Here is a 42,838-nt window from a genome sequence, read left to right as displayed (position 1 = left end):
ATGCCGAGCAATGCAACATCCGGGTCCGTCGCTATGGTGGCGTCAACGTGCCCTACGGCGCGGCCGCGCCGGCCCGCGACGCGGCAGAATGAGCCCGATCATGGATGTGCCTACCAGAAACAAGGCCGTGATCGCCCGGCTGAGGGCGGCGATGGTGGATTTCGAAGCCGCCGCCGTCCGCCGCGCCCTGGACGAGGTCTGTGCGCCCGACGCGGTGTTTCACCTCAGCCATCCGCTCGGCGACAGCACCGGGCCAGAGGCCTTTTACGACGGCGCCTACGCGCCCCTGCTCGCGGCCTGGCCGGATCTGGAGCGGCGCGATTACATCGTCATGGCGGGCCCGGACGAACATGGTGCCGACTGGGTCGGCTGTGGCGGCTATTACACCGGGGTCTTTACCGGGCCCTGGCTGGATATTCCGCCCACCGGCCATCAGGTGACCATGCGGTTCCACGAATTCTTTCGGATCGAGGCCGGCAAGGTGGTCGAGGTGCAGGCGCTCTGGGACATCCCGGAGGTGATGATGCAGGCCGGGGCCTGGCCGATGGCCCCGTCGCTGGGACGCGAATTCCTGGTGCCGGGCCCGGCCACGCAGGACGGTTTCGTGCCGGGGCCGCATGACCCCGACCGGTCGCTGGCGACGCGGCAACATATTGTCGAGATGCTGGACCATCTCAAGAAGCACCCGAGCGAAGGCGGCCCGGAGGTGATGGAACTGGAGCGGTTCTGGCATCCGCGGATGAACTGGTACGGGCCCGCCGGGATCGGCACCGGCCGCGGAATTGCCGGCTTCCGCAACTGGCACCAGATCCCCTTTCTCGACGCCATGCCCGACCGCGGCAAGGACCGGCACGAGATCACCTATCATTTCTTCGGCGATGGCGATTATGCCGCCGTCACCGGCTGGCCCAACATGGTTCAGACGGTCACCCATGACGGCTGGATGGGGATTGCGCCGACCGGGCAGCGGATCACCATGCGCAGCCTAGATTTCTGGCGCCTCGAAAATGGCCGCATCCGCGAGAACTGGGTGCTGGTCGATCTGCTTGACGCCTATCGCCAGCTTGGGGTTGATGTCTTTGCCCGGCTGCGCGCCTTCAACAAGGCGCGCAACATGGGCCGGATCGAGATACCCGACGGGATGAATGCATGAGGAAACGGCCAGCCCCCCAGTGGTTCCGGCCTGAGGGCCCGCTGTTCCCGGTGACCGGCGGGGCGCGGCCGGTCGCTGGCGGATGGAAGGTGCGCTGATGGCAGAGAAAGTGACATCCCTCAAGGTGGCCGAGCGCGCCGGGGTCAGCCAGTCGGCGGTGAGCCGGGTGTTCACGCCCGGCGCCTCGGTCAGCAAGAAGACGGCGGACAAGGTGCGCAAGGCTGCGGCGGAACTGGGCTATCGGCCCAATGTGCTGGCCCGCGCCATGGTGTCGGGCAAGAGCCGGATCATCGGTCTCGTGGTCGCCTATCTCGAGAATTACTTTTACCCCGAGGCGTTGGAAAAGCTGTCGAATGCCTTGCAGGAAAAAGGTTACCACGTGCTCGTCTTCATGGCCTCGCAGACCGCCGGCAATGTCGACAAGGTTGTCGAGGAGATCCTCGACTATCAGGTCGATGGCATCGTCATGGCCTCGGTCGCCATGTCGTCGGACATTGCCGAGCGCTGTCAGCAGGCCGGCGTGCCGGTGGTGCTGTTCAACCGCTACGAAGATCGCGAAGGCGTTGCCGCCGTCACTTCCGACAATTTCGCCGGCGGCCGCAAGGCGGCCGAGTTCCTGCTGGCCGGCGGGCATCAGCGCATCGCCCTCATCGCCGGCTGGGAAGGCGCCTCGACCCAGCGTGACCGCGAAGCCGGTTTTCGTTCCGCGCTTTCCCAGGCGGGCCAGCCGGTCTTTGCCCGCGGCAAGGGGGAGTTCAAGGCCGAGGCGGCGCGGGATGCGGCGCGCAGCATGTTCGACGTCCCCCCCGACCAGCGACCCGACGCGGTTTTTGTCGCCAACGACCACATGGCCTTTTCGGTGATGGATGTGATCCGCTTCGAACTGGGCCTGTCGATTCCCGGCGACGTCTCGGTGGTGGGCTATGACGACGTGCCGCCGGCGGCCTGGCTCGCCTATGACCTGACCACCCTGCGCCAGCGCGCCAACCTGATGGTCGCCGAGACCGTCGCCACGCTGATGCGCCTTATCGAAACCCCCGATGCCGCCGCGCCCCGGAAAACCGCACTGGACTGCCCGCTGATCGTGCGCGGTTCGGCCCGGGTGCCCCTAGGCTGGACTTCCGAAGGATGACCCATATGCAAGGCTTTGACCCCAAGTTCGTCGATTTTCCCGATTACATCATCGGCATCACCAAGGAAATCTGGGAAGACCGTGGTATCGCCACGCTGCACGAGTATTACGCCAAGGATATCGTCGTGCGTTCGCCCGCCTCGGTGGTGATCGGCAATGACGGGGTGATCGCGGCCACCATGGCAACGCTGGCCGAATTTCCCGACCGCACGCTGCTGGGCGAGGATGTGATCTGGTCGGGCACGTCCGAGACCGGGATGCTGTCGTCACACCGTTTGCTGTCGACGGCGACGCATCTTGGCGACGGCGTCTACGGCAAGGCCTCGGGGCGCAAGCTTGTCTATCGGATCCTGGCCGATTGCCACGCCAGAAACAATGCCATCGACGATGAATGGCTGATCCGCGACCAGGGCGCGATCGTGCGGCAGATGGGGCTCGATCCCAAGGAATACGCCGCCGCGATGATCGCCCGCGAAGGCGGGCCCGAGGTGGCGGCGCGCCCGCTCTCGCCCGAGACCGACCGGCGCGGACCGTACACCGGCCAAGGCAATGACAATGCCTGGGGCGAACGCTATGCGGATATCATACGCCGGATCATGACCGCCGACATGGCGGTGATCGAGCGGGACTATGATCGCGCGGTGCATTCGGAATACCCCGGCGGCGTGACCGGGCATGGGCGCGGGCCGGTCGACCGGTTCTGGATGGGGCTCAGAGCCTCCTTTCCCAATGCCGAGTTTACCATCCACCACCAGATCGGGCGCGACGATCCGATGATGCCGCCCCGCGCCGCGCTGCGCTGGAGCCTCTGGGGCAAGCACGACGGCTGGGGCGCCTTTGGCGCGCCGACCGGAGCGCAGGTCTATGTCCTGGGCATCTCGCATGCCGAATTCGGCGCGCTGATCGGCGGCCAGCCGCAGCTGCGCCGCGAGTATACGCTTTATGACGAAACGGCGGTCTGGAAGCAGATCCTGATGCACGCCGGCTGACGTTCGACACACGCGTGCCCCGGGCCTGACCCGGGGCCTCATGGTTACCGCAAGAGGTCCCGGATCAGGTCCGGGACGGGAATGGACAAGATGACAAACGACACCCAGATGGCCGACCGCATCGTCCGGTACGGCGCGCTCAAACCCTGCAAGACCGCCTTCATCGACGCCCATACCCCGGGCTCGGACCGCAAGGAGAACTTTACCATCATCGGCGGCGGCGTCTCGGAAAGCCCCGATCAGCACGTTCACATCACCCTGCCTCACGGCTTCAACATCGGCGCTGCCGGACAGCCGCCGAACTGCCGCAACTCGCTGCATTCGCACCGTACCGCCGAGGTCTTTTTTGTACTGTCCGGTCGCTGGCGCTTTTTCTGGGGCCGCTGGGGCGACGCCGGTGAAGTGGTGCTTGAAAAGGGCGACATCTTCAACATTCCCACTGGCATCTTTCGCGGCTTCGAGAACATCGGCGATGACTACGGTATGATCATGGCTGTGCTCGGCGGCGACGATGCCGGCGGCGGGGTGATCTGGGCGCCGCAGGTGATCGAGGATGCCCGCGACCACGGGTTGATCCTGTCGGAAGAGGGCAAGCTCTACGACAGCAAGCAGGGCGAACATCTGCCGGAGGGCATCTCGCCGATGCCTCTGCTCAGCGAGGACGAGCTGCGCGCCTTTCCCGAACCGGGCACCCGCGATGTCGTGCCCGGCTACGTTGCGCGCTACTGGGATCTGCATGCCCTGGCCGACCGCACGCCGGCGCTGGTGATCGGCGAAAACGGCGTGTTGCGCGACAAGCCCGGCTTCGAGGTCGGTCTGCTGACCCGTGGCTCGTCGACCGAGGAGATGCACCGGCATGACCGGCCTTCGGTGCTCATGCCTGTCACCGGCCACTGGAACGTCGTCTGGGCCGGCAATGACAGCTATTCCGCCGGCGAAACCGTGCTTGCCCCCGGCGACACGATGTCGGTGCCCGAGGGGCTCGATCACACCGCCTATCCGTCGATGTCGGGCGATGCAGCGCTGTATCACGTGGTTGCCACCGGCGACGCCCCCGGCGCCACCTGGACCGAATGACCGACGCAAGGAGGCCCCGAAATGCCCGTATCCACCACCCATGTCGGCTCGTTGCCGCGCAGCCAGAAAGTCGTCGACTTCATCTTTGCCCGCGAGAAGGACGAACCCTACGATCCGGCCGCCTTCGACGCCGCCATGACCGAAGCGGTGTCCGACACCGTGCGCAAACAGGCCGAGGCCGGCATCGAGATCGTGTCTGACGGTGAAACCTCCAAGATCAGCTATGCCACCTACGTCAAGGACCGGTACACCGGGTTTTCCGGCGACAGCCCGCGCAACGCGCCGGCCGATCTCAAGATGTTTCCCGGCTTTCTGAAACGCATCGCCGACGAAGGCGGCACGCCGCAATATGCAAGGCCGATGTGCGTCGATGCGGTGACTTCCAAAGGTCAGGACGAGCTGAACAAGGACATCGCCAACCTCAAGGCGGCAATGGCCGCTCATGGTGTCGAGCGCGGCTTCATGAATGCCGCCTCGCCCGGCGTGATCTCGCTCTTTCTGCAAAACGATTATTACAAGACCCGCGAAGCCTATCTCGCCGCCCTCGCCGATGCGATGAAGGCGGAATACGAAACCATCGTCGCCGCCGGGCTCGATCTGCAACTCGACTGCCCCGACCTGGCCCTGTCGCGCCACATGCTGTTTGGCGATCTCACCGACGCCGAATTCCTCAAGGTCGCGGCCGGCCATGTCGAGGCGCTCAACCACGCGCTGACCGAGGTGCCGCAGGATCGCGTTCGCGTGCACATCTGCTGGGGCAATTACGAGGGCCCGCATTGCTGCGACATCGGCATGGACAAGGTGTTTTCCACCTTGATGGCCACCCGGTCGCGGTATGTGCTATTCGAGACTTCGAACCCCCGCCACGGCCATGAGTGGACCGTGTTCCGCGACCGGAAGTCCGAGATCCCCGATGACAAGGTGCTGGTGCCCGGCGTGGTCGACACGACGACCAATTTCGTCGAACACCCCGACCTCGTGACCCAGCGGATCGAACGCTTTACGGATATCGTCGGGGCCGAGCGGGTGATCGCCGGATCGGATTGCGGCTTTGGCACCTTCGCGGGCTTTGGCGCGGTCGATCCCGACATTGCCTATGCCAAGTTGCAGGCCCTCTCGGACGGCGCCGCGCAGGCGCGATGACCCCGCTTGTCCTGATCCCCGGAATGATGTGCGACGCGCGGCTGTTCGCGCCGCAGATCGCCGCGTTTTCGGGCAACCGCGGCCTTCATCTGGCACCGATCGCTGCACAGGACAGCGTGCCGGCGCTTGCCGCCCAAATCCTCGCCAGCGCGCCGCCGCGCTTTGCGTTGGCGGGGCTGTCGATGGGCGGAATCGTGGCGATGGAGGTGCTGCGGCAGGCGCCCGACCGGGTTGACCGGATCGCCCTGCTGGATACCAACCCGCGCGCCGAAAGCGACGCGGTCAAAGCCCGCCGCCGACCACAGCTCGAAGCCGTGGCGCAGGGCCGACTGGCACAGGTGATGCGCGAGGAGATGAAGCCCAACTATCTCGCCCCCGGACCGCGCCGGGCCGACATTCTCGACCTCTGCCTCGAGATGGCGCTGGCGCTCGGGCCCGAGGTCTTTGCCCGCCAGTCCCGTGCCTTGATGGACCGGCCCGACCAATGCGACACCCTGCGCGCGGCGCGGCTGCCGGCGCTGGTGCTCTGCGGCCGGGCGGATGCGCTCTGCCCGGTTCATCGCCACGAGTTGATGGCCAATCTGATCCCCGGCGCGCGGCTCGAAATTGTCGAGCAGGCTGGCCATTTGCCCACCCTCGAACGCCCCGAGTTCGTCAACGCAGCGCTTGGCCGCTGGCTGGAGGCCGCATGAACGACCCGCTCCTGACTTTGCTGTGCAAGGTCGATACCCCCACCGTCTGCAACGCCATCGAAGTGGCCCAGGGCCAACGCGGATTCGATGCCTTCACGCGTGGCACCATCCTGGCCTCGGCGCCGGACAGCCCGGCCATGGTGGGCTATGCCCGCACCGCAAGGATCGCCGCCAACCAGCCCGCCGAGGATCCGGCCGAGGTGATCAGGGCCCGGCGCATGGATTATTACCGCCACATGGCCAGCGGCCCGCGCCCGGCCATCACCGTGGTCGAAGACCTCGATTTCCCGGCCTGCACCGGTGCCTTCTGGGGCGAGATCAACGCCACCGTGCACAAGGGTTTTGGCTTGGGTGGCGCGCTGACCAATGGCGTGATGCGCGACCTCGGCGACCTGCCGACGGGCTTTCCGGTTCTGGCGGGCTCGGTCGGCCCGAGCCACGCCTTTGTTCATGTCCGTGACGTGGGCACGGCGGTCACCCTGTTCGGCCTGACCATCAATGACGGCGATCTCGTCCACGCCGACCGCCACGGCGCGGTGGTGATCCCGCCAGACGTCCTGCCCGGGCTGGAGGCCGCGATCGCCCAGCTGATGGTGACCGAAAGGATCGTGCTCGACGCCGCGCGCCGCCCGGATTTCGATATCGCCCGCTTCGAGACCGCCTGGGCCGCCTTCGAGAAAGCCCGGACCTGAAGCCGGGCATTCGGGCGCCCCGGCCTCAGCTGCGCCAGGCGCCCGCCAACCCGATGCCCCCCACCGCGACCAGCGACACCGCCCAGACCAGATCGAGGTTGAACCAGGTCTTCGAGACCACCCGCACCCCGAGCCAGAGGTAGACCAGCAAGGCCAGGGCTCCCCCGGCCAGCACCATGGCCAGGGTGTGCACCGCCGCGACCGCCAGCGCGGTGCCGAGATTGGCCGCCATGAGCGCGGTCGCCGCCGCGTGCCCGGCGTCGAGGCCATCGGCCGCGCAAAGCCCCAGATACATCGGCACCAGCATCAGCCCCGCGCCATGTGCCAGCGCGGCGAGGAAAGACCAGAGCGCCAGTTTCGATGGCGGCACCCGCGAAAGAATGCGCGGGTGCCGCCGGTTGACCAGCAGATAGGCCCCCATGGCGATGACGATCAGCGCCGCCAGGATGCGGATCTCGCGTTGCCAGTCGACCAGCGCCACCATCAGCGAGAACGGCAGCAGGATCGCCGTCATCGACAGGAAATGCCCGGTCGCCAGCGCCGCCAGCGCCTGTGGCAAGGCCGTGGCCCGGCGCTCCATCAGCGCCGAAGACACCGCCAGCGGCCAGCCCATTCCGGGGTTCAGCCCGTGATAGACGCCGACGGCCACGACCGCCCACCAGAGCCCGGCATCACCGCTCAAGACGTCCGCCCGCCCCGGACTTGATCCGGGGCCTCTTGGTCAGCCGTAGCGAATAGGTCCCGGGGCGAACCCGGGACGGGCGCGGCGCCGCTCACGCCGAGGGGTAGCAGAAGCTGTCGGTCGAGCAATCGCCGCCCTCGAGCCGGATCTGGTGGCTGCGATAGCCCTCGGGGAAAGTGACCCAGAAATCCGGGTCGAGCGCGAAACTGCCGTTTTCGTTCCGGGCCATCACCATCGCGGCGCCGCGATCGCCAGGATAGAACTGGTCATCCCAGGTCGAATAAAGCGAGTTGGTCCAGTAGACCCGTTTACCGTCGCGGCTGATCTCGACCATCTGCGGCCCATAGCCGAAATCCGCGCCATTGGGATGCTTGGTCTTCTTGACGATGCCACCGATCTCGACCTTGCCGGCAAGCACAGGGTTCATCGGATCGCTGACGTCGTACTGATGCATCTCGCCGGTGCCCCAACAGGAGACATAGAGATACTTGTCATCCAGCGACAGATCGATGTCGGTCACCAGTGGCGGCACCGCCTCGAACCCCTTGAGCAGTTCGGGCAACGCGTCGGCTGCAGCCGGTTGCGGATCGATGGTGACGGTCTTCTTGGCGTCAAAGCTGCCATCCTCGTTGCGCCACCAGGTAAAGATCGCGCCTTGCAGATTGGTGGTGTCCACCACCACGCCACAGAACCCGTATTGCTTGGCCGGATCATGCGCCGGGCGGATCTCCAGCGCCATCTGATGATTTTCGCCGAGGTCAATGGTCTGCACGCATTTGCGCGCCCGCAGATCCCAGAAGTGGATCGAGTGACCATATTTGTTCGACAGCAGGTCTTCGGGCACGATACCATTCTCGAACTGCGGCGGCAGGCCCCATTCCGAGCTGACCATGTAGTCGCGCGGCAGATTCCACCAGAAATCGTAGTGTTTGTCCTGCGCGCCCCGGTCCATTTCATAGCGGCCGCGGATCTCGAAAGTCTCGCAATCCATGATGAAGATGCCCGGAGGCCCATCGGTGCCATCCTTGCCGCCGCCGCCAAGGGTCGAGACATAGATGCCCTCGGGGCCGCAATGGATGGTGTGCGGGCGGGAATAGCCGGTCTTTTCGAAGAGTTCTTCCGGCTCGATGATCTTGTGGATCTTGGCCTTCAACGGCTCTTTCACATCGATCACGTAGATCCGCGACGAACGGATGCCGGGAATGATCAGGTAGCGCCGTTCGAGAAAGGCATGGCCGGTCAAAGGCGACAGCGCCGAGGAACAGGCGTTCCAGCCGAAATGGTGAAATTCGTCGCCCTTGTTGGGCATGAAAAGGCTGTGCTTGATTTCGCCGAAACTGTCCGACCCGGGGTCCACGTCGACAACGGCAAGACCATCGGGCTGCGTGCCGTCGGGGCTGAGCAATAGGGTAAAGGCAAGTTTTTCGACAGGCCCCTGCATCGCCGCCTTGGCCGAGGGGTAAAACGTCGGATCCGGTCTCAAAGTCATTACAGTTCCTCCCTTGAATAAACGATGTGGTGGATCGTAATGCTCGGCCCCTGTTGCGGGCAGCTTGTGCCGCCGCCCTGCAATCTCTTGCGATCCGGGCGACCCTCCCTGCCGCCCGAAGGGTCATCGGCTCAGCCCGTCACATCGACGACGACTCGGCCCTTGACCTGTCCTTTGAGGATATCACGCCCCAGTTGCGGCAGATCCGACAATACCGCCGGCTGCACCATGGCCTCGAGCTTGTCCATCGGCAGATCCCGGGCGATGCGCTTCCAGGCGCGGACCCGGTTGTCATAGGGCTGCATCACGCTGTCGATGCCCAGCAGGTTGACGCCCCGCAGGATGAAGGGGGTGATCAGCGCGCCTTCGATCGCCGCCCCGCCGGCCAGGCCGATGGCCGCGACCGAAGAGCCGTATTGCATCTGCTTGAGCACCCGGCCCAGCATCGAACCCGCCACCGCGTCGACGCAGCCGCCCCATTGTTCGGCTTCCAGCGGCTTTTTCGACACGTCGCTCAGATCGTCGCGGGCGACGATCTGGCTGGCGCCGAGACCCTTGAGATAGCCCTCCTGTTCCGGCCGCCCGGTGACCGCCGCCACCTCGTGCCCCAGCTTGGCCAGCAGCGCCGTCGCCACCGAGCCGACGCCGCCTGCGGCCCCGGTGACCAGCACCGGCCCGTCCTTGAGGCCCTGATCCTCCAGCGCCATCACCGCCAGCATCGCGGTCAGACCGGCGGTGCCCACCGCCATCGCCTGACGGGTGTCGAGACCCTCGGGCAGCGGCACCAGCATGTCGGCCTTGACCCGGGCCTTCTCGGCATAGCCGCCCCAGCGGTTCTCGCCGACGCGCCAGCCGGTCAGCACCACCTTGTCGCCGGGCTTGTAACGGGCGTCGTCAGAGCTCTCGACCGTGCCGGCGAAGTCGATGCCGGGCACATGCGGATAGTTGCGCACCAGCCCGCCGCCCGGCCCGATGCAGAGCCCGTCCTTGTAGTTCACCGTCGAATATTCCACCGCCACGGTCACGTCGCCCTCGGGCAGCTGGTCTTCGCTGACCTGCGCCACGCTGGCGGATGTCTTGCCCTCGTCGTTCTTTTCGACAAGCAGTGCCTTGAACATGTGGTCTCTCCTTAAATCCAGAAATTGTCTTTGACGGTCGCCGGGCGCGTACCGTCCGGGGCCTCGACCGTCACTTCGGTGCCGGGGTCCCAATGGGTCATGCGGATCATGCCGATGGCCACGTTGGTGTCGAAATCCGGTGACCAGGCAGCCGAGGACACGCGGCCCACGATCTTGTCTCCCGCCCGGATCGGCCAGAACCTGTCACAGCCGCCGGGCAGCGGATCGCCACCCATGGCGATCGGCCGGATCTGCTTGACGGGCCCTTCCACCGCCACCCGAAGCAGGGCGTCACGGCCGATACAGCCAATTGCCGTCTGGGTGTTGCAGAACTTGCCCAACCCGCATTCATGCGGCGTGTTGTCGTCGGTCATGTCATTGCCGTAAGACAACAGCCCGCCCTCGACACGCTCGATCCCGTTGGGGCAGCCGGCGTGCACATCCAGCGACCTGCCGGCCTCCATCAGCGCATGCCATAGCGGCATGCCGATGTCGGAGCCTTCGACGTAGATCTCGAACCCGCCCTGCTTGGAATAGCCCGAGCGCGCGACCACCAGATCGCGGCCCTGGAAATCAAGCACCTTGTAGCGGAAAAAGCGGATGTCGCGCACGGTGTCGCCGAACACCGCCGCCATCAGATCATCCGACTTCGGCCCCTGCACCGCCAGCGGCGAGACATCGGGCTCATCCACCAGAACATCGAGCCGGTAGCCATAGGCCAGCCCCTTGACCCAGTAGAGCAGATCACTGTCGGCGATCGAAATCCACCAGCGGTCCTCGGCCAGCTTCACCGCCACCGGGTCGTTCAGCATGCCGCCGGTCTCGTCGACGATGGGCACGTAGTAGCATTGCCCCGGCAGCATCGAGCGCAGGTCGCGTGGAGTGAGCAATTGCATCAGCCGGCTGGCGTCGGGGCCGCGCAGCTCGACCTGCCGTTCACAGGCCACGTCCCAGACCTGCACCGCCTCTTTCAGATGCCGGTAATCCTCCTGCATCGAGCGGAAGACGGTCGGCAGCAGCATGTGGTTGTAGACCGTATAAGCCTTGACGCCGGCGGCCTCGACGCCTTCGGAAAACGGCGTGCGGCGAAGACGACGGGAAGGGGAAATCAGCGCCATCAGCCAAGCTCCTTGATGCGGTTGCGCAGTTGAAATTTCTGGACCTTGCCGGTCGATGTCTTGGGGATCGGCTCGAAGATCACCGATTTCGGCGTCTTGAACCCGGCCAGATGCTCGCGACAGAAGGCGATGATACTGGCCTCGTCGGCCTGCGATCCGGCGCGCAGCTCGACAAAGGCGCAGGGCGCCTCGCCCCATTTCGGATGGGGCCGGGCGACCACGGCGGCGGTCTGGATGTCGGGGTGGCGATAGAGCACCGCCTCGACCTCGACGGAAGAGACATTCTCGCCGCCGGAAATGATGACATCCTTGAGCCGGTCGCGGATCTGGATGTAGCCGTCGTCGAACACCACCGCGCCATCGCCCGACCAGAACCAGCCGTCCTGCATCGCTTCGGCGGTGGCCTGCGGGTTCTTGTAATAGCCCTTCATCACCGTATTGGCGCGGATCGCGATTTCTCCTTGCGTCTCGCCATCGGCAGGCACCGGCCGACCGGTCTGGCGGTCGATCACCGCGACACCTTCGACCATGGGCAGCGCCACGCCCTGCCGGGCGCGATGGCTGGCCTGGGTGCCGGCGTCCAGCCCGGCCCATCCCGGTTGCGGCAGGCATTGCGAGATATGGCCGTAGGTTTCGGTCAGCCCATAGACATGCATCACCTCGGCCCCCAGAGCGGCCATCCGTTCGAGGATGGCAGGCGGCGGCGGCGCGCCGGCGGTCATGACGTTGAGCGGCGGGTCGAAGCGCGGCGCGTCGGGGCTCTCGGCCAGCATTTGCAGGATCACCGGCGCGGCCCCGAAATGCGTCACGCCATTGGTCTGGATCGCGGCAAAGAGATCTTCGGGGGCGTAGGATTTCGGAAACACCATGGTGCCGCCCATGATCGCGACCATCCAGGGATGGCCCCAGCCGTTGCAATGAAACATCGGCACCACCGACATGTAGACCGGCTGTTGCGGCATGGCCCAGGCCGCCACCGTGCCCATCGCCATCAGATAGGCACCGCGATGATGATAGATCACACCCTTGGGCCGGCCGGAGGTGCCCGAGGTGTAATTCAGCGCCATCGCCTGCCATTCGTCGGCCGGCAGCCCGTCGCCTTCGAACGGCGCGGCGAGGAAATCGTCAAACGTGGTGGCGCTCTGCGCTGCGCCCCCGGGCAGCGGGATCTCGATGACCTCAGGCCGGTTTTCCGCCAGCGCTAGCGCATCCCGCACCAGCCCGAGCATGTCGGTCGAAGCAAGAATCAGCCGGCTGTCGGAATGGTCGAGGATATAGCCGATGGTCTCGGCTTCGAGCCGGGTGTTCAGCGCCGACAGCACTGCCCCGGCCATCGGCACCGCGAAATGCGCCTCGAACAGTTCCGGCAGGTTGGGCGCGATCACCGTGACTGTGTCGCCGACCCCGATGCCCCGGGCCGTCAGCCCGCCGGCAAAGCGGCGCACGCGGTCGTGAACCTCGCCCCAGGTGCGGCGCACATCGCCCTGCACCGTCGCGACGTGATCCGGGTGGACAACAGCGGCGCGTTTCAGGAAAGACACCGGCGAGAGCGGCACATGATTGGCCGCCCCCGGTGCGAAAGCGTCGAAATGCTCCTGCATCCCCTGCCTCCCGGCGTTAACGTGGTCCGTGCCAGTCGATCTGGCAGATCTCGGCCGAGCGACCGTCGAAATCCCAGACCCGGCCGTGGGCGCGTACCCGGCTCTTGGTGGCGGTGGCGACGGTGATGTCGGGGCCCATCCAGTAATCGGTGTTGGTGATCACGGTTTCCTTGCCCTGGGCGTTGGTCACCGGCACCACTTCGCCCTGGATCTTCTTGCCGACCATCAACCGGCGGGCGTTGCCCTCGGTCTCGAAGCTCACCGGTGCGCGCTCGGCGCCGAGGAATTCGCTGACCAGCATGCCGAAAAGCCCGGTGGTGCCCCGCGCCGCGCCCGAGAAGATGGCGACCAGCGCGTCATAGGCCGCCTCGCTGGCATTTTCGTCGATATAGGCGGCGGCCTTCCAGTTGCCGCGGCCCATGTTGCCGGGGATGTCCATGATCAGCCCGACGTTGAGGCCCGACAGCGTCTCATCGCCATAGGCGCCGTCGTCGATCCGGATGCCGACCCAGGCCTGGCAATAGCCTTCGGTGGGCGGGTGCTTGCCCAGGCTGACAACGCAGGGACAGAACACCGTGCAGTTGCAGTTCAGGATCAGCTCCCCCTTGATGGTCCAATCGGGGATTTGGGTGGCGTCGAGTGGCATGGTTCCTCCCTAGAACAATGGCAGTGCAAAGCCTGCGGCAATCAGCGCCAGGCCCAGCGGTTTCGTCAGATAGCGCCCGATGTCGGGCAGTTTTTCCAAAGTCATCAGCACCATGGCGAGCCCCATGAAGGCCAGGTTCATGGTGCCGCCGATGAAGGCGAGCAGCATCAGCGCCCAGCAGCAGCCCACGCAGTCGAGCCCCAGCCGCAACCCGTTGCGGAACGGGCCTTCCTCCCAATGCTGGATGAAGAAGGTCAGCGGCGCGCGGCAGCGCGACAGGCAGGCGGCCTTCATCTCGGTGAACTGATAGGCCCCGGCGCCGATCAGCAGCAGAGCGGTCAGCGGCACCGACAGGCTCTGCCCGAGCGTGCCGATCAAGCCTGCGCGAAAGAGCGCCACCTGCGCTGCGGCGGCCACCAGCGAAAAGCCGAGCCAGGCGCTCAGATAACCGCCCACCAGCTTGCCGAACCCGGTCGACGTGACATGGCCAAGGTCATCGTAGGTGCGCAGGGCGGGCAAGGCCGTCGGGGCCATCATCGCCGCCGACATCAACGCCCACATGGCAAAGGCGGGGCCAAAGCCCGACGCCCCCAAAAGGCCGCCGCACAGCAGCTCGATCACGCCCGCGCCATAGGTCGCCTCGAGGGCGCGCAGCTCATTGGGGATCGCCATGGCAAACAACGCCAGCCAGGCCAGCAACAGCACCGCGAAGAAGCCCAGCCAGTGCATCCGGCCGACCGAAATGCCACGCAATGCCTGCACGCGCCCTCTCCTTCTTGCCTTGGGCCCCCTGTCTGGGGTAAAAATGCCTGACAATTAAATGTAAGACAAATGAAAAAAACGGAACGAAATCAACGTAGCGATCTGCCAGCACAGATCGCCAAGGCGCTGCGGGATGCGATTCTCTCGGGAGAGCTGACCGCCGATGACCGGCTTCCTTCCGAATCGGACCTGGCCGAAACCTTCGAGGTGTCCCGCCCCACCGTGCGCGAAGCGCTCAAACGGCTGGCGGCGCAATCGCTGATCCGCACCGAGCGCGGCGCCTTTGGCGGGGCCTTCGTGCGGCGGCTGTCTTATGACGAGGCGCAGGCCCAGCACGCCAGCACCTCGACGCTGCTGCTGTCGATCAACGAGGTCGATTTCGCCGTCGCCTGCGAGGCGCGCTATGCGCTGGAGACCTCGGTCACTGCGCTAGCCTGCGCCCGCCGCAGCGCCGACGACCTGGCGGCAATGCGCGAAGAGATTGCGCGGCAGGGGCGCGGCGGCCTGTCGGACGAGGAGTTCTGCGCCTCAGACGTGGCGCTGCACCGCCGGCTGGTCGATGCGGCGGGCAACCCGATCCTCTCGTATCAGCTTGCCGGGGCGGTCGAGGCGATGCAGCCGTTGATGAACATGATCACCTTTTCCGCCCGCTCGCGCGAGGAAATCATCACTCTGCACACCCGCCTGACCGACGCCGTCGAGGCGGGTGTCCCTGAGGCAGCGAATGCCACGCTTGCCGCGCTCGAGCGCTATACGCTGGAGCTGGGCCAAGGCGTGATCGCCCTGCGCGCCAGGCGGTCTCGGCCCGAGACCGGCTGAGGCCGGAGCCCGGCCCGAATTCGCATCGGGCGCGGGTGGTTTTCCATTGCATGCGCCGGAATTCTCCGCTTGCATCCGGTTGCAAGCAGCAGGGGGCATCGGGCATGAAAACGCGAACCAAGGCAGTGGTCATCGGCGGCGGTATCGCCGGGTGTTCGACGCTTTACCACCTTGTACAGGAAGGCTGGAGCGACGCGGTGCTCGTCGAACGTGACGAGCTGACCTCGGGCACCACCTGGCATTCGGCCGCCCAGGTGACCAATTTCGGCATGACCCAGACCATGGTGGGGCTGAAAAGCCATTCCATCGCGCTCTACAAGAGGCTGCGCGACGATCCCGACTATCCGGTCGGCTACCACCACGGCGACGGCGGCATCCGGCTGGCCAATACCGAGGCGCAGATGCAGGGCTATCGCCACTTCGCCTCGATGGCACGCGGCATGGGAGTGGAATTCGATGTGATCGACGCCGCGGAATGCGCCCGGCGGCATCCGCTGATCTCGACCGATAACCTGCTTGGCGGGCTCTGGGACGGCGCGGATGGCGATATCGATCCGGCGCAGCTTTGTCAGGCGCTGGCCTTTCACGCCCGCAGGGGCGGCGCCGAGGTCTATCGCAGCACCGAGGTGACCGCGTTGACGCAAAGGTCCGATGACACCTGGACGGTGCACACCGACAAGGGCGATATCGAATGCGATGTGGTGGTCAACGCCTGCGGCTACCGGGTCAACGAGGTGGGCGCCATGATGGGGGTGCAGCATCCGGTGGCCTCGATGGAGCACCAGTATTTTGTCACCGAGGATATCCCGGCGATTGCCGAGGCCGGCCACCGCATGCCGCTGCTGCGCTGTCCGATCAGCGATTACTACTGCCGGCAGGAAAAGAACGGGCTGCTGCTCGGATTCTATGAACAGGACTGCAAGACCTGGGGGATGGACGGCATCAGCCCCGGGTTTTCAAACGATCTCTGCCCGGATGATCTCGACCGGGTGATGGATGTGCTGGAAGGTGCGTTTGCGCGCATGCCCGCGCTGACCGAGGCAGGTATCAAGCGGGTGGTGAACGGCCCGATAACCTATACCATCGACGGCGCGCCGCTGGTCGGGCCGATCCCGGGCAAGCGCAATGCCTTTTGCATCATCGGCCTGCGCGCAGGCGTTGGCGAAGGCGGTGGCCACGGCTGGCTTCTGGCGCAGCAGATTGTGCATGGCGAGGCCTGTTATGACACTTGGGTGGTGGATCCGCGCCGCTTTGGCCCGCAGTGCAATGTCGAGCTGACCGCGCTCAAGGCGATCGAGGACTACCAGAACGAGTTCCGCTTTCACTTTCCGCATGAGCACCGCCCCGCAGGCCGTAATGCCCGCGTCACGCCGCTGACCCCGGTACTGGCGGCCGAGGGCGCCGAATTCACTGTCGTCAATGGCTGGGAGCGGGTGGATTACATCATGCCGACACCGGATTTTCACCCCTCGCTGACCTTCGATTTCGACGAGACCTTCGAAACCGTCGGCGCCGAGGTGAAGAACGTCCAGGAAAATGTCGGCCTCTGCGAGGTCAACGGATTCAACCGCTTCGAGATCACCGGCGCCGACCGGCATGAATTCCTCGACCGGATGTTTTGTGGCACGGTCACGCGCAAGCCCGGCCGGGTCGGGCTGGGCTATCTTCTCAACCATCACGGCATGCTCAAGGGCGAGGCCACCATCGCCAACCTGCCGGCCAGCGACCGGGGGCCCGCGCGCATCTGGTACGGGTCTGCGGCGGCGGCGGAATTGCACGACATGGATTGGCTACAGGCGTATCTGCACGCCGATGAGGATGTGCAGATCCGCAGCCTGACCAACGCGCAGACGATCCTCGTGCTGGCCGGCCCCAGGGCGCGGGCGGTGCTCTCGGCCTGCGCGCGGGGCGATTGGTCGGCCGTGGCCTTTCCCTGGCTTTCGGTGCGGGAATGTTTCATCGGCATCGCGCCGGCCACGGTGCTGGCGGTCAGCTTCTCCGGCGAACCGGCCTATGAGATCCATGTGCCGAACAGCGCGCTTCTTGCCGCCTATCAGGCGCTGCGCGACGCCGGCGCGGCGCATGGCCTGCGGCTGTTCGGGGCGCGGGCCGTGGACTCGATGCGCATGGAAAAGGGCTTTCTGCACTGGAAAGCGGATATCCTGACGGAGTTTGACCCTTTCGAAACCGGGCTCGACCGCTTTGTGCAAATGAAAAAGCCCGGATTCATCGGCAAACCGGCATTGCAACGGCGCCTCGCCGAGGGCCCACGGAAACGGCTGGTGACCCTGAGCCTCGATACCCGGCAGGCCCCCGCCCATGCCGGCGCCTCGCTCATGCAGGATGACAGGGTGGTGGGTTCGATCACCTCTGGCGCATGGGGCCACCGAACCCGGCTCAACCTGGCTTATGCCTTCGTAGAGCCCGATCTGGCGAAAGCTGGCCGCGCCTTGCAGCTCGACCTCTGCGGCCGGATGGTGGCCGCCGAGGTCATCGCGCCGAGCCCCTATGACCCGGACTTCGCCTTGCTGCGCGGCTGAAGGCGCCGCGCGGTCAGCTTTCCGAAATCTGTTCCAGTGCCACGCCGGCGGCCGACGGATCGCCATCACTCGAGAGATCGCCCAGCGAGACAATGCCCACCAGCCGCTTGTCGCGGTCCACCACCGGCAGGCGGCGCACCTGGTTCTCGCCCATGTTGCGGGCAACGGCGGCGACCTCTTCATCGTCGCGGCAATAGAGAACCTCGTGTGTCATCACTTCGGAGATCTTGCAATCGGCATCCTTGCCGGCGGCCAGCCCCTTCACCACGATATCGCGGTCGGTGACCATGCCGACCAGGCGGTCGTTGTCTCCCACCGGGACAAAGCCGGTGTCGATCCGTTTCATGATCTCGGCGGCGTCGCGCACGTTCTGTGTCGGTGTTACGGTCACGGGGTGTGCTGTCATCACCTGACTGACTTGCATGATATCCTCCTTGACGGTTGCGGCGGCGCGCCTTGGCGGCCGCCTCATGAACCCGGGAAACAGTCGCCGCGCCCCGATGTTCCAAGCGGGCTGTCCGCGCCGACATGACCCGGCCGGTGGAACATCTTCGCCGGCGTCCCGGTTGGTCCCGAAATCGGACCGACAAGGACGCAGCCATGCCGAAACTCATCCTCATCTCCGGCCCCTCGGGCATCGGCAAGAGCCCGCTGGCCGCAAACCTCTGCCGGATCGACCGCGAATTGGCCGACGAGATCGAGGAACTGGTGCTGTTCAACGACCGTCGCATGCGGCCAGGCGAAACGGACGGCGTGGATTACCATTTCCGCACGCGGGACGAGATCGAGAGACTGGGCGAAAACCCCGGGGTTCTTCTGATCGACAATCGCGGTGATCTTCAGGCGCTGGATCTGGCCGAGATCGACCGCATTCTCGAAAGCGGATGCCACGCGCTCTACGAGGGCAACCCCGGCCTGCCCGCCAGGCTGCGCGAGGCGGGCATCCTGACCCCGCATGACAGCCTGTCAATCTTTCTGGCGCCTTTGAGCCACGAAGAGATCCGCCAGGCCAAGGCCGATGACATCGACCTTCCCGGTCTCTTTGCCGGGATCCAGCGGCGCAAGCTGCTGCACCGCACGTCGCAAGAGGAAGGCACGCTCTCGCTCGGCGATCTGGAGAATATCGAGACCCGGGCCACCAGCGCTTATGACGAATGCCGGCAGGCCTGCCATTTCGATCATGTTGTGCCGCTCCATGACGGTGAAGGCAACGACAATTGGGACCGCTTCGGCCTTCCGATCGGCAGCGCCCGACACGCCACCCGGACGGTGGCCGCGCTGATCCGGGGCGAGGCCGCCGAAGGGGCCGAAACCTGGGAGGCCGACCTGCTGCCATGAGCCTGCAATGACCGTCTCTGTCGTGGTCGCCGCCGTGGCTCTATCGCTGGTTCTCGGCGCCGTCTGGAGCCTCTACCTCCCGCTGCCCGACCGGCTGAAGGGCAATGCACTGGCCTTTGGCGGCGGTGCACTCTTGTCGTCGCTCATCCTCGAATTGTTCCAACCCGCGATCGACGCCACCGGCGCCGCGCCGGCCGCGCTGGCCCTGCTTTCGGGTGCCGTGGTCTTTGCGCTGGTCGATCACTGGGTCGACGAGGTCTGGGGCAGCCGCAGCGGGCTGGGCCTGATGGTCGCGGTCTCGCTTGACGGTCTGCCGGAAAATCTTGTGCTGGGGGTGGAACTGATCGGCGCCTCGGCGCGCGACGTGGCGGCCTTTGCCACAGCCATTGTGCTCACCAATTTGCCGGAAGCGGCGGGCGGTGCACAGAACATGCGTGCCAGGGGCTGGTCGGATCGGAGGATCCTGACGCTTTGGGTGGGTGCGGCGCTGATCCTTTCGGCCGTCACCATCGCCGGCCGGTCGCTGCTTGCCGGCGCCGATGACGCGACCCTGGGCCTGATCCGCGCCTTCGCCGCCGGGGCCATCATCGCCGCGCTGGTGACCGAGCTCTTTCCCCAGGCCTATCGCGATGATGACGATCTGACCGGCGTGTCCAGCGCGCTCGGCGTGATCTGCGCCGCCTTGCTGAGCCAATGAGGCTCAGTCTTGGTCGACGAACTTGTTGAACCGGCTGGGTTGGCCGTCCTCGGTCAGATCCTGATGCAGGAAGGCCAGCTTCTGCGCTTCGAAGACCTCGAAGAACCGGTCCCAGCCGATCTCTTCCAGGCTGACCTCGGGCGGATCGAAGTCGATGCGCAGCAGATCGCTGCCGCCCTCGGCCTGCCGGACCCGCGCCGGCCGGCCGCCGCGCGCCTCGGCCCAGTTGCGGATCACCTCGTGGTTGGTGGTCGTCGTGGCTTCGCTCATCGCTGTCTCCTTTCTCTGTTGCCGGTGCGGCTAGGACACCGCGCGATGCCGCCGGCCGGCGGTCATCTCGATCTTTCCGTCAAATCCGCCCGCCGCGCGCCGTTCGACCTGAACGGTGGCCGCGTGATCGCCCAGCGGCAGGCCCTCGATCACCAGCCGGTCGAGATCTTTTGGCAGATAGGGATCGTTGAGGCTGATCTTGTCACCCTCGCGGGTCATGTCGATCTCGAGCCCGATCAGCGCCTTGAGGCAGAGAAACGGGCTGCCCGCCGCCCAGGCCTGGGGCGAACAGGCCGAAGGATAGGACACCAGATGCGGCATGCCCGAGGCACCAAATCCGCAATAGAGCTCCGGCAGCCCGCGTCGTTCGACGTCATGCGCGGCGGCAAAAAGCCCTTCGAGCAACCGCGCCGCGCGGGGTTTCTGGCCATACCGGCAGAGCCCGGCAGCGACGATGGAATTGTCGTGCGGCCAGATGCTGCCGGTGTGATAGCCCATCGGATTGAATTGCACGGTCCCCGCTGCAATCGTCCTCATCCCCCAGTCGACAAGGAAATCGGCGTCATCGAAGCGCGCGGCAAAGGTGTCGGCGCGGTGGTTCGACGCCGCCCCGGCAAAAAGCACGTGGCCGGCGTTCGACGACAGCACCCGCATCGGCTGTTTCGCACCGTCGAGGCCCAGCACCCAGGCGCCGAGGCCATCGTCCCAGAAGGCGGTTTCCAGTTTGGCAAAGATCGCCTTGGCCCTGGTGTCGGAGGCTGCGGCGGCGGTTTCGTCCCCCATCGCGCGATAGAGCGCGGCGGCGGATCGGCGGGCGGCGTAGTTGTAGGCCTGCACCTCGACCAGCGCGATCGCACCTTCGGCCAGCGCGCCATCAGCGTGGAACACGGCGTTGATGCTGTCCTTCCAGCCCTGGTTGCGCAGACCCTTGTCGCCGCTTTGCAGGTATTCGATCAGCCCGTCGCCGTCGCGGTCGCCAAAGCTGTCGGCCCAGGCCAACGCCCGGTCGATGGCGGGGCGAAAGCTCTTGAGCCAGTCGAGATCGCCGACCCGGCGGTAATATTCCTCGGCCAGCATGACAAACAGCAATGTCTGGTCGATGCCGCCGTAGTAGCGGTGAAAGGGCACCTCGCCCAGCCGCGCCATCTCGCCTTCGCGGGCCTCGTGAATGATCTTGCCGGGCGCGCTTTCGTTGGGAATGTCCATTCTGTCGGCCTGGGTCGCGGCCAGATAGTCGAGCACGCCGCGCGCCAGCGCGGGATACAGCCAGGCGGTCTGCATCGCGGTGACGATGGCATCACGGCCAAAGGGCGCGGCAAACCACGGCAGGCCGGCAAAGGGATAGGGGCCGGTCGGCAGCTCGGTGATCAGCAGGGCCAGATCGGAGGCGGAATTGGTCAGCCATTCGTCAAACGCCGGCCGGTTGGTCCGCAGCAGCGTAAACCGGTCGCGGCGGGCGCGGAAATCATCCACCGTCTCTTGCTTGCAGGTCTCATAGGCGCCATCCACATCACCCGGCCGCGGCAGGGTGACGGCGGGGCCCTCGGCCTCGACATGGACGCGGGTAGTGATCTCTTCCCCGGCGCCGGGCGCGAGTTGCAGGCGGAAATGGACATGGCCGCCTTCGGTGTCGAAATCGCGGTCAAACCTCACGGCGCTGCGCATTTCAACATCGTCGAGCGTGCGATAGCCAAAGATCAGATTGCGACCGTCGACCTGCGGCGCATGCAGCTGGCCGCGTCGCGCACGCTCGACGCCGCGCACTTCGAAGATGTCGCGAAAATCGGCCCAGCAATCGAGTGTCACGTCGAGATCGACCGGCCCGGCGCTGTAATTCGTGATCCGCAGCCGGTCATGCAGCGACTGACGCAGAAAGCGTTCGCGGTCGATGTGAATGCCATAGGCCGCGATCTCGCGTCCGGCGCTGTCGTGCAGGCGCCGGTTGGCCATGCTGGATGAAAAAACCGAGGCGCCCTCGCCCACGACGGCGCCCATCGCCGTGACCCGGCTTCGGTTGAGCCGCAGGATGAACCGCGACAGCGCGCGGGTGTCGCCGACAAAAAGCCCGTCCTTGCAATGCAATTCCGGCACATCGGCCTCGCCGCCGTTCATGCAGCCGGTGGCGGGAAAGACGGCAAAGGCGCTCTGGTACTTGAGAACGTGGAAATCGTCCCGTGTGTCGGGACCGAAATCATTGGGGATAGCTTTGCGGTTTTCTGCGGGCATCAGACCGGCTTTGCCATGGCGCCGCGCGGATTGGGCGTTCTGCGGTCCGACAGGCTCCGCGCGGGGCCGGGATGCGACCGGCCGCGCCGGCGTATCCGGGGGCCAGACCTGCGGTGCAGCCTGCCTTCGATGATCTCGGAATAGAGTTTGACGTGACGCTCGGCCATCACTCGCGAGGAAAAGCGCTCTTCGAAGCATCTCCGCACCTCGGCCCGGTCGAGGCTGGCTAGGCGGCCCACGGCGGCGGCGGCGCTATCCACGTCCTTGACCACGAAGCCGCTGCGGAAGTCGTCGATCACCTCGGGCACCGAGCCGCAGTTGTAGCCGATCACCGGCGTGCCACAGGCCATCGCCTCGATCATCACCAGTCCGAAGGGTTCGGGCCATTGGATCGGAAAGATCAACCCGGCGGCGCCGTTGAGGAATTCGGGCTTCTGCGGATCGCCGATCTCGCCCAGGAACTGGATTTGCTCTCCGTCGATCTCGGGCGCGACGCGGGCTTCCCAGAACTCCTGATCCACCTTGTTGATGCGCGCGGCGATCCTGAGCTGGCGGCCTGCGGCGCGCGCAATGCGGATTGCATCGAGCACGCCCTTTTCGGGGCTGATCCGGCCGAGGAACGCCAGATAGCCGTCCTTGGCCTCGGGCCGGTTGTAGGCCGGCAGGTGATCGCGCGGATAGCCGTGCGGAATGACATCGGCCCAGTTGGCGCCCGGGCGGGTCCGCCTTTGCGCTTCGGAGAGGGCAATCAGCGGGAACGCGCGATACCGCGCATAGAACCGTGACAGCTCGGGCGTATCGACGCGCATGTGACAGGTGGTGACCGTGCGCCGGGCGACATCCTCGAACAGCGGGAAATGCAGGAACCGGGTGTGGAAATGCACGATGTCGAAATCGTCGAACTGCCGCACCACCCGGTCGAGTTCCAGCAGATGTTCGGCGGCTTCGATCTGATCGCCGGAACCGGCGGTCAGCGGCATTTCGCGACAGGGCACCAACTCGCCATGCACCACGCTATCGGCAGTGGCGAAGACGGTGACCTCAAGCCCCATGAAACTCAATTCCTCCGTAAGCGTCGAAATCACCCGCTCGGTGCCGCCATACTGGCGCGGGGGCACGCTTTCATAAAGCGGGGCAACATGTGCAATCTTCATCCTCTGCTCCCTTTCTGGCTTGCGGCGCGGGCCGGAGCGACCCGCCGTGCGGCTCATTCGGCGGCTGTCAGTTCGGCTCTGAGGCGCGTGCGGCGATAGGCTTCGGTGGCCGCGAACCAGCCTTCCTTGCTGCCGCAATCGTAGCGCGCACCGGAAAAGCGGAAGCCGTGCAGAGCCCCGAGCGCGGTGATCGCATCGGTGAGCTGGATCTCGTCGCCGGCCCCGGGCCCGGTGCGCTCGAGCTCGTCCCAGATGGCTTCGGCCAGCACATAGCGGCCGACGGCGGCAAACTGCGAAGGCGCCTCCGCCGGATCGGGTTTTTCCACCAGATCGCGGGCCGGAATTACTTGCGAGACGGCAGCGTCCTTGCCGACGTCGAAAATGCCGTAGTTGCCCACCTTGTCACGATCAACCTTTTGCGCCGCGACCAGGGATTTCATCCGCTCCGGGTCGAAGGCGCGACCCATTTCGGCCAACGTCGGATCGCCGAGGATCAGGTCATCGGGCAGGATCACGCCAAACGGGCCGGGCAAGGCCCGCGCGCGGGCGCAAAGCACCGCATGACCCAGGCCCAGAGGCTCCTTCTGGTCGACGAATTCGACATCGATACCGGCCAGGAAGGAATTCGGCCGGGTCGAGAGTTTTTCAATGTATGAGCCGAACCCGGGCTTTGAGGCGCGGGTCACCAGCACGATCCGTTGCGCCCCGGCAGCGGCGGCCTCGGACAGGGCGAATTGCAGCAGCGGCGTGTCGTAGATCGGCAGCAATTCCTTGGCAATCGCATCCGTTGCAGGGCGCATCCGCGAGCCGTTGCCGGCTACCGGAAGAACCACTGTGTCCAGTCGTGTCATCTGAAGCGTCTCTCTCATATCCAGTCGTCGCAATGTTCCGTTCAGAACAACGGATCACCCCTGATGTTCCAGAACCGGGGGGCGGATTGCCGCCGCCGGCCCATGCGTCCCGGCCCGGCCAGCAAAAGCCCGCGCATGTCCGGCGCGGCGCGCCCCGGATCACGCGACCCGCACGGCCCCGCGCGAAAGCGCCGTCATCAGCCGGCCCCGGGTCGCCGGAGTGGACAGGGCGCGCGAGACCCCGCAGCGGCCGGGGTTGACGATTTCCGCGATCTCGAGGTCGGGCAGATCGATGGGCACCCGTTCGGGCTGTCCTGTCCGGCGTTGGGCGGCCTGCGCGTGGCCAGCATCGACGTGACCGGGGACGGCCGGTTTTGTCAGGGTTTCCGGGCTTTCGATCTTGGTCAGCAGAATTTCGGGGATCACCCGGAGCTCCTCGCCGGCCCGGATCAACCGGTTGCAGAAAGCGCGCGCGCCGTCGATGCCGTCGGAAAAGCCGCCCAGCCGTTCGAAAACGCCGCGATGAAACAGGCCGGCATTCACATGCGTCCAATCGCCCGGCACGCCGGAGACCTGTTGCAGGTCGGGGCCAAAATCCTCCGTCAGCGGCAGCGCCCGCCGGATAGCCACCCGGCAGCCATCCGCCAGGAGCAGCTCGTGATGGGTCAGCACGGCGCCGACCCGGTTCTTGCGCGTCCACTTGCGGATCGGTTGCACGGTGTCCAGCGGATCGCCGAGCAACCGCGCCTGCCGCAAGACCTTTTCGCGGTGCGGGATGTCGTCGCTGTCGTGAAAGGTGACCGCATCGGTGGCAGACATCAGAATGCCGACATTCCTGGCCGCCGCGGCGCCCATGTTGCGCGCCAGGCGGACATAGACCAGACGGTCTTTGTCGAAAAACCGCGACATCGCCTTGCGGGTGCCATCGGTCGACCCGTCGTCGATCACGATGACGACGGTCCGCGGATGGCTTTGCGCGAGGGCGGCGGTAACGGCGGCCACGGCCGGGGCGGCGCGATTGAAGGTCGGAATGACGATGGAAACCGTGGCCAATTTGCCTGGCCCATCGGTGCGCTTTGAGTGCTGCGCAACTTCGGTGCGGGGCCGGCGCCTGATAGCCGGTTCGACGGCTATGTTTCGGGGGACTGGCGGCATGTAGGGCGACCTCGGTGACCGTTGATGACCTGCGGAAGTCCGCACCGGATCTCGTCTCCCGGATGCGCTGCCCCTAAACAGCAGCGCCTGCAAAAGGTTCCCAACCTCCGGTTGCGGCCCGCAAGGGCGCTCGGGAACATCCGGCCACGGCCCTGTGTTACCCCGCAAACCGGCAAAAGGAGCCTTTGCGATGACCCATCCCAATCCCCCCTTCCCGCAACAGAGCCAGCCAATTCCGGGCCGCACCGACCAGATGCAGCCTCGCCCCGACCATGGCGAAGAAAGTTATCGCGGCTCCGGCAAGCTCGACGGCATGGCCGCATTGGTGACCGGCGGCGACAGCGGTATCGGCCGCGCCGTGGCGCTGGCCTACGCCCGCGAAGGGGCGGATCTGTTGATCTCTTACCTCGACGAACATGACGAGGCGCAGGAAACCCAGCGGCTGGTGGAGGAGGCGGGGAAACGTGCCGTGCTGAAACCCGGTGATCTTCAGGAAGCCGACCATTGCCGCAGCTTGGTGCAGGCGGCACATGAAGCCTTTGGCCGACTGGACATCCTTGTCAACAACGCCGCCCACCAGATGCATTTCGACACGTTCGAGGATATTCCCGACACGGAATGGGAGCGGACCTTCCGCACCAATATCCATGCGATGTTCTATCTCTCCAAAGCCGCTGCGCCGCTGATGAAAGACGGTGGAGCGATCATCAACACTGCCTCGATCAATTCCGACAAGCCCAATCCGGGGTTGCTGGCCTACGCCACGACCAAGGGGGCGATCCAGAATTTCACCGTCGGTCTGGCGCAAATGCTCGCGCCGCGCGGAATCCGGGTGAACTGTGTCGCGCCGGGCCCGGTCTGGACGCCACTGATCCCGGCCACCTTGCCGGAGGAATCGGTGCAGCATTTTGGCGAGAATTATCCGATCGGCCGCCCGGCGCAGCCGGCCGAGCTGGCCACCGCCTTTGTGATGCTGGCCGATCCGCTGTCGAGCTACACGGCCGGCGCCACAGTTGCCGTGGTCGGCGGTCAGGCGATGATGTAACCGGCGGGGCCTGAACCATGTGCCGGCGCGCTCCCTTCGGGGCGCGACCGGATACCCGCACCCGCGTCAGCTGGCGTCGTAGTAGCCTTTGCCATACGACGAATAGGCGCCGTATTTTCCGCCATAGCCGTAGCGCTTCATCCCTCTGGGATCGATCTGCGCCATCACCAGGCCATGGACCCGAATGCCGACGGATTCGAATTGGCGCAGGGCTTCGGTGACCTGGGTCTTACTCGTGCGGTCCCAGGCCACGGAGAAGATGATCGCATCCACAAACTGGCCGATCACCCGCGCATCCGGCACCACAAGCACGGGCGGGGTGTCGATGACGATGTAGTCGTAGCTGCGCCGCAGTTCCTGAAGGAATTCCTGAAACCGATCGGACGAGAACAGATCCGCCGCGTTCACGCTCGCCTTTTCCCCGCGCAGCACGTCGACATCCATTCCCGGCGCGCGCACCACCAGTTCCGAAACCGGCCGCTTGCCGGTCAGAGCGGTCACCAGCCCGCCGGGGCTGTCGCCGAAATCGAAGTATTCCGCGAAGGTCCGCCGGCGGATGTCGCCTTCGATAAGCAGCACTTTCTTGCCAAGGCCCGCGAGGTTGTGGGACAGCGAGATCGACTGGGTCGTCTTGCCTTCGCCGGGGATGGCCGAGGTCGACATGATGATCTGTGGCGCTTGATCGATGTCGGACAACAGGACCGAGGTTCGCAGATTGCGGATCGCCTCGGCGGCGGCAGAGGTCGGCTTGTCATTGAGATAGGTGACCAAATTGCCGCGCCGGCGCAGCGGCATTTTGGGAATCTGGCCAAAGACCGCATGGCCCGTGGCGGCTTCGAGATCCTCGGGCGTGCGGAAGCCGCTGTGCATCATCTGCCGGGCCAGAACCAGGCCGGCGCCGAGCATCGCCCCCAGGATCAGACACAGCGCGAGAATGCGGGTTTTGCGGGGCTCGACATATACGCCAGGGGTGGCCTTGGACAGGACACGACTGTCGGCCTGCTGGAGCCCACGCTGGACGGTGGTTTCCTTGAGCCGGGTGAGGAAGGTCTCATACAGCGTGCGGGTGGCTTCCGTCTCACGCTCGAGCTGTTGCAGCTTTACCAGGTCGGCGGATTGCTGTTCGATCTGCTCCTGAAGCCGGGCATATGAGGCCTCCAGCGCGGCGACCTGCTGCTCTGCCCGTTCCAGCGCGTTTTCCTCGCGGGTGATCAGCAGGGCAAAACGTTCGTCGAACAGCTCACGCGTCGCGCTGTCGTTGCCGGCGCGGACCACCAGGCGGTCGAGGGTCGGGTCATTGACGGCCGCCGCCATGGTCGCGGGATCGCCCTCCTGCTGCAAGGACCGCAGGTTTTCGACCCGGGCGCCGACCAGGGCCAGAGTCGTGCGCGAATCCGCCAGCCTGTCGCGCACGTCCTTGGCCTGCTGATTGAGCGCCAGAAGCGCCTCGGCATTCACGAGATCGGTTTCCGCCCGAAGTTCCTTGATCGCGTTTTCACGCTCTTTCAGCTCGGCCTCGAGTTCGATCACCCGTTCTGACAGCCAGGTGACAGCGTTTTCGGTCGCCTGGAACTTGATGTCGATCTGATCCTGGATGTAGAGCCGGGCCAAGGTGTTGGCGATAAGTGCCGACTTCATCGCGTCCGTTGTCTTGGCGCCGATCTGGAAGATGTAGGTGTTCCGCTGGTTTGAGGCCGAGATCGCGTCACGCACCGTTGCCACCGTGCGATTCATCTCTTTTTCTTCCGGCGACAGGCCGACGCCCGCCTCTTCTTCCTCGGCTGCCGGCGTAACTGCCGTGCGGATAATTGCCTTCAACTTGCCGATCGAAAACTCTGGCTCAGGACGCAAGGCCCCGTTGAATTCGGGATCCGCCGTCAGATTGAGCTCCGTCACCAGCTTCTCGAGCAGACCGCTTGACCGGATAACCTCCAGTTCGGTGTTGATCGCACTGGTTTCCGTTGAAACCCCCGAAACGACGCTTTCAAGATCGACGACGTTTTCGCTGCGCAATTCAAGCGCGAGCGTTGTCGAAGCCTGGTATTTCGGAATTGCGACCCGGAAAACATAATATCCGCCGATCAGCATCAGCAGCGCTGCGCATCCGGCAATAACCCATTTGCCGCGCCAGAGCGTACCGATTACGGCCATCAGATCGATTTCGTCGTCACTGTCCTGCGCGGCAGGCCGCGGCTGCATCGGCGTAAACCGGTTTCCCGGCCGGAGGCCGCTTTGGGACTTCTCTAACATACGCACGCCGCTGTCCGATTGATTGTTATTCTGGTCTTCTCACATTCGCAGGACGGCGGCAACGCCTAAGGGGTCACGCACCATGGCGACCGAGAACCGTCAGCACGGTACGCCAGAAGATCCAGGTTTCGAGCCGGAAACCGGCGTTTTCGATATAATAGAGGTCGGCGCGGACCTTGGCCGCGGTCGCGTCGAGACCGGCGGCATAGCCCAGCTGGGTCTGTGCCAGGCCGCTGATGCCCGGGCGCACGCGGTGACGGGCACGGTATCCGGGAATCACCCGCAGGTAGTAGCGGGCGTGATGAAAATAATCGGGGCGCGGGCCAATCAGGCTCATGTCCCCGCGTAGGACGTTGAGAACCTGCGGCAGCTCGTCAAGCCGCGACTTGCGCAGGAACTGGCCCAGCGTGGTGATCCGGTGAGTCTCGAGCGGATCGTTCGCGCCCCGGGCGATGTTGGCCGCCGGCAGCATCGAACGGAATTTCATCGCCGGAAATGCACGGCAGTCACGGCCCATGCGCGGCTGAATATATAGTAGCGGACCACGATTGAAGAACGGATTCAGGACAACCAGACAGAGCGCTGTAAGGCAAAGCATCGGTAGAAGAAGAATGCTGAAAGCAATGTCGAAACTGCGTTTGAAAGTCTGAAATATGATACGGACATCAGGTTGAGAAAAGGCCGCATCAGTGGCTTCCTGCCGCGCAAAGGCGGTGGATGTCGCTTCAAAATCGAGCACTGAAACCCCCGTTTTGTAAAATGATTCCCTTAATATACGATTAACGATCTATCAGTACCATTTGGACGTGCCTAGACCCAGGCAGTGGTTATTTTTGAAACTTTGCGGTGCATTTCACGTGACGCACTCCGATTAACAACTTGATAATTAATGATTTTTACATACATCAATGCACTCGCAGAAAGCCGAAAGCCCATTCCAAAAATAACGCTGGTGCACGCTTGGCGTGCATGAAGGGCCAAAAATTTAGCATCAAGGGAAATCGTGGGCTGTGTCAGGTGGCGGCACCCGCCCGGACCCAGGCGGCGATTTGTCGGCCATGACTGCACCCAAAATCTCTTTTCAGTTTTTTGCCAGTCACTTATACGGAGCTACGCGAGTTCGCACACGCCAAGTGATCCAGATCACAGAATTTTGTCGTACCACGTGGATACTACGTCACCGCAAGCGCGCGGGCCGGCCATCGGCCGCGCGGCGGCAACCGTGTTTTCTGCCAGTTCAGCGAAAACCCGCATATTCGGATCGGATCGATTATTGAAACCCGGCGTATTCGCGCTAGTTTATCGCTTTGGCCTGCCAATTGACCATCGGATCCATTTATGAAACGCGACCAAACGGCGCTGTCCAGACGATATGAAATCCGGCACGAATCGCTCTCGCCGATTGAAACCTATGCGCCGCAATTGCTTCAGGAATTCCTTCGCGACCTCAATCACGCGGAGGATCGGGCTACTGTCTGGGGCTTGCTGGAGCAATTATGCGCTGATGTGGGACAGAGTTACATCCTTTATGGGTTTGCCTACATGCACGGCCAACAGCGGGCAGCCTATCACAGCCAGTCCAACCTTCCAAAGGGTTGGAAGGAGTGGGTCGGCAGCCGGCCAAACCTCGCCGAAATCGACTATGGGCGGCATCATTCACTGGAAAAACTGACTGCCTTTGCCATCGGCGCCGAGTTCATCGAGCTGTATCGGCGCGACGGTTTGCTCACCCCCGAATACGAAGAGATCATCCTCAAGGCGAGCGAGATCGGCTTGCATTCGGGCCTGTTCATACCGCTGCGGTCGTCGCGGCGCGATGAGCGCGGCGGCTTTACCATCGGCGGCGAGATGGCAGAGCCCGAATTTCGCAGGTTCCTGGATGAGCACGGCTGGACGATTTCCATGGCAGCAGTGCAAACCCATAACATTTACCTCGGAATGCTCCAGCGCGAAGAGGCGGAGCGCTTTGACCTGACGCAGCGGCAGCTCGAGTTTCTCAAACTCTCGGCCAATGGGTATGAGGTCAAGGAAATCGCGTTCAACTGGGGGGTCTCGGTGCAATATGTCACCCGTGTCCGCCGCGAACTGTGCGACAGGTTCGGGGTGACGTCCAAAATGGCGGTCATGGCCAAAGCGGTGCGACTTGACTTGTTGACCGAGCAGGACCTCGAAATCAGCCACGCCATTTCGACCTCATGGTCGTGACGGGCGAGGCGCAGGTGTTTCTTGCGATTTGGCGAAGCCAGACCGGCGCCTCCGCCTATCGCCCGGCTATCCTGTAGGCCAGCAGGCCAACCGTCTCTTTCATGGCGGTATTAAGCTGATCAAGGTTCTCGGCCAGATTCCATCCAAGACCGTCGCGCAATCTCTCGGAGCGGAAATCGACCGGCCAAGGGACAAGCCCAGGCCAGCCGGCGCGTTTGAAGCTGCGCATGGCGCGGGGCATATGGAAGGCAGAGGTGACGAGGATCCACCGCTCCCCTGCTTCCGGCGCGATCAGCGCGTGAGTCAGAGAGGCATTTTCGGCGGTGTTGCGTGACCGGGTTTCGAGGGTCAGCCGATCGCGGGACAACCCCAGCGAAAGCAGGAGGTCTTCGGCGATCCCGGCCTGCGTTCCGCCATATGTGCCCAGATTACGCAGTGCACCGCTACCGCCGGTGAAAACCACGCGCGCCTCGGGAAACCGCCGGGCCAAGGCCATCGCCTCGGTGAAGCGGTCGCCCGAGTCGCTGATCTGGGCCCCACCCCAGCGCCGGGCAGCGTTGGTGTCTTCGCCGCCGCCGAGCAGGATGATGCCGGTCGGTTCGGCGACCTGTGGCGCGGCGGGATAGCGTGCCTCGAACCGGGCGAGAAGGAAGTCGCCGAATGGTACGATCCCAACCGCCAGGACAAAGACCACCGTGATCAGCGCCAGCCAACGGCCCCGCCCGGCCCAGACTGCAACACAGGTCAGCGTCACCAAGGTGGCGAGCCAGACGTCGGGCCGAATCAACAGGCCGGCCAGCTTGGCGGCGAGAAAGAATGCCGTATCGCTCACGTCCACAACCCTGCCAATCATAAGGACACGACCCACATGCGACGCCCCGGGCCGAGACGCAAGCCAGCCTGCCTTGCAGCGGCGCTGTGGTTGCGGAATTGTTGCTTTTTGGGCCGGAATGGCGGTTTGCCACCTGTCGCGGAAAAATGCATCGGGATGCGGGGCAATGCATTAATTCTTTGCAAATTCAGAGACGCAAGGGTTTAATTTTGGACATCCATCGGTATAGTCATGGAATTGTGTCCCCCCATGCCGTAGAGCAGTAAACACAACGGCAAAGTTTATTGGAGCTTTTCGCTATGAAAATAATTCTCGCCAGCACGGTGCTCGCCCTTGCGGCCACCGTCTCAAACGCCCAAACCACCGCGCTTGACCTCGCCTTGGCCCAGACGCCTGTGCCCTGCGAAGGCAATATCGCCAGCGCGCGTTTCGAAACCGACGATTCCGGTCAGACGCTTCTGCGCGTGCTCTGCCAGCCGACCGGTCTGTTCGGTGACGCCCAGGCCGGCGCTCCGGCGACCAACGTCGGTTTCCTTGGGCCAGTCATTGGTATCGGTGTTGTGGGCGCGGCACTCGGCCTTTCGGGTGGCGGCGGTGGTTCGTCGACCTCAGACACCCAGTAATCGAACATCCCTCTTTTCCGGCGCGCCCTGATCGGCGCGCCACCGGGTGGGATCACGCTCAGCAGCTGGCATAGCCCATCTGGATCAGTTGGCGCCCGGAGATGCGATAGAACCCGTTGATTCTGTAGCGCGCCTTGGTCATGAACCATTGTTGCAATTCCGGCTTGAAGTGACTGGCAACGACGTTGCTCCAGCGTTCGAAATCTTGTGACACCAGGCGACGCCCAAATGACGACGGCCCGTGAAAGCCGAAGCGCGCATTCGGCGAAATGCAAACATTTCCCGCACCGAGATACATGGTGCAGGCCGACATGCAGGTGCCGCGGATCTCGACCCGTTGGCCGCTGGCACGAATCTCGCTTATCTTGTTGGCACGACGCTGGATCAATCCGCCATGATCGTTGCGCACGACAATTGTCTGTTGCGCATCGGCGGTGTCAGGCGCCATCACGCCGGTTCCAAGCAGACACAATGCGGCAATCAGGCTGCGCCGCGCAGCATTCAAAAGAGTCATTTCCCGTACCCCTACGGTTTTTGGCGACCACACCGGCCGCGGTTCCCACGAGGGGCAGAATCGGGATCAAAACTTTCCCAATGCTTGACGCGAAACTCGGTAACGGACTGATAACGTTAATCATTAAAAGCCGAGGTACTTCGGGATTCACGCCCACGGGCGTACAGGACAAGGCGCTTTGGACGGGTCGCATCGACCTTTCGGGCAAAACGCATTAATCAAATGGGTAGAGAAAATGGCCTTCGGTGAAGATTTGACGGACAAGACCACCGGCGCTTCGGGCTCTGACGCGGCCCCGCGTGCTGACAATTGGTTTGTCGCGCAGCTGAAACCCAACGGTCTGGCGCTTGCGCTGCGCAATCTTGGGCGGCAGCGCTTTGCGACCTTTGTGCCCGAGCGCTTCGAAGCCCTTCGAGGCGCGACGGTACGGCGGCCGCTGTTTCCGGGCTATATGTTCGTTCGCTTCGATCCCGTGCAGCACGGATGGCAGGCGATCAACTCGACCCGGGGCGTGACGCGGCTCTTGCTAAACGACCCGCGCCGCCCCAGCCCCCTGCCCGCGCAATTCATGGCCGGTCTCATTGCACGCTGCGATGACAAGGGGCTGGTTCTGCCGCCCGAGGATTTTGCCGCGGGCGATCGAATTCGCGTGATTTCCGGGCCTTTCGCCGATCTGGTGACAAAGGTCGACGCGCTGGACAAGGAGGACCGGTTGCGCGTGCTGATCGAATTGATGGGTCAGAAGGTAAAAACCTCGATCCCGCGGGTGAACGTGGAAAAGCTGGCCTGAAGCTTCCTCCTTGCAAGACCGCCTGTGCAACACTATCTAGACAGGTAGCTAGACAGGAGACTGTGTCATGTTGACCCTTCAAGATGCCAAGAACCGGTTCAGTGCCGTGGTAGAAGCCGCCCTTGCCGGCCGACCGCAGGAAGTTTCGCGCCGGGGCAAGCCGGCGGTCGTTGTCATCGCGTCGGAGGAATATCACCGGCTCGTCAAGGCGGCCCGAGCGGAACGCGAGAGCTTTGCCGACCACCTGATGGCCTTTCCGGGCGGCGATCAGGAGCGGGCGCAGGCGGCACCGCGCGACGTGACCTTTTGATCCATATTCTCGACACCAATGTGATTTCCGCCGTGCGGCGCCCCGACCGGGCGCCAAAGGTCGCTGCATGGTTGTCTCAGGCGCCGGAGAGCGAGTTATATCTCAGCGTGATCACACTCGGCGAAATCGAGCGCGGGATTCGCCTGCAAGAGCCGAAAAACCGCGAATTTGCCCATGACCTCCGGCATTGGCTGGATCGCACGGTTCAGGTCTTTGCCGACCGAATTCTTGAATTCGATTCCCAGGACGCGCTGATCTGGGGCGAATTGTCGGCGCGGCTGGGCCATCCCGGTGCCGATCTGATGATCGCGGCACAGGCGATTGCGCGAGATGCGGCCGTTGTGACGGGCAATGGCTCGGATTTCTTTCCAAGCGGTGCGCGGGTCATTGACCCCTTCGTCTGACGCCGGTCACTCGACTTCGCGACGCCTTGCACCCTAAGCCACATCGTCGAAGGCACCCGGCGCAAGTTCCTCCCAGAATTCCACCATTTCGCCGACCGACAGCGCGGAGCCCCAGCCGAGGCGCTGAAACTCTGCCCGCTCGAGATCATCGGAGAGGCGCGCGAGAAAAAGCCGCTTGTCGGCGTCGCGCTGTGTGGGGCTGCGGGCGGCGACCAGTTCGCGGATCCGCGCCATGCGCCCTGCCCGCTTGCGGCGGGCGGCTTCCAGCTCGGCATCGCGAGCCGCAGCCTGCTGTTCGGCAAAGCTCGCCTGCACCTTGCGCGTTTCGGCCGCCTTGACGGCCTCGGGTGAGGGCTCGGGCGCGACCTCGGCCTTGTAGTCGTCGCGCAGGGCGGCGGTGAGGTAGCGGACCGGGCTCTTCACACCGTCGCGCCCCTGAAGATAGGCCAGTTTCTCCGCCACGTAGGTTTCGCCGTGTTCGGCGATCCACTGCCGGGCGAGCCGGTCCGAGACCCCGACCTTGAGCAGCCCCTGATAAACCGGCCCCTGGCGGACGCCTTCGCCATCATCGATGTCCAGCATGGCCAACTGCGGATTTTCACGAATCCTGAACCGCAACTCGCTGACCTGGCGACCCATCTTGCGAAACTCCGGGTCGAGCAGGATGTTCGAGGTCTTGTTGACTTCCTTCACCGCGGGTTTGATGACCTTGGCGTTGAGATGCTTGAAACTCTCGTAATAGGCGCTGCCATCCACGCCCATCAGCCGCCGGAACAGATCGATCGGCCACCAGCCGGTGGAGCCGGTGCGGACGAAACGATAGCAGTTCTCGTAGAGCGCCAGCGCGTGGCCGGAGGTGAAGCGCCGCTGAATGTTCAGATTGATCAGCGCAAAGACCTTGGGATCATGCAGCTTCTCGGCCAGGGCGGGCGAATAGGCATATTCGCAGATGCCGCCCTTGAGCTTGGCATAAGACAGAAGCGCCGAGACGCCCCATTCGTGCTGGCCATCTGCGCCGAGCATATCCCATTCGGCAGTGGTTTCCGCCAGCGAACGCAGAGACGCCTTGAGCGTTTCCATGTCGTTGGAATTGTAGCCCACCATCATGCAGAGCGTGCGGGCGTCGATCTGATGCTTGGGCCGGCTGACCAGGTGATCATAGGCGTTGAGCAGAAGAACGTTGGACAGCTTGCGTTGCAGCAGTGTCAGCTTGCCGGAAACATGGATGGCGGCCACGTTCTTTTTCACTGAGGGGCGGCGCAGCGGGCCGCTCAGCTGATCGTGCGGAATATCGTCGGTCTGCATGGCCTGTCCTTCTGGTCCGGCGGCCGTGCTGGCTCTTCCGGTCTGCTCGGATGTAGTATGCCGCAAAAGGCACCCGCGCTCAATTGCTCGTTGGGCACCGTATCGCGGCAGGGGCTGGTCCCGTAAACGGGTGCCTGACGCGCGAAACGAAGAGGCTTGAAAGGGCTTGAGGGACCCGTTTACGGGATCGAACGCCGACATTCGGGCAACAGAGGCGGGATTTTTGCCGTTTCCCGAGTCCGGGTGCCGCTTTCCCCGCGAATCGGATCCCCTCTTCCCGCCGGCGGGTACTCCCGGTCCCGCAGATGGGTGCCTATGGACCTGTGGGCGGGTCCCCAAACCTATTTAACATATTAAAAAGGCTGATCTTTTTGCGGGAAAAGATCTTAAATATTCCTAAAGAATCAAAACCTTGTTGGGGTGCTGCGTTCTTTCCTTTTTAGGGTTTGCAGCAGGTTTCGCGTGCGAAACCCCAGCAAGGTGCGCCTCGCATTGGCGATTCACAGATGGATCGGGATGTGCGATGATCTGGCGAATAACAGGCAAATCATACGATCCGAGCGAGGCAAGAGCACAATGGTCCGCAAACAGGACACCCCCCTGCCCCCCTATTTCAACCTCGATCCCAAGGCGGCGGCGGCCAAGTTGGGCGAACCTATCGACACCGCCCGATTCGCGAAAGCCGCGGCCTTTGCGGGGCGCGGGCGTGATGACCTGGCGAAACGGGGTTATGCGCCCGACGGGCGAAAACGGTTGCGGAAATTCTCGACCTGGGAAATTTGCCGCTACCTGATCCCGGTTGCGCCAGCGCATCTGCGGCGGGTGCTGAACAAGCACCCGGACCTGCCGCAGGGCGAAGGCCACGCCGGGGCGAAATGGTTCAGCCTCGAAGAGGTGTTGCGGCTTCGCGACCACTTTGCCGAAGAAGGGGTGAGCACCAAGGAGTATCGCCCCTATCGTCCCGAGGGGCTGCCGGCCAAGGTGGTGGCGGTGGCCAACTTCAAGGGCGGCGTCGGCAAGACCTCGACGGCGGCGCATCTGGCGATGTCGGCGGCGCTCGACGGCTACAAAGTGCTGGTGATCGATCTGGATTCACAAGGCTCGATGACCTCGATCCTCGGCGGGCAGGTGGCGGATGAGTGGCAAACCGTGTTTCCGCTTCTGGCGCGCGATTACGCGCGGCATCTGCAACAGGAAAACAGCGTGCGCGAAGCGGCGGGTGCCCCCCCTGCCCCGCTCGACGAGACGCTCACCGAGGCGCTGGACTTGTCGTTGCAGGACGTGGTTCAGAACACCCATTGGCCCAACATCGATCTGATCGGTGCGCAGCTCAATCTCTACTGGGCCGAGTTCCAGATCCCGGTGTGGCGCATGGGGCTGAAATCCTGGCCGCTCTGGGATGCGCTGACCGCGGGGCTCGAGGAAGGCGGTGCGCTCGACGAATATGACATCGTGCTTCTCGATACCCCGCCGGCGCTGGGCTATCTGACGATCAATGCGCTGGCCGCGGCGGATATCCTGCTGGTGCCGCTGGGGGCGTCTTTCCTGGAGTTCGATTCCACGGGGCGATTCTTTGACATGCTCTATTCGACCTTCGCCAGCATCGAAGAGGGCGAGAATGGCGCCCGGCGTCGTGCCGGCCTGCCCGAGATGAAGTTCGAATGGGATGTGGTGCGGGCGGTGATCACCCGCTTCGACGCGGCGCAGCAGACCGATTTGGCGAATGTGATCCAGGCCTATTTCGGCGACATGATGAACGCCTATCGGCAGGAATATACCGCGCTGGTGGGTCAGGCTGGCGAAAGTGTCAGCGGAATCTACGAAGCGGATTACCGCAATTTCAACCGCGAGACTTATACGCGGGGGCGCGAAGCGTTCGATCGGACCTATGCGGAGTTCAAGGAGCTCCTGATCGGGTCGTGGTGGCGTGACGCGCAGATGGCAGAGGCAGACAGGACCAAGGAGGCAGAGCATGGCACGGCGCAGACAGCTTGAACCGCCCTCGCCCGAGGCATTGAAAGAACTCGAAGAAGGGTTTGCGCGGGAAAACCGCAGCGGCCTCAGGATGCCGATCGCGGATGTGGTGGGCGAAGCGGCGGCAATGGCCCAGCCCCTGCCCGCCGAGGCGCGCGCCGAACAGGCCCGTGACAAGGCCGATGCGGCCCGGCTGCGCGCGGCTGAAGAGGACGGGCGGCTGGTAACCATGGTACCGGTGGCCGAGGTGCATGTCGCCGGCGTCTCGCGCGACCGGATCGAAGTGGCGCAGGACGAGTTGATGGAGCTGGCCACCTCGATTGTCGAGAGCGGCCTGCGGCTGCCGATCGAGGTCTATCCCAACGACGATGGCTATGCGCTGATCTCGGGGTTTCGGCGTCTCGAGGCGTTTCGCCACCTGGCTGCATCCGAGGGGGGATATACCGAGATCCCGGCCTTTGTGCGGGCGCCGGAGAACGTCGCCGATGTCTATGTCGCGATGATCGAAGAGAACGAGATCCGCGTCGGTCTCAGCCAGTACGAACGGGGTCGCGCGGCGGCCATGGCGGTGTCTGACGGGGTGTTTGCGACGCTGGATGAGGCGGTGAATGCGCTGTTTCGCGCGGCATCCAAGGCGAAACGGTCGAAAATTCGTTCCTTTGCCATGATTCACGAAGAGCTGGCCGACATGTTGGGCCATGCCACCGCAATGAACGAGCGGCAGTGCCTGCGGTTGGCAACGGCGCTTCGGGCCGGTCTCGGGCCTGAGATCAGGGACGCGCTGGAACAGGCCAAACCCGAGGCTGCCGAAGATGAATGGCAGGTGTTGCAGGGCTTTATCAACAAGGCGGAGCAGGCTGAGCGCGCGCCGGGGCGTGGTGGCCGGCCCCGGACGAAACAGGCTGTGACACGCCAGCGTCGTGAGCTTCCCAACGGGATTGCCATCGAGCGCGAGGACGGCGCCAAGGGTGTTGCCATCCGTCTGCATGGGCCGGTGAGCGGTGACATGGTCGATGACTGCATGGCGGAAATCGAGCGGGTGCTGAGCGGCCCGCGATAACGCACCTGATCCGGCATGTCGGGCAAGGGGGTTTCGCTGCGAAACCCCCTTTTTCATGCGCAACGGGCTGCGGGCGCTCTGTTCTGCCGCGGGTAACGAGGCTTGCGGATGCTCCGGGCGGTATTCAGACCGAGGAGTTCCCTGATGCCGATCAACGACCCCTTTGCCAGCCATGCACAAAGCCTGAATGGCCCGGTTACCGGCGGGTTCGACGTGACCCCCGATGACACGACCGACCTTGCCACCCTGCCCCGTGCGCTCATGGTGAGCACGGTCGGCGATGTCGCGGTGCGCTTTCCCGATGGCAGCGACGTGACCCTGCCGGGCTTGAGCCCGGGTGTGATCTATCCGCTGCGGGCCGCACGCGTCCTGGCGACCGGCACCACCGCCACGGGCCTCAAGGGGCTGGTCTGATGCTGGGGGTCGGGCTAGACCTGCGGCCACAGTTTTCCGCCGAGGTGCCTGTCCCTTTGCCGGCGGGCCTCGGCTGGAACAGCGAGGCCCATCCGGTTCGGATCACCCGTGGCATCGGCGGGTTTCGCAGCGAAACCGTCCCGCGCGATCTCGTCGATCCGGCCATCTGGTCGGGCGCGGCCTTTCATGTCGACGCCGCCAGCGGCGACGACGCAAACTCCGGGCTCGGTGCCGCCGACGGTGATTTTGCCAATGCCAAGCGCACGATCTGGGCGGCATTCGTGGCGGGCAATTCCACGGAGGCGCCGTATCGTGTGATCGTCAAACCGGGGCTGTATGCGGAAAGCGATTTTACCCGCAACGGAAATGACGAGCCGTCGCAGCCGGTGGCGGTGATCGGCTGGGGCGGCGAGGTGCGATATCGCACCGGACCCTGGCAGGTGAGCTGGATGGATCAGGGCGGCACCTTCAGCACGATCAAAAGCGCGGTCAGCCGGGTGTTTCGGACCGATGTATTGACCGCGCGCGGGCACTACACCGAACTGGCCGAGGTTGCCGATGTGGCGGCTTGCACCGCCACGCCCGACAGCTGGTGCGACGATGGCGGCACCGTGCATGTCAACATCGGCGGCGCGCCGGGGCCGGGCGACATCGCCTTGATGCGAAGCTTCCACGGGGCGCGCTTCCTGAGCCATGCGGCGGATCTTTACCTCGAGAATGTCCATTGCGAGGGCGGCATTTCCGGCGCGCTGCATTGCGATGCGATGGCCAGCCGAAACGTGGTGGCGGTGAAATCTTCGTTTCGATATTCCGCGCCGCCCACGCCTTCTGCGGCCCAGGATGCCGCGCGGCTGCGGCGGACCAGCGGGCTCCTGGCGTTTTTCGACTGTGATGCCAGTGCCGGGGCCAAGGACGGCTGGAATTTTCACGAAGACGGCGTCGCCGGAATGCATGTGCTGATGGAGCGCTGCACCGGCTTTGACAATGGCGCGCTTGGCGCGACATCCTGCAATGCGCTGACCAGTCACGACGCCGTCAGGATGATTGTTCTGGGGGGCGGCTTTGGCCATTCGCGCAACGGAACCGAGGTCCATTGCATCCAGCAGACGACCAGCTTTCTGGCCGGGTGCCGGGCGGTGGCCCGCGATGTAGATGGCACTTCGGTGGCCTACAAATGTTCGTTCGAAGGCGTGATGTGGCTGTATGAGGCGGTGGGCGACGCCGCTGGCGCCGCCAGCAACCTCGCGATCGAGGCGAATTCGGGCACCGTCTTTACCCGCGGGTTTCAGGCCGTGGCGGGCGGGGTGTCGGCGGCGAGCGGCGGTTCGGTTTCGCCATTTTGAAAGCGGCCCGGGACACGCAGGGCCCCGGGGTTTCGCATGCGAAACCGGGAAAAGTGGGTCATAGGTTCTGACTAACTTCGGTGGGCCAGCGTCGCGTTGGCTGTGCGGGCCTGACGCAGAAAGACCAGCGCCGCGACGGTTTGGCCAAGCGGCAGGGCCCAGAGCGCCTGGGGGTGAGTCAGCACCGGCAGCAGCAGCGTAAGCGAAAGACCGAAGTTGACGGCCGCGAGGCGCAGCGGCAGGCCGCTCTGACCCAGCGCGACCAGCGCTTGGATCAGGGGCATCAGCACGGCCGAAAGCGCGCCGGTCAGCAAGAGCGGCGGCAGCAGCGGCAAGGCGGCCTGCGCTTTCTCCGGCCCGAGGAGCGGCAGAACGGCGGGCGCGAGCGCCGCGGTTGCCGGGTAGACCACCGCGACAATCAGCGCCACGCGCCAGACGCTCTGGCGCAGTTTCGCTGCGAAACCTGCCGTGCCAACCATCGCTTTGAAGCGGGGCAGGGCGAGATAACGCAGCGGGGCGAGGGCCAGTGTATCGACCAGCTCGACCAGCCGCGCCGCGATCTGGAAAGCGCCGGCAGCGGGCAGCCCGAGCGCGAGGCCGATCAGAAATTGCACGGTCGGAAAGGTCGCCGCGTTCAAGAGCGGCCGCAGGGTAAGCCGCGCCAGCTCGGGAATAAGCGGGAGGGCAGGGCCGCGTGCGGTCAGGCGCGGCGGCGCAAGCACGAGGCTGAAGGCGGCATTCAGCCCGGCATTGGCGAGGGCAAAGCCAGTCAGGCTCCAGGCGCCCCATCCTTGCATCAGGCCAAAGAGCGTGAGCCCGGCCGCGAGGCCCTGAGCTGCCAGCGTGCGCAGCGCCAGGGCATGCAGGCGCAGGGCGCGGCGCAGCGCGCCTTCCGAAGGTGCCGCGAGCGCGTTGAGAAGCGGCAAGGCGGTAAGCGCCAGGAGATGCGGCCGGCTGTCGGCGGGCAGAACGGCAGTCGCGGCAAGACAGAGCAGGGCGGCGGCAAGGCCTGTGGCAAGCGACAGCAGGAAGATCGGCCGGTCGGGCGCCTCGGCGGTGATGCGAAGTTCGCAAACTCCGGCCTTGTGCAACGTCTGAAGCAGCTTTGGCAGGGCGAAGGCCGTAGCGAAGGCCCCGATCTCGGCCAGCGGCAAAAGGCGCGCGGCCAAGAGAAAGATCGCGGCCGAGAGGCCCAGCCGCGACCATTGCAACAGAATGGCCCATCCCGTCATGCGGCCAGCCGGGTGGGGCGCGGGCCGAGCCTTGCCGTCAACGGGCGTTCGACATGGAGATGCACCGCGCGCGCGGCCCAAAGGCAGAGGCCGACAAGCAGGACACAGAAGACCAGCGCCGCCAACGGATGCGCCGGCATCACTGGCACAAGAACCAGTGTTCCCAGACGCAGGGGAAATCGATGGGAGAGGTAAAGCGCATAGGAGGCGTTGCCGATCGATTGCAGCGGCAAGTGGCGATCGGGTGCCAATAGCGTGCCGGCCGCGACAATCACCGTGGCGGGCAGGCCGGCGGCCAGGACGCGGGGCAGGGCGGTCTGGTGCAGCACCACCAGCAACGCGAGGCCGGTCACCAGAGCCAACCCCGCCAGTGGCGCCGAGGGCCGGACAAACCCGCATTGCCAGAGGCGGGCGAGGGCGATGCCGAAGGTGAATTCAAGGATCAGCGGATTGGCATAGAAAACCGTCGCCGTTGTCTGCGGTAGCGCCGGGCCGAGCAGGCAAAGCGCCGCCAGTCCGGCGCAGCAGGCCAGCAACGGGCGGGGCAGGGCCAGGCAAAGAGCGAGCAGCGCGTAGAAAAAGACCTCGTAATTCAGCGTCCAGCCGAGCGAGAGCACCGGGGCAATGCGGCCGTCAGCCCGCTCATAGGGCAGAAAGAGGTAAGAGCTGGCGATTTGCGCCGGATCGAGGCTGGTGGATTTCAGCGAGCCGGGCGCGGCGAGCAGCAGGGCCACCATAAGCGTGGTGAACAGCGCATAAAGCGGCACGACACGGCGCAGTCTGCGCCAGAGAAAGGCGCCGGGGCGGGCGGCAAAGCGGGCCGCGGAAAGCGTGATGATGAACCCCGATATGATGAAGAAGATATCAACACCACGGGTCCAGGGCAGTGCCGCGCCGGGCAGGTCGAGCGCAAAGTAATGCGCCGCTTCGGCGCGCACATGTCCGATCAGCACAAGAAGCGCCGCCAGCGCGCGCAGCGATTGCAGTCCCTCGAGGTGCTCAGGCGGCGTCACGGGCCATCTCTCGTCGCGGAAGGAACAGCGGGATGATCTCGGCCCGGGTGCGCACGGCCGGTCGCGCCAGGCGCAGGATCACAGCAACAACGATGAGCGAGGCCAAGAGATTCTGGTGCAGGAGATAGGGCCCGTGCGAGGAAAACAGCAGCGCCGCGCCGAACTGGGCATAGGCGATGG

The 42,838-nt window shown here is 64.6% G+C and carries 42 protein-coding genes (1 of these 42 running past the window's edge); 21 read left to right on the top strand and 21 right to left on the bottom strand.

Annotated elements, in window-relative coordinates; translation table 11 throughout:
• Positions 1-100: 100 nt before the first annotated feature.
• The 7 genes from BMW90_RS19980 to BMW90_RS19950 all read left to right on the top strand — a co-directional run bounded on the left by BMW90_RS19980 (position 101) and on the right by BMW90_RS19950 (position 6,878).
• On the top strand, positions 101-1,153 hold the full coding sequence (locus BMW90_RS19980) for an ester cyclase (RefSeq protein ID WP_074838472.1): 1,053 nt from the start codon (positions 101-103) through the stop codon (positions 1,151-1,153).
• Positions 1,154-1,250: 97 nt separating this feature from the next.
• Complete coding sequence (locus tag BMW90_RS19975; RefSeq protein ID WP_211568964.1) at positions 1,251-2,285, top strand: LacI family DNA-binding transcriptional regulator; 1,035 nt, start codon at positions 1,251-1,253, stop codon at positions 2,283-2,285.
• 5 nt (positions 2,286-2,290) lie between these two features.
• Positions 2,291-3,274 (top strand): nuclear transport factor 2 family protein, encoded by a 984-nt coding sequence (locus BMW90_RS19970; protein WP_074838469.1) that lies wholly within the window; start codon positions 2,291-2,293, stop codon positions 3,272-3,274.
• 90 nt (positions 3,275-3,364) lie between these two features.
• The gene (locus tag BMW90_RS19965) at positions 3,365-4,351 is read left to right on the top strand and encodes a cupin domain-containing protein (protein WP_074838498.1); all 987 of its coding nucleotides are present in this window, start codon (positions 3,365-3,367) and stop codon (positions 4,349-4,351) included.
• Between the two features lie 21 nt (positions 4,352-4,372).
• On the top strand, positions 4,373-5,494 hold the full coding sequence (locus BMW90_RS19960) for a cobalamin-independent methionine synthase II family protein (RefSeq protein WP_048535993.1): 1,122 nt from the start codon (positions 4,373-4,375) through the stop codon (positions 5,492-5,494).
• A complete protein-coding gene (locus BMW90_RS19955; protein ID WP_074838466.1) occupies positions 5,491-6,186 on the top strand; it encodes an alpha/beta fold hydrolase in 696 nt (231 codons plus the stop codon). The genes BMW90_RS19960 and BMW90_RS19955 overlap by 4 nt, the downstream gene beginning before the upstream one ends.
• Positions 6,183-6,878 (top strand): RraA family protein, encoded by a 696-nt coding sequence (locus BMW90_RS19950; protein ID WP_074838463.1) that lies wholly within the window; start codon positions 6,183-6,185, stop codon positions 6,876-6,878. Before BMW90_RS19955 ends, BMW90_RS19950 begins: the two co-directional genes overlap by 4 nt.
• 25 nt (positions 6,879-6,903) lie before the next feature.
• Here the strand turns inward: BMW90_RS19950 and BMW90_RS19945 are convergent, their stop codons facing one another.
• From BMW90_RS19945 to BMW90_RS19915, 7 genes are all read right to left on the bottom strand, one after another.
• Positions 6,904-7,491 carry a hypothetical protein gene (locus tag BMW90_RS19945; RefSeq protein WP_407657404.1) on the bottom strand — a complete coding sequence of 196 codons (588 nt, stop codon included), beginning with the start codon at positions 7,489-7,491 and terminating at the stop codon, positions 6,904-6,906.
• A 160-nt stretch (positions 7,492-7,651) separates the two neighbouring features.
• A complete protein-coding gene (locus BMW90_RS19940) occupies positions 7,652-9,049 on the bottom strand; it encodes a selenium-binding protein SBP56-related protein (RefSeq protein ID WP_074838457.1) in 1,398 nt (465 codons plus the stop codon).
• Positions 9,050-9,180: 131 nt separating this feature from the next.
• Positions 9,181-10,167: an acrylyl-CoA reductase family protein gene (locus tag BMW90_RS19935; protein ID WP_048535999.1), complete on the bottom strand. Its 987-nt coding sequence runs from the start codon at positions 10,165-10,167 to the stop codon at positions 9,181-9,183.
• 11 nt (positions 10,168-10,178) lie between these two features.
• Positions 10,179-11,285 carry a dimethylsulfoniopropionate demethylase gene (locus tag BMW90_RS19930; RefSeq protein WP_048536000.1) on the bottom strand — a complete coding sequence of 369 codons (1,107 nt, stop codon included), beginning with the start codon at positions 11,283-11,285 and terminating at the stop codon, positions 10,179-10,181.
• Complete coding sequence (locus BMW90_RS19925; protein ID WP_074838454.1) at positions 11,285-12,886, bottom strand: AMP-binding protein; 1,602 nt, start codon at positions 12,884-12,886, stop codon at positions 11,285-11,287. Before BMW90_RS19925 ends, BMW90_RS19930 begins: the two co-directional genes overlap by 1 nt.
• A 16-nt stretch (positions 12,887-12,902) precedes the next feature.
• Positions 12,903-13,532, bottom strand: coding sequence for a DUF1326 domain-containing protein (locus BMW90_RS19920; protein ID WP_074838450.1), 630 nt, complete (start codon positions 13,530-13,532; stop codon positions 12,903-12,905).
• A 9-nt stretch (positions 13,533-13,541) separates the two neighbouring features.
• Positions 13,542-14,261, bottom strand: a complete 720-nt coding sequence (locus BMW90_RS19915; protein WP_074838495.1) for a DUF2182 domain-containing protein — start codon at positions 14,259-14,261, stop codon at positions 13,542-13,544.
• Between the two features lie 102 nt (positions 14,262-14,363).
• Here BMW90_RS19915 and BMW90_RS19910 point away from each other — a divergent pair, with 102 nt between their 5' ends.
• Positions 14,364-15,113, top strand: a complete 750-nt coding sequence (locus BMW90_RS19910; protein ID WP_074838447.1) for a FadR/GntR family transcriptional regulator — start codon at positions 14,364-14,366, stop codon at positions 15,111-15,113.
• A 104-nt stretch (positions 15,114-15,217) separates the two neighbouring features.
• Positions 15,218-17,653, top strand: coding sequence for a GcvT family protein (locus tag BMW90_RS19905; protein WP_074838445.1), 2,436 nt, complete (start codon positions 15,218-15,220; stop codon positions 17,651-17,653).
• A 13-nt stretch (positions 17,654-17,666) separates the two neighbouring features.
• Here BMW90_RS19905 and BMW90_RS19900 read toward each other — a convergent pair whose 3' ends face one another.
• Positions 17,667-18,077, bottom strand: coding sequence for a CBS domain-containing protein (locus tag BMW90_RS19900; RefSeq protein ID WP_074838442.1), 411 nt, complete (start codon positions 18,075-18,077; stop codon positions 17,667-17,669).
• 176 nt (positions 18,078-18,253) lie between these two features.
• Between BMW90_RS19900 and BMW90_RS19895 the strand changes: the two genes are divergently transcribed.
• Positions 18,254-18,991 carry a guanylate kinase gene (locus BMW90_RS19895; protein WP_074838439.1) on the top strand — a complete coding sequence of 246 codons (738 nt, stop codon included), beginning with the start codon at positions 18,254-18,256 and terminating at the stop codon, positions 18,989-18,991.
• Between the two features lie 7 nt (positions 18,992-18,998).
• Positions 18,999-19,688 (top strand): ZIP family metal transporter, encoded by a 690-nt coding sequence (locus BMW90_RS19890; protein ID WP_074838437.1) that lies wholly within the window; start codon positions 18,999-19,001, stop codon positions 19,686-19,688.
• A 3-nt stretch (positions 19,689-19,691) separates the two neighbouring features.
• On the opposite strand, the gene BMW90_RS19885 is transcribed toward BMW90_RS19890, so the two are convergent.
• From BMW90_RS19885 to BMW90_RS19865, 5 genes are all read right to left on the bottom strand, one after another.
• On the bottom strand, positions 19,692-19,958 hold the full coding sequence (locus tag BMW90_RS19885; protein ID WP_074838435.1) for a hypothetical protein: 267 nt from the start codon (positions 19,956-19,958) through the stop codon (positions 19,692-19,694).
• 30 nt (positions 19,959-19,988) lie between these two features.
• Positions 19,989-22,184 carry an amylo-alpha-1,6-glucosidase gene (locus BMW90_RS19880; protein WP_074838432.1) on the bottom strand — a complete coding sequence of 732 codons (2,196 nt, stop codon included), beginning with the start codon at positions 22,182-22,184 and terminating at the stop codon, positions 19,989-19,991.
• Positions 22,184-23,338 carry a glycosyltransferase family 4 protein gene (locus BMW90_RS19875; protein WP_074838429.1) on the bottom strand — a complete coding sequence of 385 codons (1,155 nt, stop codon included), beginning with the start codon at positions 23,336-23,338 and terminating at the stop codon, positions 22,184-22,186. The genes BMW90_RS19880 and BMW90_RS19875 overlap by 1 nt, the downstream gene beginning before the upstream one ends.
• 53 nt (positions 23,339-23,391) lie before the next feature.
• On the bottom strand, positions 23,392-24,189 hold the full coding sequence (locus BMW90_RS19870; RefSeq protein WP_244526562.1) for a UTP--glucose-1-phosphate uridylyltransferase: 798 nt from the start codon (positions 24,187-24,189) through the stop codon (positions 23,392-23,394).
• Between the two features lie 159 nt (positions 24,190-24,348).
• Positions 24,349-25,242 carry a glycosyltransferase family 2 protein gene (locus BMW90_RS19865; RefSeq protein WP_074838423.1) on the bottom strand — a complete coding sequence of 298 codons (894 nt, stop codon included), beginning with the start codon at positions 25,240-25,242 and terminating at the stop codon, positions 24,349-24,351.
• 292 nt (positions 25,243-25,534) lie between these two features.
• Between BMW90_RS19865 and BMW90_RS19860 the strand changes: the two genes are divergently transcribed.
• Positions 25,535-26,389, top strand: a complete 855-nt coding sequence (locus tag BMW90_RS19860; RefSeq protein WP_074838419.1) for an SDR family oxidoreductase — start codon at positions 25,535-25,537, stop codon at positions 26,387-26,389.
• Positions 26,390-26,455: 66 nt separating this feature from the next.
• Here BMW90_RS19860 and BMW90_RS19855 read toward each other — a convergent pair whose 3' ends face one another.
• Both BMW90_RS19855 and BMW90_RS19850 read right to left on the bottom strand, forming a co-directional pair.
• Positions 26,456-28,588, bottom strand: a complete 2,133-nt coding sequence (locus BMW90_RS19855; RefSeq protein ID WP_074838417.1) for a GumC family protein — start codon at positions 28,586-28,588, stop codon at positions 26,456-26,458.
• 124 nt (positions 28,589-28,712) lie between these two features.
• Positions 28,713-29,378 carry a sugar transferase gene (locus BMW90_RS19850; RefSeq protein WP_244526560.1) on the bottom strand — a complete coding sequence of 222 codons (666 nt, stop codon included), beginning with the start codon at positions 29,376-29,378 and terminating at the stop codon, positions 28,713-28,715.
• Positions 29,379-29,977: 599 nt separating this feature from the next.
• Between BMW90_RS19850 and BMW90_RS19845 the strand changes: the two genes are divergently transcribed.
• On the top strand, positions 29,978-30,844 hold the full coding sequence (locus tag BMW90_RS19845) for a helix-turn-helix transcriptional regulator (protein ID WP_074838414.1): 867 nt from the start codon (positions 29,978-29,980) through the stop codon (positions 30,842-30,844).
• 55 nt (positions 30,845-30,899) lie between these two features.
• On the opposite strand, the gene BMW90_RS19840 is transcribed toward BMW90_RS19845, so the two are convergent.
• Complete coding sequence (locus BMW90_RS19840) at positions 30,900-31,682, bottom strand: YdcF family protein (RefSeq protein ID WP_244526559.1); 783 nt, start codon at positions 31,680-31,682, stop codon at positions 30,900-30,902.
• A 293-nt stretch (positions 31,683-31,975) separates the two neighbouring features.
• Here BMW90_RS19840 and BMW90_RS19835 point away from each other — a divergent pair, with 293 nt between their 5' ends.
• Positions 31,976-32,299: a hypothetical protein gene (locus BMW90_RS19835; protein WP_074838408.1), complete on the top strand. Its 324-nt coding sequence runs from the start codon at positions 31,976-31,978 to the stop codon at positions 32,297-32,299.
• A gap of 58 nt (positions 32,300-32,357) precedes the next feature.
• On the opposite strand, the gene BMW90_RS19830 is transcribed toward BMW90_RS19835, so the two are convergent.
• Positions 32,358-32,813: a hypothetical protein gene (locus BMW90_RS19830; protein WP_048536023.1), complete on the bottom strand. Its 456-nt coding sequence runs from the start codon at positions 32,811-32,813 to the stop codon at positions 32,358-32,360.
• A 178-nt stretch (positions 32,814-32,991) separates the two neighbouring features.
• On the opposite strand from BMW90_RS19830, the gene nusG reads away from it, so the two are divergent.
• The 3 genes from nusG (at position 32,992) to BMW90_RS19815 (ending at position 34,317) form a co-directional block, all read left to right on the top strand.
• Complete coding sequence (gene nusG, locus BMW90_RS19825) at positions 32,992-33,603, top strand: transcription termination/antitermination protein NusG (protein WP_139211483.1); 612 nt, start codon at positions 32,992-32,994, stop codon at positions 33,601-33,603.
• Positions 33,604-33,670: 67 nt separating this feature from the next.
• The gene (locus BMW90_RS19820) at positions 33,671-33,913 is read left to right on the top strand and encodes a type II toxin-antitoxin system Phd/YefM family antitoxin (protein ID WP_074838405.1); all 243 of its coding nucleotides are present in this window, start codon (positions 33,671-33,673) and stop codon (positions 33,911-33,913) included.
• Positions 33,910-34,317 carry a type II toxin-antitoxin system VapC family toxin gene (locus BMW90_RS19815; RefSeq protein ID WP_048536026.1) on the top strand — a complete coding sequence of 136 codons (408 nt, stop codon included), beginning with the start codon at positions 33,910-33,912 and terminating at the stop codon, positions 34,315-34,317. The genes BMW90_RS19820 and BMW90_RS19815 overlap by 4 nt, the downstream gene beginning before the upstream one ends.
• Before the next feature lie 33 nt (positions 34,318-34,350).
• Here the strand turns inward: BMW90_RS19815 and BMW90_RS19810 are convergent, their stop codons facing one another.
• Entirely contained in the window at positions 34,351-35,622 is a 1,272-nt protein-coding gene (locus BMW90_RS19810) for a replication initiation protein (RefSeq protein ID WP_074838402.1), read from the bottom strand.
• Between the two features lie 576 nt (positions 35,623-36,198).
• On the opposite strand from BMW90_RS19810, the gene BMW90_RS19805 reads away from it, so the two are divergent.
• The 4 genes from BMW90_RS19805 (at position 36,199) to BMW90_RS19790 (ending at position 40,413) form a co-directional block, all read left to right on the top strand.
• Positions 36,199-37,617 (top strand): AAA family ATPase, encoded by a 1,419-nt coding sequence (locus BMW90_RS19805; protein WP_048535904.1) that lies wholly within the window; start codon positions 36,199-36,201, stop codon positions 37,615-37,617.
• Positions 37,595-38,656, top strand: coding sequence for a ParB/RepB/Spo0J family partition protein (locus BMW90_RS19800; protein WP_074838399.1), 1,062 nt, complete (start codon positions 37,595-37,597; stop codon positions 38,654-38,656). The genes BMW90_RS19805 and BMW90_RS19800 overlap by 23 nt, the downstream gene beginning before the upstream one ends.
• Positions 38,657-38,800: 144 nt before the next feature.
• Positions 38,801-39,070 carry a spike base protein, RCAP_Rcc01079 family gene (locus BMW90_RS19795; protein ID WP_048535907.1) on the top strand — a complete coding sequence of 90 codons (270 nt, stop codon included), beginning with the start codon at positions 38,801-38,803 and terminating at the stop codon, positions 39,068-39,070.
• A complete protein-coding gene (locus tag BMW90_RS19790) occupies positions 39,070-40,413 on the top strand; it encodes a hypothetical protein (protein WP_074838397.1) in 1,344 nt (447 codons plus the stop codon). The genes BMW90_RS19795 and BMW90_RS19790 overlap by 1 nt, the downstream gene beginning before the upstream one ends.
• A gap of 71 nt (positions 40,414-40,484) precedes the next feature.
• On the opposite strand, the gene BMW90_RS19785 is transcribed toward BMW90_RS19790, so the two are convergent.
• The 3 genes in view from BMW90_RS19785 to BMW90_RS19775 are tightly spaced (each overlapping or abutting the next) and all read right to left on the bottom strand, a layout consistent with a single transcriptional unit that may run on beyond the window.
• Positions 40,485-41,645 carry an oligosaccharide flippase family protein gene (locus tag BMW90_RS19785; RefSeq protein ID WP_074838395.1) on the bottom strand — a complete coding sequence of 387 codons (1,161 nt, stop codon included), beginning with the start codon at positions 41,643-41,645 and terminating at the stop codon, positions 40,485-40,487.
• Positions 41,642-42,658, bottom strand: a complete 1,017-nt coding sequence (locus tag BMW90_RS19780) for an acyltransferase family protein (protein WP_074838392.1) — start codon at positions 42,656-42,658, stop codon at positions 41,642-41,644. Before BMW90_RS19780 ends, BMW90_RS19785 begins: the two co-directional genes overlap by 4 nt.
• Positions 42,645-42,838: the 3' end of an O-antigen polymerase gene (locus BMW90_RS19775; protein WP_074838390.1), read on the bottom strand. The gene runs 1,081 nt beyond the window's last position; only the last 194 of its 1,275 coding nucleotides appear in the window; its start codon lies off the right edge, out of view; the stop codon is at positions 42,645-42,647. The genes BMW90_RS19780 and BMW90_RS19775 overlap by 14 nt, the downstream gene beginning before the upstream one ends.

Source organism: Marinovum algicola, from assembly GCF_900109145.1.
Lineage (GTDB): Bacteria > Pseudomonadota > Alphaproteobacteria > Rhodobacterales > Rhodobacteraceae > Marinovum > Marinovum algicola.
This window is presented reverse-complemented; position numbering and strand designations above follow the sequence as displayed.

What these genes read in the sequence shown, in the direction of transcription:
- BMW90_RS19980 (WP_074838472.1), top strand. Translation starts at nt 101, where the DNA reads ATGGATGTGCCTACCAGAAACAAGGCCGTGATCGCCCGGCTGAGGGCG.
- BMW90_RS19975 (WP_211568964.1), top strand. Translation starts at nt 1,251, where the DNA reads ATGGCAGAGAAAGTGACATCCCTCAAGGTGGCCGAGCGCGCCGGGGTC.
- BMW90_RS19970 (WP_074838469.1), top strand. Translation starts at nt 2,291, where the DNA reads ATGCAAGGCTTTGACCCCAAGTTCGTCGATTTTCCCGATTACATCATC.
- BMW90_RS19965 (WP_074838498.1), top strand. Translation starts at nt 3,365, where the DNA reads ATGACAAACGACACCCAGATGGCCGACCGCATCGTCCGGTACGGCGCG.
- BMW90_RS19960 (WP_048535993.1), top strand. Translation starts at nt 4,373, where the DNA reads ATGCCCGTATCCACCACCCATGTCGGCTCGTTGCCGCGCAGCCAGAAA.
- BMW90_RS19955 (WP_074838466.1), top strand. Translation starts at nt 5,491, where the DNA reads ATGACCCCGCTTGTCCTGATCCCCGGAATGATGTGCGACGCGCGGCTG.
- BMW90_RS19950 (WP_074838463.1), top strand. Translation starts at nt 6,183, where the DNA reads ATGAACGACCCGCTCCTGACTTTGCTGTGCAAGGTCGATACCCCCACC.
- BMW90_RS19945 (WP_407657404.1), bottom strand. Translation starts at nt 7,491, where the DNA reads ATGGGCTGGCCGCTGGCGGTGTCTTCGGCGCTGATGGAGCGCCGGGCC.
- BMW90_RS19940 (WP_074838457.1), bottom strand. Translation starts at nt 9,049, where the DNA reads ATGACTTTGAGACCGGATCCGACGTTTTACCCCTCGGCCAAGGCGGCG.
- BMW90_RS19935 (WP_048535999.1), bottom strand. Translation starts at nt 10,167, where the DNA reads ATGTTCAAGGCACTGCTTGTCGAAAAGAACGACGAGGGCAAGACATCC.
- BMW90_RS19930 (WP_048536000.1), bottom strand. Translation starts at nt 11,285, where the DNA reads ATGGCGCTGATTTCCCCTTCCCGTCGTCTTCGCCGCACGCCGTTTTCC.
- BMW90_RS19925 (WP_074838454.1), bottom strand. Translation starts at nt 12,886, where the DNA reads ATGCAGGAGCATTTCGACGCTTTCGCACCGGGGGCGGCCAATCATGTG.
- BMW90_RS19920 (WP_074838450.1), bottom strand. Translation starts at nt 13,532, where the DNA reads ATGCCACTCGACGCCACCCAAATCCCCGATTGGACCATCAAGGGGGAG.
- BMW90_RS19915 (WP_074838495.1), bottom strand. Translation starts at nt 14,261, where the DNA reads ATGCACTGGCTGGGCTTCTTCGCGGTGCTGTTGCTGGCCTGGCTGGCG.
- BMW90_RS19910 (WP_074838447.1), top strand. Translation starts at nt 14,364, where the DNA reads ATGAAAAAAACGGAACGAAATCAACGTAGCGATCTGCCAGCACAGATC.
- BMW90_RS19905 (WP_074838445.1), top strand. Translation starts at nt 15,218, where the DNA reads ATGAAAACGCGAACCAAGGCAGTGGTCATCGGCGGCGGTATCGCCGGG.
- BMW90_RS19900 (WP_074838442.1), bottom strand. Translation starts at nt 18,077, where the DNA reads ATGCAAGTCAGTCAGGTGATGACAGCACACCCCGTGACCGTAACACCG.
- BMW90_RS19895 (WP_074838439.1), top strand. Translation starts at nt 18,254, where the DNA reads ATGCCGAAACTCATCCTCATCTCCGGCCCCTCGGGCATCGGCAAGAGC.
- BMW90_RS19890 (WP_074838437.1), top strand. Translation starts at nt 18,999, where the DNA reads ATGACCGTCTCTGTCGTGGTCGCCGCCGTGGCTCTATCGCTGGTTCTC.
- BMW90_RS19885 (WP_074838435.1), bottom strand. Translation starts at nt 19,958, where the DNA reads ATGAGCGAAGCCACGACGACCACCAACCACGAGGTGATCCGCAACTGG.
- BMW90_RS19880 (WP_074838432.1), bottom strand. Translation starts at nt 22,184, where the DNA reads ATGCCCGCAGAAAACCGCAAAGCTATCCCCAATGATTTCGGTCCCGAC.
- BMW90_RS19875 (WP_074838429.1), bottom strand. Translation starts at nt 23,338, where the DNA reads ATGAAGATTGCACATGTTGCCCCGCTTTATGAAAGCGTGCCCCCGCGC.
- BMW90_RS19870 (WP_244526562.1), bottom strand. Translation starts at nt 24,189, where the DNA reads ATGACACGACTGGACACAGTGGTTCTTCCGGTAGCCGGCAACGGCTCG.
- BMW90_RS19860 (WP_074838419.1), top strand. Translation starts at nt 25,535, where the DNA reads ATGACCCATCCCAATCCCCCCTTCCCGCAACAGAGCCAGCCAATTCCG.
- BMW90_RS19855 (WP_074838417.1), bottom strand. Translation starts at nt 28,588, where the DNA reads ATGCAGCCGCGGCCTGCCGCGCAGGACAGTGACGACGAAATCGATCTG.
- BMW90_RS19845 (WP_074838414.1), top strand. Translation starts at nt 29,978, where the DNA reads ATGAAACGCGACCAAACGGCGCTGTCCAGACGATATGAAATCCGGCAC.
- BMW90_RS19835 (WP_074838408.1), top strand. Translation starts at nt 31,976, where the DNA reads ATGAAAATAATTCTCGCCAGCACGGTGCTCGCCCTTGCGGCCACCGTC.
- BMW90_RS19830 (WP_048536023.1), bottom strand. Translation starts at nt 32,813, where the DNA reads ATGACTCTTTTGAATGCTGCGCGGCGCAGCCTGATTGCCGCATTGTGT.
- BMW90_RS19820 (WP_074838405.1), top strand. Translation starts at nt 33,671, where the DNA reads ATGTTGACCCTTCAAGATGCCAAGAACCGGTTCAGTGCCGTGGTAGAA.
- BMW90_RS19810 (WP_074838402.1), bottom strand. Translation starts at nt 35,622, where the DNA reads ATGCAGACCGACGATATTCCGCACGATCAGCTGAGCGGCCCGCTGCGC.
- BMW90_RS19805 (WP_048535904.1), top strand. Translation starts at nt 36,199, where the DNA reads ATGGTCCGCAAACAGGACACCCCCCTGCCCCCCTATTTCAACCTCGAT.
- BMW90_RS19800 (WP_074838399.1), top strand. Translation starts at nt 37,595, where the DNA reads ATGGCACGGCGCAGACAGCTTGAACCGCCCTCGCCCGAGGCATTGAAA.
- BMW90_RS19795 (WP_048535907.1), top strand. Translation starts at nt 38,801, where the DNA reads ATGCCGATCAACGACCCCTTTGCCAGCCATGCACAAAGCCTGAATGGC.
- BMW90_RS19790 (WP_074838397.1), top strand. Translation starts at nt 39,070, where the DNA reads ATGCTGGGGGTCGGGCTAGACCTGCGGCCACAGTTTTCCGCCGAGGTG.
- BMW90_RS19785 (WP_074838395.1), bottom strand. Translation starts at nt 41,645, where the DNA reads ATGACGGGATGGGCCATTCTGTTGCAATGGTCGCGGCTGGGCCTCTCG.